Annotated in this window: 58 protein-coding genes, 1 pseudogene and 1 other annotated feature (2 of these 60 only partly in view); of the genes and pseudogenes, 16 read left to right on the top strand and 43 right to left on the bottom strand. The window is 39.5% G+C overall.

Annotated features, from left to right (window positions below; genetic code table 11):
- Positions 1-757: the 5' portion of a signal peptide peptidase SppA gene (gene sppA / locus AC25Y5_RS01470; RefSeq protein ID WP_488138765.1), read on the bottom strand. The gene continues 257 nt to the left of window position 1, outside the view; 757 of the gene's 1,014 nt are visible here — the first part of the coding sequence; the start codon lies at positions 755-757; its stop codon lies off the left edge, out of view.
- 104 nt (positions 758-861) lie between these two features.
- Here sppA and AC25Y5_RS01465 point away from each other — a divergent pair, with 104 nt between their 5' ends.
- The gene (locus tag AC25Y5_RS01465) at positions 862-1,662 is read left to right on the top strand and encodes an NAD kinase (protein ID WP_488138764.1); all 801 of its coding nucleotides are present in this window, start codon (positions 862-864) and stop codon (positions 1,660-1,662) included.
- Between the two features lie 243 nt (positions 1,663-1,905).
- Here AC25Y5_RS01465 and rarD read toward each other — a convergent pair whose 3' ends face one another.
- The 8 genes from rarD to ezrA form a co-directional block, all read right to left on the bottom strand.
- Positions 1,906-2,835: an EamA family transporter RarD gene (rarD, locus tag AC25Y5_RS01460; protein WP_488138763.1), complete on the bottom strand. Its 930-nt coding sequence runs from the start codon at positions 2,833-2,835 to the stop codon at positions 1,906-1,908.
- Between the two features lie 186 nt (positions 2,836-3,021).
- On the bottom strand, positions 3,022-4,593 hold the full coding sequence (mbcS, locus tag AC25Y5_RS01455; protein WP_488138762.1) for an acyl-CoA synthetase MbcS: 1,572 nt from the start codon (positions 4,591-4,593) through the stop codon (positions 3,022-3,024).
- Positions 4,594-4,766: 173 nt separating this feature from the next.
- Positions 4,767-4,979, bottom strand: coding sequence for an alpha/beta-type small acid-soluble spore protein (locus tag AC25Y5_RS01450; RefSeq protein ID WP_482099796.1), 213 nt, complete (start codon positions 4,977-4,979; stop codon positions 4,767-4,769).
- A gap of 176 nt (positions 4,980-5,155) precedes the next feature.
- Positions 5,156-5,365: an alpha/beta-type small acid-soluble spore protein gene (locus AC25Y5_RS01445; protein WP_488138761.1), complete on the bottom strand. Its 210-nt coding sequence runs from the start codon at positions 5,363-5,365 to the stop codon at positions 5,156-5,158.
- A gap of 176 nt (positions 5,366-5,541) precedes the next feature.
- Positions 5,542-5,751, bottom strand: a complete 210-nt coding sequence (locus tag AC25Y5_RS01440; protein ID WP_482099798.1) for an alpha/beta-type small acid-soluble spore protein — start codon at positions 5,749-5,751, stop codon at positions 5,542-5,544.
- 80 nt (positions 5,752-5,831) lie between these two features.
- Positions 5,832-7,034 (bottom strand): tRNA uracil 4-sulfurtransferase ThiI, encoded by a 1,203-nt coding sequence (thiI, locus tag AC25Y5_RS01435; protein WP_488138760.1) that lies wholly within the window; start codon positions 7,032-7,034, stop codon positions 5,832-5,834.
- Between the two features lie 3 nt (positions 7,035-7,037).
- Positions 7,038-8,168 carry a cysteine desulfurase family protein gene (locus AC25Y5_RS01430; protein ID WP_488138759.1) on the bottom strand — a complete coding sequence of 377 codons (1,131 nt, stop codon included), beginning with the start codon at positions 8,166-8,168 and terminating at the stop codon, positions 7,038-7,040.
- Positions 8,169-8,262: 94 nt separating this feature from the next.
- The gene (gene ezrA, locus AC25Y5_RS01425; RefSeq protein WP_488138758.1) at positions 8,263-9,954 is read right to left on the bottom strand and encodes a septation ring formation regulator EzrA; all 1,692 of its coding nucleotides are present in this window, start codon (positions 9,952-9,954) and stop codon (positions 8,263-8,265) included.
- A gap of 192 nt (positions 9,955-10,146) precedes the next feature.
- Here ezrA and AC25Y5_RS01420 point away from each other — a divergent pair, with 192 nt between their 5' ends.
- Positions 10,147-10,626 (top strand): GAF domain-containing protein, encoded by a 480-nt coding sequence (locus AC25Y5_RS01420; protein WP_482105044.1) that lies wholly within the window; start codon positions 10,147-10,149, stop codon positions 10,624-10,626.
- Positions 10,627-10,680: 54 nt separating this feature from the next.
- On the opposite strand, the gene megL is transcribed toward AC25Y5_RS01420, so the two are convergent.
- Positions 10,681-11,892, bottom strand: a complete 1,212-nt coding sequence (gene megL / locus AC25Y5_RS01415) for a methionine gamma-lyase (protein ID WP_488138757.1) — start codon at positions 11,890-11,892, stop codon at positions 10,681-10,683.
- Between the two features lie 558 nt (positions 11,893-12,450).
- Between megL and rpsD the strand changes: the two genes are divergently transcribed.
- From rpsD to AC25Y5_RS01400, 3 genes are all read left to right on the top strand, one after another.
- The gene (gene rpsD, locus AC25Y5_RS01410; RefSeq protein ID WP_482099804.1) at positions 12,451-13,053 is read left to right on the top strand and encodes a 30S ribosomal protein S4; all 603 of its coding nucleotides are present in this window, start codon (positions 12,451-12,453) and stop codon (positions 13,051-13,053) included.
- Positions 13,054-13,250: 197 nt separating this feature from the next.
- A complete protein-coding gene (locus tag AC25Y5_RS01405) occupies positions 13,251-13,556 on the top strand; it encodes a DUF3243 family protein (RefSeq protein WP_488138756.1) in 306 nt (101 codons plus the stop codon).
- A 169-nt stretch (positions 13,557-13,725) separates the two neighbouring features.
- The gene (locus AC25Y5_RS01400) at positions 13,726-14,538 is read left to right on the top strand and encodes a cobalamin-binding protein (RefSeq protein ID WP_488138755.1); all 813 of its coding nucleotides are present in this window, start codon (positions 13,726-13,728) and stop codon (positions 14,536-14,538) included.
- Positions 14,539-14,606: 68 nt separating this feature from the next.
- Here AC25Y5_RS01400 and tyrS read toward each other — a convergent pair whose 3' ends face one another.
- The 12 genes and pseudogenes from tyrS to AC25Y5_RS01340 all read right to left on the bottom strand — a co-directional run bounded on the left by tyrS (position 14,607) and on the right by AC25Y5_RS01340 (position 22,204).
- Positions 14,607-15,872 carry a tyrosine--tRNA ligase gene (gene tyrS / locus AC25Y5_RS01395; RefSeq protein WP_488138754.1) on the bottom strand — a complete coding sequence of 422 codons (1,266 nt, stop codon included), beginning with the start codon at positions 15,870-15,872 and terminating at the stop codon, positions 14,607-14,609.
- A 52-nt stretch (positions 15,873-15,924) separates the two neighbouring features.
- Positions 15,925-16,121, bottom strand: a binding site (T-box leader).
- A gap of 164 nt (positions 16,122-16,285) precedes the next feature.
- Positions 16,286-16,519, bottom strand: a complete 234-nt coding sequence (locus AC25Y5_RS01390; RefSeq protein WP_488138753.1) for a hypothetical protein — start codon at positions 16,517-16,519, stop codon at positions 16,286-16,288.
- On the bottom strand, positions 16,485-16,685 hold the full coding sequence (locus AC25Y5_RS01385; RefSeq protein WP_488138752.1) for a hypothetical protein: 201 nt from the start codon (positions 16,683-16,685) through the stop codon (positions 16,485-16,487). The genes AC25Y5_RS01390 and AC25Y5_RS01385 overlap by 35 nt, the downstream gene beginning before the upstream one ends.
- A 75-nt stretch (positions 16,686-16,760) precedes the next feature.
- Entirely contained in the window at positions 16,761-17,003 is a 243-nt protein-coding gene (locus tag AC25Y5_RS01380; protein ID WP_488138751.1) for a hypothetical protein, read from the bottom strand.
- A gap of 119 nt (positions 17,004-17,122) precedes the next feature.
- On the bottom strand, positions 17,123-17,200 hold the full coding sequence (locus AC25Y5_RS01375; RefSeq protein WP_488138915.1) for a hypothetical protein: 78 nt from the start codon (positions 17,198-17,200) through the stop codon (positions 17,123-17,125).
- 2 nt (positions 17,201-17,202) lie between these two features.
- Positions 17,203-17,475: a hypothetical protein gene (locus tag AC25Y5_RS01370; RefSeq protein WP_488138750.1), complete on the bottom strand. Its 273-nt coding sequence runs from the start codon at positions 17,473-17,475 to the stop codon at positions 17,203-17,205.
- A gap of 408 nt (positions 17,476-17,883) precedes the next feature.
- Entirely contained in the window at positions 17,884-18,603 is a 720-nt protein-coding gene (locus tag AC25Y5_RS01365; protein WP_488138749.1) for a VWA domain-containing protein, read from the bottom strand.
- Between the two features lie 38 nt (positions 18,604-18,641).
- On the bottom strand, positions 18,642-19,004 hold the full coding sequence (locus AC25Y5_RS01360) for a hypothetical protein (RefSeq protein ID WP_488138748.1): 363 nt from the start codon (positions 19,002-19,004) through the stop codon (positions 18,642-18,644).
- 263 nt (positions 19,005-19,267) lie between these two features.
- Entirely contained in the window at positions 19,268-19,711 is a 444-nt protein-coding gene (locus AC25Y5_RS01355; RefSeq protein WP_488138747.1) for a hypothetical protein, read from the bottom strand.
- Positions 19,712-20,132: 421 nt separating this feature from the next.
- Positions 20,133-20,348, bottom strand: coding sequence for a hypothetical protein (locus AC25Y5_RS01350; RefSeq protein WP_488138746.1), 216 nt, complete (start codon positions 20,346-20,348; stop codon positions 20,133-20,135).
- Between the two features lie 22 nt (positions 20,349-20,370).
- Positions 20,371-20,535, bottom strand: a complete 165-nt coding sequence (locus AC25Y5_RS01345) for a DUF6877 family protein (protein WP_488138745.1) — start codon at positions 20,533-20,535, stop codon at positions 20,371-20,373.
- Positions 20,536-20,768: 233 nt separating this feature from the next.
- Positions 20,769-22,204 (bottom strand): annotated as a pseudogene (locus tag AC25Y5_RS01340) (RNA-guided endonuclease InsQ/TnpB family protein).
- Between the two features lie 165 nt (positions 22,205-22,369).
- Between AC25Y5_RS01340 and AC25Y5_RS01335 the strand changes: the two are divergent.
- The 3 genes from AC25Y5_RS01335 (at position 22,370) to AC25Y5_RS01325 (ending at position 26,417) form a co-directional block, all read left to right on the top strand.
- Positions 22,370-22,525, top strand: coding sequence for a Spo0E family sporulation regulatory protein-aspartic acid phosphatase (locus AC25Y5_RS01335; RefSeq protein ID WP_482099814.1), 156 nt, complete (start codon positions 22,370-22,372; stop codon positions 22,523-22,525).
- A gap of 370 nt (positions 22,526-22,895) precedes the next feature.
- Positions 22,896-23,402 (top strand): tyrosine-type recombinase/integrase, encoded by a 507-nt coding sequence (locus AC25Y5_RS01330; RefSeq protein WP_488138744.1) that lies wholly within the window; start codon positions 22,896-22,898, stop codon positions 23,400-23,402.
- A 168-nt stretch (positions 23,403-23,570) separates the two neighbouring features.
- The gene (locus tag AC25Y5_RS01325) at positions 23,571-26,417 is read left to right on the top strand and encodes a transglycosylase domain-containing protein (RefSeq protein ID WP_488138914.1); all 2,847 of its coding nucleotides are present in this window, start codon (positions 23,571-23,573) and stop codon (positions 26,415-26,417) included.
- An 858-nt stretch (positions 26,418-27,275) separates the two neighbouring features.
- Here AC25Y5_RS01325 and acsA read toward each other — a convergent pair.
- Positions 27,276-28,994: an acetate--CoA ligase gene (acsA, locus tag AC25Y5_RS01320; protein ID WP_488138743.1), complete on the bottom strand. Its 1,719-nt coding sequence runs from the start codon at positions 28,992-28,994 to the stop codon at positions 27,276-27,278.
- A gap of 179 nt (positions 28,995-29,173) precedes the next feature.
- Between acsA and AC25Y5_RS01315 the strand changes: the two genes are divergently transcribed.
- The 3 genes from AC25Y5_RS01315 to AC25Y5_RS01305 are packed head-to-tail and all read left to right on the top strand — an operon-like array spanning position 29,174 to position 31,636.
- Entirely contained in the window at positions 29,174-29,806 is a 633-nt protein-coding gene (locus tag AC25Y5_RS01315) for a GNAT family N-acetyltransferase (RefSeq protein WP_488138742.1), read from the top strand.
- Positions 29,807-29,825: 19 nt separating this feature from the next.
- Positions 29,826-30,473 carry an acetoin utilization AcuB family protein gene (locus AC25Y5_RS01310; protein WP_488138741.1) on the top strand — a complete coding sequence of 216 codons (648 nt, stop codon included), beginning with the start codon at positions 29,826-29,828 and terminating at the stop codon, positions 30,471-30,473.
- On the top strand, positions 30,443-31,636 hold the full coding sequence (locus tag AC25Y5_RS01305) for an acetoin utilization protein AcuC (RefSeq protein WP_488138740.1): 1,194 nt from the start codon (positions 30,443-30,445) through the stop codon (positions 31,634-31,636). Before AC25Y5_RS01310 ends, AC25Y5_RS01305 begins: the two co-directional genes overlap by 31 nt.
- A 154-nt stretch (positions 31,637-31,790) precedes the next feature.
- Here AC25Y5_RS01305 and ccpA read toward each other — a convergent pair whose 3' ends face one another.
- A complete protein-coding gene (gene ccpA, locus AC25Y5_RS01300; protein ID WP_482099823.1) occupies positions 31,791-32,789 on the bottom strand; it encodes a catabolite control protein A in 999 nt (332 codons plus the stop codon).
- A 74-nt stretch (positions 32,790-32,863) separates the two neighbouring features.
- Positions 32,864-33,949 carry a bifunctional 3-deoxy-7-phosphoheptulonate synthase/chorismate mutase gene (locus tag AC25Y5_RS01295; protein ID WP_482099824.1) on the bottom strand — a complete coding sequence of 362 codons (1,086 nt, stop codon included), beginning with the start codon at positions 33,947-33,949 and terminating at the stop codon, positions 32,864-32,866.
- A 209-nt stretch (positions 33,950-34,158) separates the two neighbouring features.
- On the opposite strand from AC25Y5_RS01295, the gene AC25Y5_RS01290 reads away from it, so the two are divergent.
- Positions 34,159-35,037 carry a cell division FtsA domain-containing protein gene (locus AC25Y5_RS01290; protein WP_488138739.1) on the top strand — a complete coding sequence of 293 codons (879 nt, stop codon included), beginning with the start codon at positions 34,159-34,161 and terminating at the stop codon, positions 35,035-35,037.
- A gap of 39 nt (positions 35,038-35,076) precedes the next feature.
- Positions 35,077-36,249 carry a hypothetical protein gene (locus tag AC25Y5_RS01285; protein WP_488138738.1) on the top strand — a complete coding sequence of 391 codons (1,173 nt, stop codon included), beginning with the start codon at positions 35,077-35,079 and terminating at the stop codon, positions 36,247-36,249.
- 50 nt (positions 36,250-36,299) lie between these two features.
- Here the strand turns inward: AC25Y5_RS01285 and AC25Y5_RS01280 are convergent, their stop codons facing one another.
- The 9 genes from AC25Y5_RS01280 to AC25Y5_RS01240 form a co-directional block, all read right to left on the bottom strand.
- On the bottom strand, positions 36,300-37,031 hold the full coding sequence (locus AC25Y5_RS01280; RefSeq protein WP_488138737.1) for a YtxH domain-containing protein: 732 nt from the start codon (positions 37,029-37,031) through the stop codon (positions 36,300-36,302).
- 51 nt (positions 37,032-37,082) lie between these two features.
- Positions 37,083-37,565, bottom strand: coding sequence for a DUF948 domain-containing protein (locus tag AC25Y5_RS01275; RefSeq protein ID WP_482099827.1), 483 nt, complete (start codon positions 37,563-37,565; stop codon positions 37,083-37,085).
- Positions 37,566-37,748: 183 nt separating this feature from the next.
- On the bottom strand, positions 37,749-39,062 hold the full coding sequence (murC, locus tag AC25Y5_RS01270) for a UDP-N-acetylmuramate--L-alanine ligase (RefSeq protein WP_482099828.1): 1,314 nt from the start codon (positions 39,060-39,062) through the stop codon (positions 37,749-37,751).
- Between the two features lie 112 nt (positions 39,063-39,174).
- Positions 39,175-42,720 (bottom strand): DNA translocase FtsK, encoded by a 3,546-nt coding sequence (locus tag AC25Y5_RS01265; protein WP_488138736.1) that lies wholly within the window; start codon positions 42,718-42,720, stop codon positions 39,175-39,177.
- A gap of 93 nt (positions 42,721-42,813) precedes the next feature.
- On the bottom strand, positions 42,814-43,419 hold the full coding sequence (gene ytpR, locus AC25Y5_RS01260) for a YtpR family tRNA-binding protein (protein WP_488138735.1): 606 nt from the start codon (positions 43,417-43,419) through the stop codon (positions 42,814-42,816).
- Positions 43,416-44,234, bottom strand: a complete 819-nt coding sequence (locus AC25Y5_RS01255; RefSeq protein WP_488138734.1) for a DUF1444 family protein — start codon at positions 44,232-44,234, stop codon at positions 43,416-43,418. The genes ytpR and AC25Y5_RS01255 overlap by 4 nt, the downstream gene beginning before the upstream one ends.
- A gap of 43 nt (positions 44,235-44,277) precedes the next feature.
- Positions 44,278-44,811, bottom strand: coding sequence for a hypothetical protein (locus AC25Y5_RS01250; RefSeq protein WP_488138733.1), 534 nt, complete (start codon positions 44,809-44,811; stop codon positions 44,278-44,280).
- Positions 44,812-44,911: 100 nt separating this feature from the next.
- On the bottom strand, positions 44,912-45,433 hold the full coding sequence (locus AC25Y5_RS01245) for a DUF84 family protein (protein WP_488138732.1): 522 nt from the start codon (positions 45,431-45,433) through the stop codon (positions 44,912-44,914).
- Between the two features lie 96 nt (positions 45,434-45,529).
- Complete coding sequence (locus tag AC25Y5_RS01240) at positions 45,530-46,603, bottom strand: M42 family metallopeptidase (RefSeq protein WP_488138731.1); 1,074 nt, start codon at positions 46,601-46,603, stop codon at positions 45,530-45,532.
- Positions 46,604-46,780: 177 nt separating this feature from the next.
- Between AC25Y5_RS01240 and AC25Y5_RS01235 the strand changes: the two genes are divergently transcribed.
- Positions 46,781-47,095: a hypothetical protein gene (locus AC25Y5_RS01235; RefSeq protein ID WP_488138730.1), complete on the top strand. Its 315-nt coding sequence runs from the start codon at positions 46,781-46,783 to the stop codon at positions 47,093-47,095.
- A 48-nt stretch (positions 47,096-47,143) separates the two neighbouring features.
- Here the strand turns inward: AC25Y5_RS01235 and AC25Y5_RS01230 are convergent, their stop codons facing one another.
- From AC25Y5_RS01230 to pepV, 5 genes are read right to left on the bottom strand one after another with little or no spacing between them, the layout of a single operon-like run.
- Positions 47,144-47,992: a YtnP family quorum-quenching lactonase gene (locus AC25Y5_RS01230; protein ID WP_488138729.1), complete on the bottom strand. Its 849-nt coding sequence runs from the start codon at positions 47,990-47,992 to the stop codon at positions 47,144-47,146.
- Between the two features lie 26 nt (positions 47,993-48,018).
- Positions 48,019-48,666, bottom strand: coding sequence for a tRNA (guanosine(46)-N7)-methyltransferase TrmB (gene trmB, locus AC25Y5_RS01225; protein WP_488138728.1), 648 nt, complete (start codon positions 48,664-48,666; stop codon positions 48,019-48,021).
- A 29-nt stretch (positions 48,667-48,695) separates the two neighbouring features.
- Positions 48,696-49,673 (bottom strand): nuclease-related domain-containing protein, encoded by a 978-nt coding sequence (locus AC25Y5_RS01220; protein ID WP_488138727.1) that lies wholly within the window; start codon positions 49,671-49,673, stop codon positions 48,696-48,698.
- 32 nt (positions 49,674-49,705) lie between these two features.
- Complete coding sequence (dat, locus tag AC25Y5_RS01215) at positions 49,706-50,560, bottom strand: D-amino-acid transaminase (RefSeq protein WP_488138726.1); 855 nt, start codon at positions 50,558-50,560, stop codon at positions 49,706-49,708.
- A 2-nt stretch (positions 50,561-50,562) separates the two neighbouring features.
- On the bottom strand, positions 50,563-51,966 hold the full coding sequence (pepV, locus tag AC25Y5_RS01210) for a dipeptidase PepV (RefSeq protein ID WP_488138913.1): 1,404 nt from the start codon (positions 51,964-51,966) through the stop codon (positions 50,563-50,565).
- A 272-nt stretch (positions 51,967-52,238) separates the two neighbouring features.
- Between pepV and AC25Y5_RS01205 the strand changes: the two genes are divergently transcribed.
- Positions 52,239-52,460 (top strand): DeoR family transcriptional regulator, encoded by a 222-nt coding sequence (locus tag AC25Y5_RS01205; RefSeq protein ID WP_482100110.1) that lies wholly within the window; start codon positions 52,239-52,241, stop codon positions 52,458-52,460.
- Between the two features lie 236 nt (positions 52,461-52,696).
- On the opposite strand, the gene AC25Y5_RS01200 is transcribed toward AC25Y5_RS01205, so the two are convergent.
- The 3 genes from AC25Y5_RS01200 to AC25Y5_RS01190 form a co-directional block, all read right to left on the bottom strand.
- Positions 52,697-53,416, bottom strand: coding sequence for a pseudouridine synthase (locus tag AC25Y5_RS01200; protein ID WP_488138725.1), 720 nt, complete (start codon positions 53,414-53,416; stop codon positions 52,697-52,699).
- Positions 53,416-55,038 (bottom strand): putative polysaccharide biosynthesis protein, encoded by a 1,623-nt coding sequence (locus tag AC25Y5_RS01195; protein ID WP_488138724.1) that lies wholly within the window; start codon positions 55,036-55,038, stop codon positions 53,416-53,418. The genes AC25Y5_RS01200 and AC25Y5_RS01195 overlap by 1 nt, the downstream gene beginning before the upstream one ends.
- 326 nt (positions 55,039-55,364) lie before the next feature.
- Positions 55,365-55,676, bottom strand: a complete 312-nt coding sequence (locus tag AC25Y5_RS01190; protein WP_488138723.1) for a hypothetical protein — start codon at positions 55,674-55,676, stop codon at positions 55,365-55,367.
- Positions 55,677-55,997: 321 nt separating this feature from the next.
- Between AC25Y5_RS01190 and AC25Y5_RS01185 the strand changes: the two genes are divergently transcribed.
- Entirely contained in the window at positions 55,998-57,281 is a 1,284-nt protein-coding gene (locus tag AC25Y5_RS01185) for a BaiN/RdsA family NAD(P)/FAD-dependent oxidoreductase (protein ID WP_488138722.1), read from the top strand.
- Between the two features lie 95 nt (positions 57,282-57,376).
- Here the strand turns inward: AC25Y5_RS01185 and leuS are convergent, their stop codons facing one another.
- Positions 57,377-57,671, bottom strand: partial view of a leucine--tRNA ligase gene (leuS, locus tag AC25Y5_RS01180; RefSeq protein ID WP_488138721.1) — the 3' end only. Its footprint extends 2,123 nt past the window's final position; only the last 295 of its 2,418 coding nucleotides appear in the window; its start codon lies off the right edge, out of view — the gene reads right to left on this strand; its stop codon occupies positions 57,377-57,379.

Raw genomic sequence — 57,671 nt, 5'->3', positions numbered from 1 at the left:
TGATACGGCCGTCAGCAACTTTTTTCACTGCCGCTTCGCTCATACCCCTTCCGTCTACAATAATATCGACAAAGCGTTCATAAGAATCATTAATCATTTCCTGTAGCATCGCACGCTCTTCGTCTTTCATTTCACGTGATCCGCTCATGATGTCTTTGTAAGGTCCTGTTTTGATGGTATTAAAATCAATACCATATTTTTCAGCGAGTTTCGCATAATTTACACTTTCCATAATGACGCCAATTGAACCTGTAATTGTTTCTGGATTAACGAAAATCTTATCAGCCGGTGCTGACACATAATAACCACCTGAAGCCGCCATTCCTCCCATCGAAATGTAAAGAGGTGTTTTATTCTCTTGTTGAATTAAGCGAAGAGCATCATAAATCTCTGCTGATTCAACTACGCCTCCGCCAGGTGTGTTCACTTTCAATACCACTCCATTAACGCTAGTATCCTCTAATACCTCATTCAACTGACTCATGAAATATTGATGATTATAGCCCGAAGGTTGAAATAAAGATGACGAGGTCCCTAAGTCTTGAATAACCCCATCGAGTGTGAGGACAGCAATTTTTTCTCCCCCACTACCTTCTTCTATAATCGTTTCTTCATATCCCTCGGATGAAGTAGCCATCATTTCTTCAAAGAAACCATCGAAGTCCCTCGTAAATATGTACGATAATGAATTAATACCTACCGAAACAAAAACTAGTGCCGCAGCGACAATAACTGCAATCCATCGTTTCATTGTCATTTAAATTCCTCCTTTTTTATATCACTATTTTATACGTTACTAGACACCAAAATGTTTCATTACATGCTAAAATGAGTATAACTCATTCGGAAGGAGCTTGTGCAATGACAGATCGGATGAATATCTTTATTTACAGCAAACATGATGAAGTCTCACTTGATAAAAAGTTAAAAGTGGAAGATGCATTAATCCATGAAGGTTTTACTATGACCGAGAGTGATATAGATGCGAATATTATTATTAGCATCGGTAGTGATGGTTCATTTTTACAGGCGGTCCGCAAAACTGGTTTCCGCCAAGACTGCTTATACGCAGGCATATCTTTAACAGCCAAACCTGGTCTCTATTGTGATTTCAATTTCAATAACCTATTTCAAATGACACAAACAATTCGTGCTGCAGAACTTAAAGTAAGAAAGTATCCACTAATTGAAGTGAAAATTGACAATCACCAACCATTCTACTGTTTGAACGAACTGAGTATACGCTCTAATATCATTCGGACATTTGTCATGGATGTCATTATTGATGATAAGCTATTTGAAGTATTCCTAGGCGACGGTCTTATCATTTCTACGCCGACCGGCAGTACCGCTTACAATAAATCCGTCAATGGTGCAGTAGTAGATCCACTACTCAGCTGTTTTCAAGTAACTGAACTTGCATCCGTAAATAACAATAATTATAGAACGCTTGGATCATCGTTCATCATGAGTGGTCAACGAAAACTAAAGCTTCATGTTCACCAGGATGGCAACGTCTTCCCTATAATCGCCGCTGACAATGAAGCACTTGGCATACGCCAGGTCAAAAACGTGGAAATCCGCTTAAGCGACAGAACCGTGAAAACAGTTAAGATGAAAAATAACTCCTTCTGGGAAAAAGTACAACGGATGTATCTCTAGAAAAGCGTAGGGCGCCGTTTAGCCCCGACAGGCGCAAGGCAGTTTGCAAGGAGGGTACTCAAGCCACCTAAGAGGGTTGATGTGTTCAATCCCTCCTTAACCAACTGACCTGTGACCTGAGGGATTGGCGACCATAGCTAGACAACAAGTAAAGCGAAGGTTTAGCACCGACAGGCACAAGACAATAAGTCGTCGCCACTTTAGCCTCTTGATTATCCACTTTTATAGTAATCCCAAATTTCATTAATCTACATTTGCAGAAACTTCTTGCAGCCGCGCTTTTTTCACTTTCACCACTTCTAAAATTTTCGACACAGTAAACAACAGCAACGCTGACCAAATGAAGGCGAATGATAACAAATCAACTCCTCCAAAAGTTTCTTTATAAACGATAACCCCAAGGAATAACATCATCGTTGGTGCGATGTATTGAAGAAACCCTGCCATGTAAAGAGGAATTCTCTGCACTCCTTTTGCATACATAAGAAGCGGCAATGCAGTTGCTGCACCTGTCAAAATCAGCAGAATATCTGTTTTGATAGTTGAATGCAAAAATACGGCATTCCCATCTTTAAACAAAATAATGTAGTAAATGACCGCAAACGGAGCAATGAATAATGTCTCAATTGTTAAGCCGCGTAATGCATCGAGTTTGACTTGTTTTTTGATAAGCCCGTAGACTGCAAATGTAATGCCAAGAGCGAATGCCAGCCATGGGAACGAACCATATGAAACTGTTAAAATTGTAACGCCAGTCGCAGCTAGCAAAAAAGCTACTTGCTGGGACTTCGAAAGTTTTTCCTTTAAGAAAAAGATTCCGAGTAAAACTGAAATTAGCGGATTTATGTAATAACCTAGACTTGCTTGAATAATATAGTCATTATTCACAGCCCATATGTAGATGAACCAATTGGATGAAACAAGTGCCGAACCTGCGAACAATGCCCAAAAATTTCGTTGTGATTTCCAAAGTGCCTTAATGTCTTCTTTTAGATAACGACCATTTTTCATTAGTAATACTACTAATAGAGTAATTACAAATGCCCATACAATTCGACTCATCAGTATTTCGGTACTTCCGACATGTTCGAGACTTTTCCAATAAATCGGCATAATACCCCAAATTAAATAGGAGCCTATCGCCCAAAGAACACCGTTTTTTTCCATTTGCATTACTTAGCCCCCTTTATATTTTGATTTCCGAAATAATCTACTCAGTATAGTCTTTTAGAAAAATTTCGTAAAGAAGATATTAAATATCGGTTTGATATTAATGCAAAATTCACTAATCATAATAAAAACCCCTTTTCCAGTCACGGTTATCCCGTACCGGAAAAGCGGCCTGCTAACAATAATGACTTACTCTTGTTCTTGTTTTCTTAATTCTATACGCATAATTTTCCCGGAAGCTGTTTTAGGCAGTTTATCCAAAAACTCGATTTTCCGTGGATATTTATAAGGTGCCGTTAATGTCTTCACATGCTCTTGTAATTCTCTGATAAGACCTTCTTCATTTTCCCTTTCAGGGTTTTTGAGAACAATGAATGCCTTTACGATATTTCCGCGTACTTCATCAGGACTTGCGACGACAGCACATTCACGTACTGCTGAATGCTTCGTCAATGCATCCTCCACTTCAAACGGCCCAATTGTATAACCAGAGCTGATAATAATGTCATCTCCGCGGCCTTCGAACCAGAAGTAACCATCTTCATCCATTTTTGCCCTGTCACCTGTCACGTAATACTCGCCTCGGAACTGCATCTTTGTTCGTTCAGGATCATTTAAATATTCCTTAAATAACGCGGGAGTCGATACATGTACTGCGATATCTCCAACTTCTCCAATGGCAGAAGGATTGCCTTCATCATCAATAATATCAACTTTATTTCCAGGCGTCGGTTTTCCCATCGAACCTGGACGCGCTTCCATACCAATCATTGTTCCTACAAGAAGCGTATTTTCTGTTTGTCCATACCCATCTCTTACTGATAGAGAAAATACTTTATCGAATATTTCAATGACTTCTCGGTTCAACGGTTCTCCTGCGGAAACTGCACTTCTTATTGAGGATAAATCGTAAGCCTCAAGTTTTTCTGCCTTCGCCATAAATCGATATTCGGTAGGCGTACAACATAAAACATTCACTCGATAGTCTCTAATCAAATTCAAATAGGTTTCTACTTCAAATTTGCCATCATAAATGAGTCCAGTCGCTCCACTACCTAATACAGAGAGGAATGGTGTCCATATCCACTTCTGCCAACCCGGCGCGGCAGTCGCCCAAACAATATCTCCTTCTTCAATACCTAGCCAGCTTTCACTTGTTGTCCGCAGATGGGCGTATCCCCAACCGTGTGTATGTACTACTCCTTTTGGTTTTCCTGTTGTGCCCGAAGTATATGATAGAAAGGCCATGTCTGTACTCTTTGTTTCCGGTGTAGCGAATTCCGTTGATGCAGTCTTCATCAGTTCAGTTAGAGAAAGCTGATCATTCTTTGCCTCCCCGACAACAAATAGCTGAACATCATCCATATTCCTCACTTCACTGAATTGATCGGTAAATGCATCAAATGCTACAATCGCTTTTGCATTGCTATGCGCTATACGATATTCGATATCTGACGACCTCAACATTTCAGAACTTGGAATTACAGCTAGACCCGCCTTGAGTGCTCCGATATATGTAACATACGCTTCAATATTCCGAGGTACCATAACTAATACAACATCGCCTTTTAATAGACCTTTCGATTGAAATACATTGGCGACTCTGTTTGCCGATTCCATTAATTCATCATATGTTAGTTGTTGCTTTTGCCCTTCCGAATTTATGTATATAAGTGCTTTTTTCCCAGTACCTGTTGCATACTTTTCGAACTCACTTACCAGATTATATTCTTCAGGTGCAATCAATTGTTCACGGTTCATAACGATTCCCCCTTATATGTCTAAATTCAGTATACAAATAAACGACCGACAATTCAAAACAAATTTACTAATTCTAAAATGGAATGGTTAAAATGATTGATAAATGAAGATACTATAAAAAAATAGGAAAAGCCATCCCGGAAAAATTACCGGAATGGCTTTTCTATTGATTGTTATTGGTTGTTTCCTTTCATTTGTTCCTGGGCTTGTCGCACTAAGCGCTTTGTAATTTCTCCGCCTACGGATCCGTTGGCACGCGCTGAAGCATCTGGTCCCATTTGCACACCAAACTCTGATGCAATTTCATTTTTCATTTGGTCAAGTGCTTGTCTTACACCTGGTACTAGAAGCTGGTTAGAGTTACCGCTGTTATTGTTGTTCGCCATGATTACCACCTCCTTCTAAGTATAGAATGTGCAAGAAACAGAAATTAATGCACGATTTAGAGTCGGTAAATATTGTTAACTGCGTTAGATGTGATTAGATGGCTTTACTATTGATAATACTGTATAAGCGAAAAGCTGCTTCGGACAATGTCCTAGACAGCTTTTCATTTAAAGTATTATTTTTGGAATCCGTTCATTTGTTGTTGCGCCTGACGCACTAATCGCTTTGTAATTTCTCCGCCGACGGATCCGTTGGCACGCGATGAAGCATCTGGTCCCATTTGTACACCGAATTCTGATGCAATTTCATTTTTCATCTGATCAAGTGCTTGTCGTACACCTGGAACTAGAAGCTGATTTGAGTTGCCGCTGTTGTTGTTTGGCATGTTTGACACCTCCTTCTAAGTATAGAATGTGTAGGAAACAGAAATCGATGCACTATTTAGAGGCGGTAAATACTGTTAACTGCTTAAGATATGATTAAATAGCTTGACCTTTGGTAATACTCTATAAGCGAAAAGCTGCTTCGGACAATGTCCTAAACAGCTTTTCATTTAAAGTATTATTGTTGGGATCCATTCATTTGTGATTGAGCCTGACGCACTAATCGCTTTGTAATTTCTCCGCCGACGGATCCGTTGGCACGCGATGAAGCATCTGGTCCCATTTGTACACCAAATTCTGATGCAATTTCATTTTTCATTTGATCAAGTGCTTGTCGTACACCTGGAACTAGAAGCTGATTTGAGTTACCACTGTTGTTGTTTGGCATGTTTGACACCTCCTTGTACATATAGAATGTACAGAAAAGATAAATTCATGCAGGAGGTATATATGGTAATTTCTTCATCCTCAAAGTAAATCTTCGAATTCGTCTTTCTCTACAAGCGGTAATTCAATCGTGACTCGTTTTTCAATTGCATCAAGTATCATTGGATGAAAATCGGCAAAGCTTTCATAATAAGCGACTTTTTCGAGTTTCGGTTTAGTTTTCGGATTTGAAGAAGAGAAAATTGTGCAACAATCCTCATAGGGTCTTATTGATATTTCATATGTCCCAATACTTTGTGCAATATCAATAATTTCAAGCTTATCTGTCGCAATGAGCGGACGCAAAATAGGGGTCGAAGTAACAGCATTGATGGCTGTTAAGCTTTCTAGTGTCTGACTTGCGACTTGACCAAGGCTTTCTCCTGTGATTATGGCAAAAGCATTAACTTCCTCACGTACTATATCAGCGATTTGAAGCATTACTCTCCGCGTTGTCGTCATCGAAACGTTATCTGGTACTTGTTTGATAATTGCTTGCTGTATTTCAGTAAAAGGAATGATGTGAAGTCGAACAGCAGCACCAAAAGAGCTTAACTTTTCTGCAAGATCCATCACTTTCTTTTTAGCCAGCTCGCTTGTGAATGGAGGGCTGGCAAAATGAATCGCATCAATCGACACGCCACGTTTCATCATCAGATATCCAGCAACCGGACTATCGATACCGCCCGATAACATTAAAAGAGAATGGCCATTCGACCCAATCGGCATTCCTCCTGCACCTTCATATATTTTGGCTGTCAGGAAAGCCCCTTCAATCCTAATATCAATATGAAGGACAATATCAGGTTTTTTCATTTTTACGCCTAGTTCAGGATAGCTTCGCAACACATGCGAGCCGATCTCAAGTTGCAATTCACTGGTCACCAGTGGAAATCTCTTGTCCGTTCGTCTCACTTCAACTTTAAAAGTTTTTCCTGCAGTTTCAGCTGCTCCAATAACCTCTATCGCTTTTTCTTTAATCGCTTCTACTGTCGCATCGCATTTAGCAACCGGACTGAATGATTGGATACCAAAAACATGTGGCAAACGAGTTATTGCTTCTTCCATATCTCGTTTGTCTTCTGCATATAGAAACATACGGTCACGTTCAGGTTTTATGACGACTGTTTTTAAATCACTTAGTGCATCTTTAATATTATTACGCAACTTCTTTACGAACACATTCTTATTCCGACCTTTTAAAGACATTTCTCCGTAACGAATTAATAGTTCATTCCATTCCATTACTTATTTTCCCCCTCCAAGTAAATCCATGAACTTTGCAAATACTTGCTTTAGTTCTATGACTTCTTGTTCTACATTATTTTTCCCAAAACTGATGCGAATTACTCCATTTTTGTATTTCCCATTGACACCTATTGCTTCTATTACATGTCCCGCACTATTGTCTTTTGAGGAACATGCACTCGAAGTAGAAACGGTAATGCCGTTTTCTTGAAAGAAATTAACAGCTACTTCACCTTTTATTTTATAAAAAGCGATAGATAATATATGTGGTGCTCCCTTTTCCGGTGCAAGTATAAGAACTTTCTCAAATTGACCTATAAAGTCAATTAGTTGCTCTCTCCACTGTCTGAAGTCTTGACGTTCTGTTTCAACCGAACTAATCCGTATCGCTTTTGCTAACGCCACAGCGTCTGGAACGGAAACTGTACCGCTACGAAGACCATTTTCCTGTCCGCCCCCATAATTTATCGCCTGCGGTAATTTACCTTTCCTTAAAGCAAGTAAGCCCGAACCTTTTAAACCATTTATTTTATGAGCTGAAATTGATATTGCATCAAGACCGTCATTTTCAATTGAAACCGGCAATTTCCCAAAACTTTGGACCATATCTGAATGAAATACAGCATTAGAATGCTCCTTAATGATTCGTGCACATTCGGCTATCGGTTGCACAGTCCCAATTTCATTGTTGACATGCATGATACTGACAAGAATTGTATCTTTCCTCAGCTTACTTTTCAACTCATCAACAGATATCATCCCTTGTTCATCAACTGACAAATAATCCACTTCAAATTTCTGTGACTCTAAATATTCCATTGAATGCAGAACTGATGGATGCTCAATTTTTGTCGTAATCAGGTGATTCCCTTTGGATTGCAAAGAACGGGCGAAACCGATTATAGCTAAATTATTCGCCTCCGTTCCACCCGACGTAAATAGGAGCTCTCCATCACTTACACCCAGTATTGACAAAATTTGTTCTCTTGAACGTTTAAGAAGTGCTTCGGCTTCCTTTCCAGCAAGATGCAATGAAGCAGGATTTGCATAAAAACGTTTATTTACTTCCATGAACGATGTCAGTACGCCTTCATCTGGGGCTGTCGTTGCGCTATTATCAAAATAGATCATTGGTGTCTTCCTCTCAAGTGAAACAATTATGTGCGTGACAAAGCCACCTGCATTAAATGCCGGTGGCTATTTTTCTGTAATTCATAATCTTACCTTAGACATGTTCTTTTACAAGTTCCTCAATTCGTTTCATTGCACCAGGTTCTATTTCTTCAACGGCTGTTGCCGCTTCTTCCAATGCTTTTGCGTAGCGAAACTGTCTGAAAGATTCTTCAGCATTCAGCAGTCGGCTATGCACTTCCGGATTTGAGGCACGGTATCTGTTTCCATATTGAATAATCCATTCAATAAGCAACACGTTTTCTAACATCTCTTCTACCTTTTCGCTAACATCACGTACAGCTTTCTCAGCGTTCTCCAAATACGAATCGACAAGCGTCATATTCAGCGGTACTTCCTGTAAACTTTGTGTCACGATATAGATTTGTTCATCTGCCTCTTCGAGACGGGCTTCCATATCGTCCGGTATTCCCGGTATATTTCCTTTATGGAGCATCCGATCCGCATTTTGTAATTTACGTGATAATTCGTTGAGTTTAGTTCGTACATTGTTCTCATCAATTCGTAAGTTTTTCATACGATTTGCAAGATTTGCTTGTTCATCGGCTATTTGTTCAAGTACATCGGAAATTTGTTGTAATTCTTCCTGTAAAATTGAATAGGCAGAAGCACCCCCCTCAACACGTGAAGTAAGTACTTCAAATTGTTTCTCAAGACTGGTCAACTCATTAAGCGATTTTTGTGGAATTTGGGCTTCCTTTTCATCCAATCGGTAACTTTTCTGAACAAATGCCGCCTCATCCGACGTTTCTCTTGTTAATGTGGTTATTTCATACAGCCTTTCAGCAATCTGATTGTAATATTCATCTACGTAATGCTTTGCATTCACTTCATTTTCAAGCGCATCATAAAATGAATCAATTTGGTCATTCATTTCAGCTGCGCGCTGTTGTACAGATTCAATTTGAAGCCCTGCCATTTTCGACAACAATTCTTCTATTTCGAGTTCAATTGCACTAAATTTTTTCTTTAAGTCAAGATGTTGTAGATAATAGGATTGCTCTTCCATCTCTCTCGTCCCATTTCGAAGTTCTCGAATCGATGCTGGAATTTTACTTTGCAGTTCCGAAAGTAATGATGGAATTTCATGTATCAGTGAAAATACACGATTTCCTTTTACGGCCAATGAAATAACAATCTCACGAGCTAATAAGTAATTACCATTAGCAGTCAACTCATCATATTCTTCAAACTTCGAATTAAATGATTCCAGCTCCTTTTCAAGCGGATTCGCCGTCATTCCGAATGAGTGTTGGTGAGCAAGAACTGATTTGCGAGCTGCACGATGCTGTTCTTTTAGTTTTTCCATCTCAATACGATTTTTCTCTTCACTGCCGACAAGCTCGTTCAATTCAAATAAGATATCATTCATTTTTTTATCACAGAAATGAATGTTCTCCCGGATTTCTTTTTCCAGCAGTGTGGCTTTCTTAAAACGGAAACGATCAACCATATCTTCGACATCAAATAAGAGCGTGTCGATTTTCGGCATATGTATATCCATCAATTCTGTCCATTCAGTCCGCCACCGTTCAAATTTTTCTTCGGTTTCGCCTGTCATGTTCAATTGTTTCACTTTCGTCATCTCTTCTAAAATCGGTTTGTGCTGAATCTGTAATTTTTCCTGTTCCAATCGACCGATTTCTTGGATATGTTTACGCCTGAATAAGAAGGCGATTGTCGTCAATATGATTAGTGCGATAATAGCTATGATGAAGGTTTTCATCGTGGTCCCCCTGTCCGAGTCGCTGTACCATGATATTATCCTATATAGTACCACGTTTAAAGACAATTGGTTGCGAATATGTATGATTTATAGCGAAAAATCTGTTTCCCCCTCAAATAATCAACAAAGTTTGTTTATAATCATCTAAATATGTATACTGAATTTTATTATTCACTAAAAGGGGTGCTCTAATTGTTTCAAGAAATAAATTATGCTACCGATTTAAATCTGAAATATAAACAACTGGCAGGTCAATTAGATGCATTGCTGACCGGAGAGAAAAACGTCTATGCCAACTTGAGTAATGCATCAGCCTTGCTGAATCAATTTTTAGACCGTATCAATTGGGTAGGTTTTTATTTGATAGATGACGGTGAACTCGTACTCGGTCCATTCCAAGGTCTTCCAGCATGTATTCGTATTCCTCTTGGAAAAGGCGTCTGCGGAACCGCGGCCGAAACGAAAGAATCCATTATCGTAGCTGATGTCGAGGCTTTCCCTGGACATATTGCTTGCGATGCAGCTTCGCAGTCTGAAATTGTCATTCCAATTGTGAAAAAAGACGTTATTTTAGGCGTTCTAGATGTCGATAGTCCTGAGTTGAATCGCTTCACTGAACAAGATCGGTTGGGCCTTGAACTATTTGTAGAAACCCTTGTAAAACATCTTTGACCATTTAACTGCTTTGGTTACCGTACATTCGGTCGCCAAAGCAGTTTTTTCAATTTAAGCTTGTTCAGTAATTGCTGCTTCCATTATCGAGAATGCTGATTTGAGATCAGCTATGAGATCCTCAGCATGTTCAAGGCCAACTGATAGCCTCAACAATGAATCCGTGATTCCCATTTGCAGCCGTTCTTCCACAGGCACAACTGAATGCGTCATCGTTGGAGGATGCTGAATCAGTGTCTCTGCATCTCCGAGGCTGACGGCAATTTTAATAAGTGAAAGGCTATTCATAAACAGCTGTGCCCCTTCTTTTCCACCTTTAACGGTAAATGAAATCAGGCCGCCTCCTGCACGCATTTGACGTTTTGCTATGTCATATTGAGGATTGTCTTCATCAAACGGGTAATAGATTTCTTCAACAAGTTTTTGCTCTTTTAAAAAAGCTTTCAATTTTTCCGCATTGGCAGAATGACGCTCCATTCGAACCGACAATGTTTTCAAGCCACGGATTAAAAGCCAAGCATCAAAAGGTGAGATAATGCCACCAAAATCTTTTTGAACGGACATTCTGATTGTTTCTATTTCATCTTTATCCGCTCCAACGAGAAGACCAGCTATAACATCACCATGGCCATTAATATATTTAGTTGCGCTGTGCAAAACGAAATCCACACCAATATCTAGGGGATTTTGCAGATAAGGTGAAGAGAAGGTATTGTCAACGACTACGCGAAGCCCATGACGCTTGGCAACATTGACGACCGCATGAAGATCTACAAGTTCCATTGTCGGATTGATAGGCGTTTCAATGTATATACAGACCGTTTCAGGCTTAATAGCTCGCTCAATCTCTTCTTCAGTACCCATCCGAACCAAATCATGTGTAATTTTGTATTTCTGATTCAACATGCCCAGAAGTCCAAATGTACAACCATAAATACCGCGCGAACAAAGAATATGATCTCCGGATTTTGTCAAATGAACTAAAATTGTGCTTACAGCCGCCATCCCTGAACCGAACGCAAGTGAACCTTTTCCATTCTCAAGTGCTGTCATGCGCTCTTCTAGAACACGGACGGTCGGATTGCCCAGTCTTGAATATATATTACCTTCTTCAGCACCTGAAAAACGGTTCTCGCCTTGCAATGCTGTTTCAAATGAAAAAGTCGATGTTTGGTATAGCGGAACTGCCAAACTACCTTGGTGCGCCTTATCATCATACCCTTCATGGATGACGATCGTATCTTTATGCAAATTCTTATCGCTCATTTTATTCCCCCCCTAGTTTATCGCCGCTCACATTTCCCCTCTTAGTTTACCATTTAATAGTAGTCAAGAAAAGGATCCACACGTTGGATCATTAAACACATGTTGATTTCCACCATTACATCCAGTTAAATATAACACTCCATCCATAATATTCGGAAAGTTATCACTAATTTGTTTGGTCTATCGAAATTCGTCAAATGATAACGCATCACACAATCACTTTTATAATCTATTGTATGAAAGTTCAAATAAGTATGATTTCATTCTAAACCATTCGAACTATGGATGCTATTTCTTCATATGAATCATTTTACTTATTTTCATTTTCATTGATGATGCTTGACTCTTAGATCTATACTTGTTATGATGAAACTTGTGTAAAATAGTTGCAGCAGTTGTGTGTTTCAGGTTGTCCAGTCTATTCCTTTTACAAGGTGCATCGAGTAACTTCCTGGCTGCGGAGGCGAGGATGCAAGATAATAGAATGGCATTTGAATTGAACACATCTGGTTCTTATTTTACAACAAAATAAAACCAACAATAGAGGAGGAGTCTTTCATGGCTCGTTATACAGGTCCATCTTGGAAACTTTCCCGTCGTCTTGGGATTTCACTTACAGGCACTGGAAAAGAAATCGAAAAACGCCCTTACGGCCCGGGACAACACGGTCCTAACCAACGTAAAAAACTTTCCGAGTACGGAATGCAATTAGAAGAAAAACAAAAACTCCGTTTCATGTTTGGCGTAAACGAACGTCAATTCAAAACGGTTTTCAACAAAGCTGGTAAAATGCCCGGTAAACACGGTGTTAACTTCATGATTCTTCTTGAGACTCGTCTTGATAACATTGTATACCGCATGGGTCTTGCACGTACACGTCGTGCATCTCGCCAACTTGTTAACCACGGCCATATTTTGGTTGATGGAAAACGCGTTGACATTCCTTCTTTCAGCGTTAAACCAGGACAAGAAATTTCTCTTCGTGAGAAATCTCTAAACCTTGATGTTGTAAATGAAGCGCTTGAAGTGAACAGCTATGTTCCTGAATACGTTACATTTAACAACGACACGAAAGTCGGTCAATTTGTTCGTTTCCCTGAGCGTAGTGAACTTGCTGCAGAAATTAACGAAGCACTTATCGTTGAATTCTACTCACGTTAATTAATACTTGCTCTACAAAGCAATATCTAAAACCCCGGAAGTTGAGTAACATCAACGATTCCGGGGTTTTTTTATTTATTCACAATGAAAATGCAATTTTCCCACAAACTGTAGCACTTATTCATATCTTTTCCATGTTTACTTCGATTTGATTATGTAGAGTATGAATGTATAACGACAAAGGGAGTGCTAGTGGAATGGATATTAATAATAAAGTGCAGAGTGAATTAGCAGAAATCAATAACGAAACAAAAGACGAGATTTTGGAGAATTTCAATCGATTCAAGCAATATCTATCAGGTAAAGTTGAATTAGGTGAAAATATGGGGTTAAGCGAGGAAAAACTCACAAAAACAACAGAGTTAGTTGCAAATTATTTAGCAAAACACGAAGACCCTCGCAACCGTGAAGAAAAAGTGCTAATGGAACTTTGGAAATCTGGTTCTAAAGAGGAGCAAGGGATGCTTGCCCATATGCTCTTGGAAATGGTAAGAAGAGATTAAATTTGGTTATAGACTCACTTTATTAAAGTCTAAAACAACAACATTCGACCTGTCCATTATGGATTGGTCGATTTTTTTATTCAACGGCAACTCAATTACTTAATTTTTCAGAGTATATACTTCCCAACTAATAAACCATGATATACTACGATATAAGAGGTGTTTAAATATGAAACTTATTTCGATTTGTCCTAGCAACACCGAATTGCTTGCTTATCTCGGTCTCATTGATCAGCTTATTGCAATTGATGACTTTTCCGATTGGCCAAGCGAAATCAATACTTTACCGAAGCTAGGGCCAGACTTATCAATCGATATGGATAAACTAGAATTGTTTGATCCTGACTTGGTTCTTGCTTCCCTAAGTGTACCCGGTATGGAAAAGAATATTGAAGAGCTTGAGAAACGTCAAATTCCTCATATCGTATTGAATCCACAAAGTTTGAACGATATCGCGGATGATCTATTATCTGTTGGTAAAGCTTGTGGTATCGAAGAACATGCTCTCCAGATAAAAGCGGAATATATATCATTCATAAAGCAAATGGAAGAACGGGCAAAAACAGTTGAGTTTACCCCTACCCTATATTGGGAGTGGTGGCCGAAACCTGTATTTACACCCGGTGAAGTAAATTGGTTGACTGAGATTAGTGCCATTGCCGGTGGTCTGAACGAGTTCCGGGACGTTGAATTAGCGAGTGTCCAGACTGACTGGGAAGATGTGTTGAAAAGAGAACCTGATTATATTCTTCTCGCTTGGGTCGGAGTGCGGACTGATAAAGTAAAGAAAGAAGTCGTTTTAAAACGACCAGGATGGAAAGAACTTGCTGCGGTTAAAAACGACTGTATGTCAATAATGGAAGAAGAATTGTATTGTCGTCCTTCTCCGCGATTACTTGAAGGAGCATTGAATTTAGCGAAAATGATTCATCCTGACACATATGAAGATTTGGAGTTACCTAAATGGATTACCTATGTATGAATTACAAAAGGCTGTTTTCCTAATTATTAGGAAAACAGCCTTTTGGTGGTCTTCATTCATACCCATAATTAAACAAATTTCACCATTTTATAATTTTTCTTACCGCGTCTAACAATTGTAAATGCGTCATCCAGACGATCTACTGCGCCTACTTCGTGAGCCGTATCCGTCACGCGTTCCCCGTTCAATGAAATCGCTCCGTTAGTCACATCTTCACGTGCTTGTCGTCGAGATGGTGACACACCCGCTTCAACAAGAAAGTCTACGATGTTTTTGTCTTCCTTAGCCATATCAAAGGAAGGAACATCTTTAAACGCGTCTTTCATTTCAATCGCAGTAAGTGTTTTCAATTCACCGCTAAATAATGCTTTTGATATACGGATTGCTTGGTCTAATGCATCCTGTCCGTGAATCAGCCGCGTCATTTCTTCTGCCAGTCTCAATTGTGCTTTGCGTAAATGCGGTTCTTCTTGAACGGTAATTTCAAATGCTTCAATTTCTGCTCGCTCCATGAATGTGAATATCTTCATATATTTAACGGCATCGGCATCTGCTGTATTAATCCAGAACTGATAGAATTCGTAAGGAGAGGTTTTTTTCGCATCTAGCCAAACCGCTCCACCTGCACTCTTACCAAATTTCGTTCCATCTGCTTTTGTGACAAGTGGAATTGTGATTCCGAATGCTTTCACTTCTTCTTCATGCGTTTTACGAATCACTTCAAGCCCAGTCGTAATATTACCCCACTGATCTGATCCACCAACTTGGACACGACAACCATAATTGTTGAACAAATGATTAAAGTCAATTCCTTGAATAAGCATATAAGAAAACTCAGTAAAGGAAATACCACCCTCAAGGCGTGATGCAACATTGTCTTTTGCGAGCATGTAATTGACACCTAACAATTTTCCGTAATCACGTAAAAAGTCGATTATACTCATTGAACCGATCCAGTCATTGTTGTTCACCATTTGTGCACCATTATCCGAATTGAAATCAAAAATCTGTTCCATCTGTTTTTTAATTGACGAAACGTTTTTATCTATCTGTTCAGTAGTTTGTAGCTGTCTTTCTTCCGAGCGGCCTGATGGATCTCCAATCATCCCCGTAGCTCCACCGACAAGTAAAATCGGACGATGTCCATGCATCTGAAAACGACGAAGTGTGAGCAGTGGAACGATATGTCCAATGTGCATACTGTCTGCTGTTGGATCAACACCACAATAGAGAGATATTTTTTCTTTACTCAGTAAATCTTCAAGACCCGCTTCATCTGTCTGCTGGTACAATAAACCTCTCCACTTTAAATCTTCCATCAATTTTTCTTTCATTCTATTCCCTCCTAAAATTAAAAAAGCCCCTACACGATTTATAAAAAAATCATGCAAGGACGTTAATTATGTATTAACGCGGTACCACCCGGCTTGAGAATTACTTCTCCACTTAAAAACGCAATATCACCGCGTAAGCGTCACACTCCAGAGCTGTAATTCATGTATGGTAAACCGGGCAACTTTCACCAACCGCTGCCTCTCTAAACGGTGCTACCAACACTACTTCGACTCTTTCAAGGTGTGAATATATATATAACCATCATTCTAAACGAAATCGAGAAGTTGTCAAACATTTTCGGCTTGCAATTATTGATATTTGACATAACAGGATAGATTACAATTCAATTTTTCTAGATATATTTTGTTTTTTTCACACAAATGAAGATAATGGGATCATTATTTGGTAGTTCCTACAACGGTTGGAAGTGGTTCAAATTATAAATATTATCGCCCATACCAATAACCAAACCGCGATACATCCAATTCCAATAGTCTTCATCATTTTCTTTGTAGTTATTAATCTTCTCTATCATCTCTTTTGATAAGTATCCTGTCGCATTAAAGCTCTTAATGTAGTAAATACAAAAAAGCATTTGCTTATCGGTTAAATCATCCGACTCCATAATGGCTTCTTTCGGTTGCATTCTTTTTCTTTTTAGTTGCATCTTTATTTGATGGACCTCTTACCCAAGCTTCGCGACTTTTTCTACTCTTTAACGTCCCGAGTTTAACATCATACTTCTCAGCTAATACAACAAGCGTTATTTTTGTTGTTTCCCATTCTTTCTGTATTTCTTCCCAATTAGGCACATCACATCACCGTCCACCTCCGTTATTTTTAGGCATAGAAAAAGCACCCCGTGGGATGCCTAGGCTTAATAATTGCTACACCATATACTTCTTGCATGCATCAATCATTTCCGTCAACGGGTTCGCACTTCGTAGCTCCGTCCACGGAATTGTAGCGTCTCTGCTTTGTTCATACGCTCTACTCTTAGTAACAGGGCCATTGGTGCATAACGTAATTTCCCAATACCACAGTTCTTTCGGGGCATCGGAAAAACTAAACAAACTTTTGCGTTCAATCTCCACTATATGTAAAGTGGTGTTGTAAGTAGTGTGTTTCAACCTCTTCACCCCCATTACAACATTCGCCAAGTAAGGTATAAATCCTCTATACCAAGAGTAAAACAGCAAGGGTTATTTTTAGGCATGAAAAAAGCACCTCTACGATGCCTTAATGTGTATTATTCTTCCTTATATTTGCTCATACTTCCCGGCATTTCATAAACGAACCGCAGTAACATCTCAGTGAAATCTAGCAATTCTACCGCATCTTCTTTATTGATGCTAGATAGTTCATGGGTAGCTTCGTTACCTTTTTTCTAATATGGTCTACCCACTCTCTGCTATTGGGTGGAATATAGTTATTATCAGTTAAAAAGGTCACATAGAATGCGAAGTTTTTCCCAAGGTCTGCACCTTTAGAAACTGATACATTCATTAAAAGTTTGCGGCAAGATAAAATCGATGAAGTAAAAGCAGCTACTTTAATACAATTCCTCGCTTCTGTGTATAATTCATTAATATCAACCGGCAAGTAATTAACCTCATTACCATAAGTCGGTCATGGTAATTGTTCTTAGGTTGTTGTATTTAAATAAGTCGGCCTATTACATGTCGGGCAAATATATATTCGAACAGATGCTGATTGATCTTTCAAATAATACAAATTTGATGGTCCAGATGTTTTCCGCAATATCCACAATGATACGATACACCCAGAGTACCAGATGAAGTATTATACCAATGTCCCGATAACATTTTCATAATGCATTACCCGCTCAATGACATCATTCGGCAAATAAGGTCATAAATCCTTTAATATCACTCGTATGTATCGGGGCTGGTAAGAGGGGTCATGTCGCAGGCTCCCCCTCATGTATGCAAACTTCGTAAGGTTACCATAAGGTGCGTTCTTTTAAAAATTTGTTTATCTCGTCATGCTTTATAACATGCCTTTTGCCTTAATTTCTTTTAACCAATCTGGAAACTCCGTCAGCAATTTGTCATATAGCTCATCATCCGAGATTTTCTTAATATCGGCGACCTTAAAGAAATCAGCATTGTCAACGTATCGTCCACTTAAATCATCTAGCTTTTGAAGGAATTTAAAGTTTTCTCTACCTATCCCAACAAATTGCCAGAAGATAGGCTGATTTGCAGACTCGCGGACGACTCGTTCAGTTTCTGCTCTGTCAAAGTTGTCCCCATCAGTTATAAAGAAAACGAATGTTGGATGGGTTGGCTTTACACCAGTTTTAACATCTTCTTTTTTCTTACCAAACAATCCACCTAACAAACCCTTCTTGGCAGACACTGCTCCATATTTGGCTACAATAGCTTCCATAACAGGCGCATAGTTCGTTCCACCACCTACGCCCATTTTCTTATCTTTTACGAACGTGGTGTGATTTGCTTCAGTTGCTGAACCAATATAAGTTGAGTTGGTATTGAACTGAAATACATCAATTTCTTGGTTAGCATCCATGTTCATTCCAATACCCAATAAGCGCTCCACAAGCTCCTGTACAGTCCCGTTACCATATAGTGAGTGCATAGATCCTGACTTATCAATTGCCAACACGATTTCCGCTTTGATACCAGTCAGTTTTCTCTTTTCTAAAACGATTCCAGCTTTTTTCGTTAAATCGATTAAATTACTCATTTCTATCAATCTCCTTTTTTCATTTCGTCTGTATACTATTAATATTGCACTAATTGCATTGGTAGTTCAAGAGGATAGTTGATCAGTTTCGCCCAAACCGACTTTTCCCCGATACCTCTCATACTCATGCCTTGTGCGGTGTGCGGTATATAACACTGACGCTCTCTCAATGAAAAAAATGAAAGAATGTCCGCCAATATTATCTTCTCTTCCTTCGTTTTAAACAAATGCTTATTATTAATGTCATCCTCTTCCCTCAATTGCATTTCAATATCTGGAATCAAATCAATAATTTCATACAACCTACGCTGATAAACAGCCTTTTCATTGACCCCTCGATAAGTGTTCGGTTGTCGTCCAGTAGTCATCCATTCAAGCGAATAAGTCATACTATCATTCATGCTGTTGAACTGCTTCAAATCATTCATTTAAATAGGGTTTTCTCTAACTATTTGATCCGCACGCTTCTTCAAATCCTGCCTGCCCTCGATATACTCCAGCACCATTTTATCTACCCCACTCAACATGAAATCCCCTCCTGGTTGTGAAATTCTCGCAATTTAGGTACAAAAGTTGTAATCATTAAAAGGCAACAAAAAAGAGGACAACAAATGACACAGCGCAATGCTGTAATCATCGTTGTCCTCTGGTTGGCCAGGGGGGACTATTTTAAATAAATAAAACCAAAATATTCTCCTTCTTTAAATCTCATATAGGGTATTTCGATAAAACCTAACCAGTATTTATAGTACATCGTTACATATTTCCTCTTAGGTTTCTCGCTGGGCAGCTGGACACTTAAATATGAATCCATTTGATAACATAATTTCTCGTTATCTATAGTCTTGTAGGTAATTTTCGTTTTAATATTTCCAATTAGTTCTGGGTGATTTGGAGTTCCTAATGGTACTAAATTATAATTATCAGGTAGCAACATGTCCATTGAGAATTTTTTACTCCACTTCAAATCATCATACCCGTCTTCTGTTTCAATAAAGACACTCACCGCTATATTATTTGATACATTTTGAATAACAAGAAACTCAACTCTGAATGAATCTCCCCACTCATTATGAATTTTTTCAAAACGATAATGACCTTTATCCATCACTTGTAGTCCGGGTTTAAAAGGTTATTCTTTTGTAATATATGATTTTGTTAACTTCTTTACCTGGAGTATCGGTCTGTTATTCTTTTTGAGTGTAGACTTATCTCTTAAAGCTGAAAAAGTGAAAGTGAAGATAGCGGCTATTAATACCAAGTAATCTTTACTTTGAATAATTAATTCCTTTACAGATTCCATCAAAACCTTTCCCGTCTAACTTTCCCTTTATATATAACACTCCCATGTTCCGGCAATTCTCTCAATTCCCAATCCCCTCCGAAATAACCACCACACAGTTCATTGGTAGCTCCATTATACCAATTACTACCAGTAGTGCATCCGTATTAAAAGCAATGCCTTTATTCATCAGGACCCCTCCTTGTGTTATAATTCAGTCAGCCAGAAGGGTGGAATCCTGTCTTTTTTATTGCCCGAAAATACCCGTTCCTCTATCCTTAATCGCGCCCGCTTCTGCCCTATCAACAATCAGCAGGGTAATCTCCAAACTTCTTCGATTCATCGCCCTAGCAATCTTTGAAAGACTTGCCCCGTTCTCCCACATTGCATAGAACTTGTCCAATTCCCTTTGCTTAAATATCAGATTCACTTTGATCCGCTCATCATCGAAATGATAATACATACCCTTCCCCCGTTTGTAGTAATTACTTTGAAACAAAACGTCTTGCATACCGCAACTGCTTCCAACTATATGGATCATCCTCATTTCCACCAGACGCCAGCCAATCTCCAGTGCGCCTTTCAACATCTTTTAGTACCTCGAATGGTATCTGTTCTACTAACTTTATTATTTCTTCAGATGCGGTCACTAGGTTATCTCCTTCGTGTATTCAATAGAATTATTAAAGTCAATACTAAATCGGTTTATCTACTATAAAAACTCTTTGTTTATGACAATATTATGAAATCACTATTTCTTTGCATAATTCGACACTCTATACACTTTGAGTAGGCTACAATAGAAAAGTTGTGTTTTATCTCAACCACACTTCACAGATGAATGTACCTCCCACGACTGAAGTCACGGGTTTCAGGGTTAGTGCTATCGCACATTGACCACTTGAGGCTGGGAACACACAGCCGCTATACCGTTAGCGAATGCTTTCGGCACTACTTTTCTTAGGATGTTTGCTGCACCATTAACATCCGCATTTATTAAAAAGTTATTTTTAGTACGGTAAATACCGCGTTTTAATCTTTTCCCACTGAATACTTGTTTGACATTATCCCCCGATTTGTAGGTCGGAATAATGTCTTCATCTACAAAACTTGCCTGTGATGTGTAACTTTCTTCAATTACAATTACTGAAATGCCCTCAGCATTCGCTTTGTAACTGATTAATTCTATTAGCAGTGAGTGTGGCACTTGGACAAAGTTTTGATTATTTCTTTTTCCTAATTCTATTTTTTGTTTCCACCCCACATTCTTGCCAATAACAATTGCATCAATGTTTCTTTCTACGGCTATTTTCACGATATTGAAACTAACTTTATGGAAAAAGTCTTTGATTTGTCTATGTCTTGCGGAATCTAATTTTACTAACTTTTTGGAATGGAAGTTTCCTTCTCTTGGTTTTTGTCCGTTACGAAGAGCAGCGTAGTAATATGCACGCATTTTGTTGTACCACTGATTGATGGATTTTACTTTACCGCCTTTAAATAGGACTGGGACATGCTCTGTATTAAAAACTAGCGCTGCAACGTTATCAAGTCCTAAATCAATGCTCATGCATCGTTCCATTTTGGCGGATAATTGTTTTTTCGTCTCGATTAAAAACACTAATTCAACAGTAAAACAATTGTGCCTGGGTATGATTCTCACTTGTTGAAATTTGCTAACTTACCGATATTTATTTTTCTTTTGGTTTTTGGAAAGCTCAGGAATTTACCGTCTTTAATTTTGCAAATCTGATTCGAAAGAGTTGATTCTTTCCTGCCTCCTTTAGGTAGGTAACCAGGAATAGAAGGTCTAGTCCTATATTTTTCTGAATTCTTTTTGAAGTCTCTCAAACTTGCGAAAAAATTAGTCCAATTTTGCACGACATTTCTAAGAACTTGTTGATTTATCTGACCTGGCAACGAATAATAGTCTTTTTGTTTAATTGTTTTAAATAGACAATCCAGAAAATTGTAACCTAAGAAGGATTTTTCTTTTGAAGGTAACTCAAATAGGTTTTCCTTTATTTCTTTTTGTTCGTCTTTTGGTTTCATTTGTTCTTTTTCTAATTTCTTGCTATATGCTCTTTGTTGATTTGCATTCATTTTAACAATATTGTCACGAATTGTGTTCATTACTTCTATTTGTAAAGGTTGTAACACACCTTCATTGTTTAAAGAAGTGTATACCTGCCTGATAAAGAAATTTGTCGTGTTATACAAGTTATTACTATTTAGACAAAGTTCATCGAAATAAGAAGATATTCTATGTCCTTTTTTAATGTTGATTTGAAAAGTTCGGTAATCTTTTTTCAGTTCCATATTTTCTCACCGCCCTTCGTAAGAACATTCTACCAAATAGAACGTCAGTTCGTCATGTGATATCACTTTATAACGAAAAAAAGAAAGCCAATTCATCCCACGACTGAAGTCACGGGTGTTCTCGGCTTAATCATAAAGCTAATAATATTGGATGGAGGAATTATTATGAAAAGTGAAATGTTAAAACTTAAAATTGAATTAAAAAGAAAAGACATGTATAAAAAAGCAAAAGATTTAGGATTCACACATCCAGAAGTAGTAAATTGCAGTCAAGAATTAGATGTATTACTTAATAATTATTTGGATCAAGCTGCTCATTAAAAGGAGGAATATTTATTAATCTAATTTCAGTACTCTATAAAGCCAGTCAGAGAAATATCAAATTCTTTTTGATTGGCTTTATTGTTCACCTTCTCTAAGCAGTAAACACTGCCCCCTACTACAGCCCATTTGATGTCACCGCTGCGCCCTTAGCCATCCAAGTACATACAATACTTTTCTTGCTCTTCCACCATTATCCCAATCAAATTCGCTAAACCGCACATTCATTATCGTTGTACTATTTCGTTTATAATTTACTTTGTCGGCGTAAAAAGCTAATGCGCTTCGTAACCTCTCGTTTTCCTGCTGCCATTGCCATTCGTGATTTACAATCCTCACCCTTTCAAAGTTTCATAGACTCAAGTAGAGTTTGCGAAGTGGTGAGCTATTAGGGTTACAATGGGGCGAGATAGACTTCGAAAAGAAAACTCTTGCAGTAAACCGTCAAAAATCAAAGACAGGTCTAGGCCCACCTAAAACAAGCAGCAGTCTCAGGACGATATTTTTGGATGACGTTACCATCGGCATACTAAAAGAGTATAAGCAATGGCAAGATGACAATAAGGAAGAGAATCTACATTATAATGTTTCCGATTATGTAATGGTGAGCGAAACAGGAAAAGAATTCTATTATTCTCAACCTCAATACTTAATGATGATGCTACTCAAAATAGCAGGTCTCCCCCCTCGCCAATCTACTCATTTACTTAGACACACCCATGCGGTATTATTGTTAGAGGCTGGCGTCTATATAAAAACAGTGAGCCGAATTTTAGGGTACAAAAATATTCAAACAAGCTCGAACGTGTATCTGCACGTTTCGGACAACCACGAGAGAAATTCTATGAAAAAATTTGAGGACTACCTAGAATTATAGTAGCCGAGGGGCAAATTGGGGGAAAGTCATCATCCTTAACGCCTGAAAGCCTTATGTGTCAGTACTTTACAAGCCTATTGCAATAATAGGATAGATTTCAGGAGGTTGATTTACTTGAGCAAACAGAAAAAGAACCGAATTAATTTAATAGAAGAGAATTTGGACAGAATGAAAAAAACGAAATGGGCAAAAGGTATGCGCATATCATCTAGTGTCACCTGGAACCTTTTCCTTATATTCTTAGTAGTTGGTATAACGTTTACCGTTTTTGTCGGTTCAGTTGGTGCTGGTTATTTCGCTTCATTGGTAGCTAAAGAACCGCTCCGCTCTAAAGAGGATATGCGGGATGCAATCTTCACGTATGAAGAAACGTCTGAACTTTATCTTGCTAACAATGTATATATCGGAAAGATAAACTCTGATTTAGAGCGCAAAGAAACGAAGCTTGAAAGTGTATCACCTTATGTCATCGATGCGGTATTCGCCACAGAGGATGAATATTTCAAAGAGCATAACGGTATTGTTCCTAAAGCAATTTTCCGCGGGCTTTTCCAGGACGTTACAAATTCAGATAGTCAGACTGGCGGCTCGACACTGACCCAACAGCTTATTAAAAACCAGGTTCTGACGAATGAAGTATCGTATGAAAGAAAAGCGAAAGAAATCTTACTCGCAATGAGAATTGAACATTTCATGAAAAAAGACGAGATTCTCGAAGCTTATTTGAATATTATTCCATACGGACGTAATTCAAATGGGCAAAATATTGCCGGAATTGAAACAGCAGCTGATGGTATTTTCGGCATTAAGGCTGTTGAATTAAATTTACCGCAAGCTGCATTCATTGCTGGACTACCACAGGCACCATTCGCATATACCCCTTTTAAAAGTGGTGGCGGAACAAAGGATAAAGAGTTCTTACAACCAGGAATTGACCGGATGAAAACCGTTCTATTCAGAATGAAAGAAACGGGCTACGTAACAGAACAGGAATATAATGAAGCAATTGCCTATGACATTACGAAGGACTTCCGTCAGCCTGTTCAGCGTGCGAATGAAAGATATCCTTATTTGACACAAGAAATACAGAACCGCACAGTCGAAATACTGGCGAAACTAATTGCCGAAAAAGATGGGGTCGATCCTAATCGCTTACCGAAAGAAAAAAAATTACTTGAGAAGTATTCAATACTTGCGAATCGATCCATGAAAAATGATGGTTTTAGAATTTATTCGACTGTCAATAAAGATTTAAATGACAAAATGAATGACATCGCCAATTCCTTTGAGCATTACGGTTTCACATATACACGAGAAGTGAAAGACGCTGATTCAGGAGAAATTGAATTAGTGGAAGATCCAGTCCAGGTCGGAGCAATGATGATTGAGAATAATACAGGTAAAATTCTTTCATTCGTTGGAGGACGCGATCATTCAAAAGAAGCAATCAATCATTCAACACAAGCTTTCAGACAAAATGGTTCTTCTATGAAGCCATTGCTCGTCTATGCTCCCGCAATTGAATACGGTGTAATCGGTGCCGGCAGTCCCGTCGTCGACGTCAAATTCTATAAAAAAGAATCCAATGGTTCCGTCTGGTCTCCAAACAACTATACAAAAACGATGGAACTAGGAATCGTTCCAGCAAGAGATGCACTTTCTAAATCATTAAATCTTGCTACTGTACGATTATACAATGACATTATCGACAGAAGGCCTGCTGATTTCCTAGGAAAAATGGGTTTTTCAAGATTACAACCCGGCGATTATTTTAATCTATCAGCATCTTTTGGCGGAACTAGTGAAGGCGTAAGTGTTGAGGAGAATACAAATGCATTTGCAACATTTGCAAATGATGGACAGTTCGTCGATGCCTATCTCATTGAGAGAATTGAGGATATGGACGGGAATCTCATTTATCAGCACAAAGTGGAACCTGTTGATGTTTTCAGTGCCGCGACAAGTTATATCGTTACAGACATGCTCCGAGATGTGCTGAAGCAAGGTGGAACAGGCTCTCAGATTCCAGAATATCTAAATTTCTCTCCAGATTTAGCTGTAAAAACAGGTACCACTCAAAATTATGCAGATTCATGGATAATGGGATATAATCCAAATGTCTCAATGGGGGTCTGGCTGGGATATAAAGACCTTAAAAGAGGTCTTTATAGTGGTTCAAGAAGCGGCGCGATGCACCCTACTAAAAGGACTAGCATGTTGTTTGCCAGACTAATGAACGCAGCCAATGAGGTAGCACCTGAAACTATCGGGGCCGGTACGAAATTTAAACGACCAGAAGGTGTTGTCGACAGATCATTTTGTGGTATTTCAGGACTTGCGCCTTCAGCCGCATGCTCATCTGCCGGCCTTGTAAAAACAGATTTATTTAATTCAAAAGCAATGCTGCCTACTAAGCCTGATGACAGCATCACTTCATCATCCTATGTATCTGTTAAAGGAACGAGATATCAGGCATTACCATCTACGCCTGGCGAATTTATTACAGCTGGTGGTACCGGTGTGAATCAAGTTTATATTAATCGCATGCTTGGATCTTTAAAAGGTGATGCTTCAAAATTGTTCCCTGCGAACTCTTTATTCGCATCTCGAGTTGTTTCGGGTGCTATATTTAACGCGGATAACGTTGCACCAGCGCCTGTAAACGTTTCAATAAATGGATCAACGCTGGTATGGAATGACTCTCCATCCAATGATGTGATTGGATATTACGTTTATAGCGGTGGTACCAGAATCGGAACAACCAGAGACTTATCTTCAAATGCTTTTTCTGTTGGTCCAGGCTCTTATACAGTAAAAGCTGTTGATATTACCGGCAAACTTTCGGCCGATTCAAACATTATCAGTATAGGTGCACCTAAACCCGTGGAGGAAGTTGTTGAAACTCCAACTACTGAAAACGTAGCACCACCTGTTACTACTCCTCCGGAAAACGATGAGGTCGAAACACCTCCAGCAGACGAAGGTGAAGGTGAAGATGGAGATTCTGGTGATTGATTTGTAATATATAAAGTCACGTCTGTTGATTAACCAAAAATAACTAGTAGAAAATTCAATCAAACACTGGGCACTACGTGTATAGTTGCTTGGGATCGCTATGAATTGAACAACTTCTATGCCATTATCGAGATTTCTTACTAAGTAGGGATGCGACTTCGTCGCATCCCTACTTATTTTTTTGGTAATCGTATAATGTTTGTTCACCCAGCGCTCTCCAAAGACACGGCTACAAGATAGTTCCGAAGCTTTTCGGACGAAAGAATAGCACGTTGCTCACCTGGAGAGGAGCGGCCAAAGATACAATTTTGGTCGCTCAAGCCTTCTACTACCGTATCTCTTTTTTTAGTTTAAGGAAGTGTCACTTTCTTATAAAGCATCACATAGTCTTTGCTAAAAGTTAGCAGAGAACACAATGTACAACGTACTAGAGTGCCCGAAATTACATCTTCGGGCACTTACAATCTTTAAAGTAGCTCATCTATTCTTTTTTTAAAAGCAACTGCATTTTTCACTTGAATATTGTAGGTACGCGGCAGGCTATTATTCACAATAGGATAACCGAATAGAGTGTGGCTAGAAGTGACTCCGTAACTTCTAGCCACACTTGCCTCTCGGTAAAACTGTCGTGATTAATTTACCGATAGCGGGCCGGAAATAGTCCAATAAAAATGACTTATATCAAGCTCTTCTCGCTAGCGTTTTATGCAAATTAATGGTTAATCAACAGAAATGATGTAAAGTATACCTGTAATCTAAACACCTATTCACGAGGTTAACGAATAGTACTTTTTCAAAAAAAGAGCTTGTCCGCTATTATTTCTAGCGAATAAGCTCTTTTTATTAAGTAAATTGATATTAGTCCTCCATCGTCGACAGGTCACCTGTCGGCAAATTAAGTTCCCACGCTTTCAGTACACGACGCATAATCTTGCCACTTCTCGTTTTCGGCAACTTATCCTTAAATTCAATTTCACGCGGCGCAGCATGTGCAGCCAGTCCTTTTTTAACAAACTGACGAATGTCTTCTTTTAGTTCCTCCGTAGGTTCATAGCCGTCATGAAGCGCGACGAAAGCTTTGATAATCTCTCCACGAACTGGATCAGGTTTACCAATAACACCCGCTTCGACAATCGCAGGGTGCTCAAGAAGTTTACTTTCCACTTCGAATGGCCCCACCCTTTCCCCACTAGTCATGATTACATCGTCGACTCGTCCTTGGAAAAAGAAATAACCGTCCTCATCGATATATGCTGAATCACCGGAAACGTACCATTCATCGTTAATAAAATAAGAATCATATTTCTCCTTATTGTTCCAAATTTGACGCATCATTGCCGGCCAACCTTTTTTAATCGCTAAATTCCCCATATGATTCGGAGGGAGAACTTTTCCTTGATCATCAATAATTGTCGCTTCGATTCCAGGAACCGCCTTGCCCATCGAGCCAGGTTTAATAGGCATGCATCCGAAATTACATATTGTTTGGGCACCTGTTTCTGTCATCCACCATGTATCGTGAATGCGTAAGTTAAATGCTTCCGACCCCCAGCGGATGACTTCAGGATTTAGTGGCTCACCGACCGAAAGAATGTGGCGGAGTGTTGAATGATCGAAATTACGTAACGGACCTTCTCCAACGCCCATCAACATCCGGAATGCAGTCGGAGCACTGTACCAGACTGTGACGCCATATTCTTCAATTGCACCGTACCAGCCCTCAGCGGAGAATCTTCCGCCAAGAATTAGACTCGTAGCTCCGGCAAGCATAGGGCCAAAAATACCATAAGCTGTCCCTGTCACCCAACCCGGATCTGCTGTACACCAGAAAACATCCTCGTCTTTCAGATCAAGTACCCAACGTGTTGTCTGCAATTGTTGTACCATTGCTTCCTGAACGTGCACGACTCCTTTTGGTTTTCCCGTTGAACCGGACGTGTAATGAAGAAGAGTAGGATCCTCTCTATCCATCCACTCAACCTGGAAATACTGCGAAGCATTTTTCATATGTTTGTTAAAATCAACCACAATTCCTTCTTCTACAACATTTTCTCCAACAATAAAAATCGTCTTCAAATGTGGTAATCTATCGACTGGAATTCTTTCAAGAAGTTCTGGAGTTGTAACAATTGCGCTTGCTTCACTATCCGACAATCTGTCATAGACAGCGCCTTCCATGAATGCCTCAAAAAGCGGTCCCACAATAGCACCCAACTTTAACGAACCCAATAGTGAAAAGTACAATTCAGGTGAACGTGGCATAAAGATGAAAATCCGATCCCCTTTCTTAAGCGGTGATTGATTGCGCAATACATTTGCGGCTTTATTAGACATTTTTTTCATTTCATTATACGTATATGTCTCTTTTCGTTCAGTATCTTTGAAATAGAGAGCAACTTTGTTTTTTCTATAGGAATCTGCGTGGCGATCCACTGCTTCGTGTGCAATATTCATGAGACCGCTTTCAAACCAGCTGAATTCCTTCTCTGCATCTGCCCAATTGAATTGTTCGACTGTACGATCGTAATCTTTTAACTGATAATCTCCCTGAATTACAGGCACCGTTTTCATAACCATTCATAACACCCTTTCAAAATACATTTTATAAATATCATTCTACCTTACTTTAAACCTGCCTGTCTAACTAATTTAATTTTTCCAATAGTTCCGGCTTTTTTGTTAATCAACGGACTTCTCTCTATCGTATTTGTTGTATACTAGGAGTAGGTTAAATCAATTAATGGGAGGTGATCCATTTGGAACATATAAAAACTTATAATGCAATGGAAATTAAACATAAAAATGGCAATATCGTTGTTGAAGGACCTATTACCGCTGCCTATCTCTCAAGTCTCGACTTTCATGAAGGGCTTGTTGCATTCAGGCCTCCTGCCCAGCAACATAAAGCATTAATTGAGATTGCAGCACTTCCGGAAGGACGTATTCTAATCGTCCGTGACGCCAATCAAATTGTAGGTTACGTCACTTATTTATATCCTGATCCCCTGGAGCGATGGTCTGAAGGGAAAATTGAAAACTTAATCGAGCTTGGAGCAATTGAAGTCATTCCGAAATTTAGGGGTGCTGGTGTCGGAAAAACACTATTGCGCGTTTCAATGATGGATGATGCCATGGAAGACTATATCATTTTAACGACTGAATATTACTGGCATTGGGATTTGAAAGGTACAAAGCTTAACGTATGGGAATACCGAAAAGTAATGGAGAAAATGATGAATGCGGGCGGATTGGAATACTATGCAACCGATGATCCAGAAATTAGTTCCCACCCCGCCAATTGTTTGATGGCGCGCATCGGTAATAGAATTGATCAAGATTCCGTCCAAAAGTTTGACGGTTTACGGTTTATGAACCGATTCATGTATTGAAAATTGGGAGGGTAAATGAATGCTAATTGAAGAAATAATGAAAAAAGATGTCATTACATTGTCTCCGGAGAACACAGTAAATGATGCATTACATACCATGCGGGTAGAGAAAATACGACATTTACCAATTTTGTCGTCAGACGGTACAGTAGTAGGTATCGTTTCGGACCGTGACTTGAAAGAGTTTGTACCATCTTCAATTTACGAAATAATGGATAATAGTTATTATGATACACCACTAGCGAAAGTAATGACGAAGCATCCTATCACAGGTCACCCGATGGATTTCGTGGAAGAAGCAGCTGTTATCTTTTACGACAATAAAATCGGGTCCCTCCCCATTGTCTCAAACAATAAGCTGGTCGGTATTATTACCGAAACGGACTTACTATATAAATACATTGAATTGACGGGTGCTCACCAACCTGGTTCACAAATTGAAGTAAAGGTTCCAAATACACCTGGTATTCTTTTCGAAGTATCGAAAGTGTTCCACGAACAAAATCTAAATGTATTGAGTGTACTTGTCTACCCTGATAAAGAGAACGAGGCAAATAAAGTTCTCGTAATTCGGATTAATTCAATGAATCCACTTAAGGTTATTAAAGGATTGAAGGATAGTGGTTTTGATGTCTTATGGCCAAATGTTCCGGGCATCGACATATGAAGAAGGATGCCGTTTTTATTTTTTCAGAAGAACAGCTTGAATACTCTTTTTCAGATACGCATCCATTCAATCAAAAAAGAATTTTATTGACACTCGATCTTTTAATGAAGTCGGGAGCTATTCAGGAAAGCGATATCATTGCGCCTCGCATGGCAACAGATGAAGAGTTGCTTCTTGCGCATGACCAGAAATATATTGAAATTGTAAAGAAAGCAGGTAAAGGGGAATTGCGTGAGGATGTCGGGCCTATCTATGGCATCGGCACAGAGGATACCCCCATTTTCCCCAATATGCATGAAGCCAGTGCAATGTTGGTCGGAAGTACTTTGACAGCAGTCGATGAAGTAATGCAGGGTCGTTCTAAATATGCGCTGAACTTAGGCGGCGGGCTGCATCATGGATTCCATGGTCGTGCTTCCGGTTTTTGTATATACAATGACAGTTCGGTTGCTATTAAGTATTTACAAAGCAAATACGGTGCACGTGTACTCTATATTGACACCGATGCACACCACGGTGATGGTGTGCAATGGAGTTTCTATGATGACCCTACAGTTTGTACACTCTCCATACACGAGACCGGTCGCTACTTGTTTCCTGGGACAGGGGCGATTACAGAACGCGGCAACGGTGCCGGCTATGGCACTTCCTTCAATTTCCCGATTGACGCTTTTACGGAGGACGAGTCTTTCCTTTCCATTTATAGGACAGCCATGAAAGAAGTGACTGAATTTTTCAAACCCGATGTAATTCTTACCCAAAATGGTGCTGATGCACATTATTTTGATCCGCTGACACATTTGTATGGAACGATGAACATTTACAAAGAAATTCCCCGTGTTGCTCGTGAAATCGCTGAAGAATATTGTGAAGGACGATGGATAGCTGTAGGCGGAGGCGGATATGACATCTGGCGAGTCGTACCAAGAGCCTGGGCTCATGTCTGGTTAGCGATGAAAAATGAATCTGCACCTACAGGTCCACTTCCTAAGGAATGGCTGTCAAAGTGGCAGGAACAGTCTCCAGTTACCTTAGTTCCAACATGGGAAGACCCCATACCACTTTATGAACCGATTCCTAGAAAAGCAGAAATAAATGAAAAAAATGCGCACATGCTCAGTCGTGCCTTACATGTAATTCGAAATGAAAAACTGAATAACTAGATAATCGAGCGACTAAATAATAGTATTAGGACTCTAGAAGGTAAATTACTATATTTTTCTTTTTTCATAATGCAATTCTATATAATTTTCTTAGTAACAAAAAAGGACAATCTTTCTCAAACGGATGCATCCGTTTGAAAAGAGTGTCCTTTTTTCACTTTATTAAATTACGATCTTCAAGCCTAAAAGGTAAAATAACCTGTTGTTCTTCAACTTCTTCTTTGTTCATCAATTTTGTCAAAAGACGCATTGATACAGCCCCTAAATCATAGAGCGGGACGACAATTGAAGTTAATTGAGGTCTTACAACCCTAGCTAATATCGAGTGTTCAAAACAAATGATTTCATAATCACCTGGTGCAGACAGTCCTGCATCCACAATTGCATTTAACAGACCAACAGCGATTGCATCACTTCCTGCAATTATTGCCGTTGGTTTTCCAGGTAATTCACGAATTTGTTTCCAGCCTTCATATGCACCATCGTATGTATTTTCCATTTCTACAATGTATTGTGCATCTACCATAATATTTTTATCTTGAAGCGCTCTAATGTATCCAGCCTTTTTATTAATTCGGTTAATATCCTTTGAGAATGGACCTGATACAAAAATAATCTTTTCATGACCATTCTCAATCAGTTTATTGACCGCCTCATACGCAGCTTCCTGGTAGTTGATGTTCACTGTTGCTAATTGATTTTCCACATCAGACGTCCCGGCCAAAACTATTGGTACATTGGCTTTTGACATTTCAGTGCGCACTTCATCGGAAATTGAATCACTCATAAATATAAGTCCATCTACTTGTTTACCAAGGTGGTCTTCTAACAATTCGACTTCCCTATCTGAGCTTTCATCGGAGTTTGAAAGAATTATATTATATTCATACATTGTCGCTACGTCCGCTACTCCACGGGAAAGCTCGGAATAAAAGCTTTTAGAAATGTCAGGGACAATCACACCGATTGTTGTTGTTTTCTTGCTGGCAAGTCCTCTTGCTATTGCATTAGGGCGATAGCCTAGCCTTTCAATACAATCGAGCACTTTTTTTCTAGTTGCGGGTTTTACATTCTGATTGCCATTAACGACACGGGAGACCGTCGCCATTGAAACGTTTGCCTCCCTGGCTACGTCGTAAATCGTTATAGCCATTTGCCTTTCTCCTTCCATACTCATACTTACTTTATGTATTCAAAACGCCGGAACCTATTAGGTCCGGCGTCTACTCAAGAGATTGTTGTGTGCGTGTTCATGAATTGCTGAATTGCTTCGTAAAATTCATCGAACTGTTGCAGATCCATCTGTTGTGCAGAGTCGGATAATGCTACAGCCGGATCTGGATGCACTTCAGCCATTACGCCATCTGCGCCTACTGCTATCGCAGCTTTCGCCGTTGGAAGTAACAAGTCTTTTCTACCTGTTGAGTGTGTTACATCAACAAAGACCGGCAGATGTGTTTCCATTTTCAAGATTGGAACAGCAGAAATATCTAATGTATTGCGAGTTGCCCGTTCATATGTACGGATACCGCGTTCACAAAGGATGATTTGGCTATTGCCTTTTGAAATTATATATTCAGCTGCATGAATGAATTCATCGATTGTAGCTGCTAATCCACGTTTTAAAAGAACCGGTTTATTAATCATACCTGCTTCTTTCAGCAATTCAAAGTTTTGCATGTTACGTGCACCGATTTGGACAACATCGATATATTCAAGAGCTTCTTCTAGATGAGAAGGTGTAATGATTTCCGTTACAACCGAAAGACCTGTTTCATCAGCGACACGTTTCAGTATTTTTAAACCTTCAAGACCGAGTCCCTGGAAATCATATGGCGAAGTACGGGGTTTATATGCGCCGCCTCTAATCATTGTCAGTCCTTTTGCTTTGATAGACTGTGCAACGGCTAAGACCTGCTCATATGATTCAACAGCACATGGACCATAAATGAAAGATGGTGTTCCATCACCAATTTTATGTCCATTAATGTCTACAATCGTATCCTCCGCTTTTCGTTTACGGGATACAAGCAATGCATTGCGCTGTTCATCTTCTTGTATTTCAAGTGCTGACATGAAAATACCTTTAAAAATCTGTTCAAGAACTCCGTTAGGTAACGGACCATTGTTAGATTCTTTCAGGAAATTAAGCATTTCACGTTCACGTAGCGGATCATATCTGTTTACACCTTGCTTTTCTTTAACTTTCCCAATCTCTTTGACTACTGTTGTTCTTTCGTTAATCAAATCCAATACTTTGACGTTCAGCTCGTTAACACGGCCGCGTAATTCATCTAAATCATGTTGTCTCATCAGTCCGTCTCCTCCCCGCACATATAATTCCCTTTCAGTAGAGAAGAATATATGTTACATTTTTGATAATAGACCTATTATAAAGAAGACTATTTGAAAAGTCACGTTATTTCTACTTATTCTTCTAAATACGTTACATTTAACGACAGAAAGGGTGAAAAGTTCTGGCTACCACATTATTTGCGCTCGATATCGGAACACGTTCCGTCGTGGGAATCATCCTAACAGAAGACAAGGGAAACTTCCATGTAGCTGACCTCGTTTCAATTGAACACATAGAGCGTTCAATGATTGATGGACAAATACATAATATTTTAAGTGTTGCAGGAGTCATAACTGATATTAAAAAACTACTTGAGGAACGGCATGGTCCTTTAAAACGGGTTAGTGTCGCAGCTGCGGGCAGAGCGTTGAAGACTTCAGAGGGATCAATGGCTGTCGATATTTCAGAAAGGTCACTTATTTCCTCTGAAGATATCAATCGTCTGGAACTTGCCGCAGTCCAGCAAGCCCAACAAAAACTATTGTCCTCAGATGCTGTTACAGCAGATGACTATTATTATTGTGTCGGCTATTCGGTCCTTCATTATAAGCTTGAAGGTGAGGTAATCGGTAGCTTGATTGAACAGGCGGGAAGGTCAGCATCTGTCGACGTTATCGCCACTTTCCTTCCTCGCGTAGTTGTTGAATCTCTTCTTTCAGCACTCAAACATGCCGGTCTCGAAATGGAAGCATTAACACTTGAACCGATAGCTGCTATCAATGTCCTGATTCCGCCTTCCATGAGGCGTTTAAACATCGCGCTTGTCGATATAGGTGCGGGTACATCAGACATCGCAATCACCGATAACAACACCGTTGTCGCTTACGGCATGGTACCCGTTGCGGGGGATGAAATTACTGAAGCATTAAGCAATCATTACTTATTGGATTTCCCGTTAGCTGAAAGCGCAAAAAAAAGAATTTCCACAGATGAAATTGTAATCATGACTGATATTCTAGGCTGCGAGCAAGAAGTTGAATCCAGTGAAGTAGCTGTTATTATCAAGCCTGCTGTAGATTTACTAGCAAAATCGATTTCAGGTTAGGTCAAACGACTTAATAATGCAAAATCACCGAAAGCAATCATGCTTGTGGGTGGCGGTAGCTTAACACCCGGACTAGCCAAAGAAATTAGCATATGTCTAGATTTACCTGAAAACAGAGTCGGGATCCGCGGACTAGATGCACTTACTGGAGTCACTTTAGAGCCTAGTATCGTTTCTTCACCTGAATTAGTAACTCCGATTGGAATCGCTATTGCTGCAAGAAGAGCGCCAATCCAATACATGTTAATATCTGTAAACAATAAAGTGCTTAGACTATTTGAATTGAAGGAAATGACTGTCGGAGACGCGCTTCTTGCGGCAAATATTAAGGCCCGCCAATTATATGGAAGCCCAGGTCTCGGGATGACCGTCACGGTAAATGATAATGACATATTAATACCTGGCGAGCATGGTACCCCTTCAATTATTCTGTTAAATGGCTTACCTGTTAGTACAAAAAAACCGATTACAAACGGAGACATAATCGAGTTGATGCCTGGTATTAACGGTTTAGATGCATCCGCTAAAGTAAGTGATCTTCTCGAAAATTTGATACCCATCAATGCATCAATTGATGGAGTTCCTATCAAATTGGAACCATCCATTCATATTAATGGGTTTTCTAGAAGTATACACACCCCTATTAAAGATCGAGATAAGATTTCTGCTTCCCATACTAAAACACTCGCAGCAATATTAGAAAATACCGATCATAGTAATTTTTTAGATAAAAATACATTCACATTAACAGTCAATCAGAAACCAGTCACATTGAAAAGAAAGACTGCTGAACTTTTCGTCAACGGGATTCCCGCGCGACTTCAACAAGTTATCAATGAGGGTGACGAAATTAATATACAAATCCATCCTTTTCCAACAGTGGATGAAGTAATTTTAGAAATAGGAAAAAAAACGAATGATATCATAACGGTTTTTTTCAATAACGAGGAAGTTGCGATTCAAAAACAGCGACTTGCTATTACTTTAAATGGACTTACTGTTCAAGGTTCCCAAACTACAAAACAAGGCGACCGTCTCGATTTTGTTACATTGACTGAAAGTCCTATCCGCTTCAGTGATATCTTTGCATTTACCGATTATAGTATGCCTGAAAATTCGCCAAGCCAGTATCAGCTGCTACGAAACAGCAAACCAATTGGATTCAACGATCCGATAGATGGCGGAGATATCTTGGAGATTGTCTTCACATAAAAAGTCCGTCTACCTAAATTGGGTAGACGGACTTTCTAAAGTACAGTTTTTTATTTACCAAGCGTGTCTGATACATAATTCTGGTTTGTGATTTTATCTTTCCCAAGATTCTCGCTGTTGCTATACGCAACATCGCTATTACCTGTTTCAGCCTTTTCAGCGTCGTTAGAAGACTTAGCAACTGCTTTTTGCAATGCATCTGCAGTAGCAGTCACTTGTTCTTCACCAGCCTCATATGCATCCTCTAATTTCGTTTTAGCAGTATCTATGAAATCAACCGATTCTTCTCCTTCGGAGGATGCTGTTCCATCATCCATCGGAACAGAAGTTTTTGATTTCATCGATTTTACTTTATCGACCAGTTGTCCTGATTGCTCCTGAATTGTTTTTGAAAATTCTCCAGTTTTCTCTTTTGCAGCTGAAGTCAATCCCGTTGCTTTTTCTTTTGCCACTGAACTGATTTCAATACTTTTATCTTTTAAGTGTGACGCCTGTGTTGTAAGATCTCCACGCATTTCACTTCCTGATTTCGGTGCAAGGAAAAGTGCTGCCGCAGCTCCTATCACTCCCCCGACTAATGCGCCGGCTAGGAAACTACCTGCTCCTGAACTTTCTTCATCTTCATAAAAAGAATTGGTATAGACTCGATTGTGATCATAATTTGCCGGCAAGTAAGACGGCTCGCCATAAGAATTCTCATATTCTTTGCTGCTCCCTGAATTGTAGTCTTTGTTGGAATTAGGGTCATTATAGTTCGGTTTCACTTTGCGGTCTTCATTCATAATCGATTCCTCCTATTTTCAAATACAGTGTCATGTTTTAACCTTTTCCTATTAACGATCAATAGGGCTGGGTAATCTTTTTTGTCCAGGTACAGGCGTATAAGCTGTCCAACCAGTACTGCTTGTCTTTCGTTCTTTCAGCTTATCCATTATGCCCATAACTACACTGCTCCATTGAACGACCTGGACAATCTTATCGCTGTTTCGTTCTGCTTCAGTAGTTATGTTGGCGGAAACCCGACGAACGGAAGAGTTAAGATCCGTCACGGACTCACCTACCCCTTTCATAGCATCCACTACTGTGTTTAACTTTTCTGCTTTCAACTGAATGTCTTCGGCAAGGTTGTTGGTTTTATGAAGAAGCTCTGTCGTTTCAGTTGTTACTCCTTCAAGTTGTGAGGTTAGCCCTTCCATCGTTTCAGAAACACCCTTTAATGTGTTCTTCAATGAGAACAGTGTCATTGCTAGGCTTACGCATAAAATTAAGAATGCGATTGCAGCGACAATTGCCGCTATGTACAGAAGATTTTCCAAGGCACTGCCTCCTTCAAATGCTCATATATCTTTGTATACCCTTTTTCGGGACAAAGTAAACGTTATGTCTCTAGAACTACTTCGACACAAATCTTCAATTTCCTTCATGGTAACGAAAATCAATTTAACAAAATACACGTCTTAGTGTTTTTACAAACGGAAAAAACAGCCAATCCCGTAGGATTAAGCTGTTTCCTTTGTTTCGATAAATGATTTGAATGCGTTCAAGTATTTCTGAACATCACCCGCACCCATGAATAAATAAACTGCTGGGTTATTCATTTCAAGTTCTTCGATATTTTCGAGTTCCAGGTGTTTAGCGCCTGGAATCTTACTGATTAAATCATTAATGGTTAGATTTCCAGCTTCTTCACGTGCTGATCCAAATATATCACATAGATAGATGTGATCAGCAGTTGAAAGACTTTCTACAAATCCTCCCATAAGGGCTGCCGTTCTCGTAAATGTATGCGGTTGAAATATAGCTACAATTTCTCGGTCCGGATATTTCTGCTTAGCTGACTGTAATGTCGCCTGAATTTCAGTCGGATGGTGAGCATAGTCATCTACAATAATTCTACCTTCCGTTTCAATTACAGTAAACCTTCTTTTCACACCATTAAAAGTAGATAACCTTTCTTGGATAATCGATGCTTTAACCCCTTCATAATGACAAAGAGCGATAACACCAAGTGAATTTAAGATTGCATGATCCCCAGCTAGCGGAATTGAAAAAGTGTGATAAAATTCATTGCGTACATAGACATCGAATGTCGATCCTTCTACCGTTTTGGTAATATTATTAGCTGCAAAATCATTCGAATCATCAAACCCATAATAAACGACAGGTACATTTGCTTGAATTTTTTGCAGGTGCCTATCATCACCACAAGCTATCAGGCCTTTTTTCACCCGCAGCGCCATCTCTCCAAAAGCATCCATCACATCCGCTAAATCTTTAAAGTAGTCAGGATGATCAAAATCGATATTCGTCATGATTGCATAATCAGGTTCATATGCAAGAAAATGGCGTTTGTACTCGCATGCTTCGAAGACAAAGTATTCACTATCTACTGGACCGCTGCCAGTACCATCTCCTATTAAGTATGAAGTGGGTGAATGTCCGGATAATACATGGGCAAGTAAACCAGTAGTCGACGTTTTACCGTGTGACCCCGTCACTCCGACAGAAATGAATTTTTTCATATATTGGCCTAAAAAGTCATGGTAGCGAATAATCTCGAGACCTAGCTCTTTTGCTTTAACAAGCTCCGAATGACTGTCAGGAAAAGCATTTCCTGCAATAATGATCATTCCTGGTTTAATATTTTTTTCATCAAATGCTAAAATAGGTATTTCTCTTTCATGAAGTGGATCTTCTGTAAAAAACCATTTTTCTACATCTGAACCTTGTACCTCATGGGCAGAATCATGGAGTATCTGTGCAAGCGAACTCATTCCGGATCCTTTAATGCCAGTAAAATGAAACAACGTCATATTGAAACCTCCCGGGATCATTTCTGTTCCCCTTAATTAAAACTAATTATCTTTTTCCGAATTTCATGGACTATTCTATTATACCTGTACTTCATCAAGCAGGTTATTATTCCTAACGTTCTGTAAGCTGCTCTAAATCACTCTCTGTTAAAAAAACATCCCGTGCCTTACTACCTCGCTGACCTGATATGAAACCGTTCTTTTCCATTCGGTCAATCAGTTTGGCAGCCCGATTATAGCCTATGCTGAAATTGCGTTGTAATAATGATGTAGATGCACTGCCTGTTTCATGAATAAAGAGACAAGCCTCTTCGAAAAGTGAATCGCCTTCTTCTTCTTCAATACTACTTGCGAGAAGTTCATCTTGACCAAATAAATACTCGGGTGACGCCTCGTTCTGTACGTGTTCTATTATACGTTCTATTTCCTCGTCCGTGACAAATGTACCCTGCAGACGAACATTTGAAGATTGTCCGTTTCCAATATAAAGCATATCTCCTTTTCCAAGCAGTCTTTCCGCTCCAGGAGAATCAATAATTGTTCTTGAATCAATTTGGGATGAAACTGAGAATGCAATACGTGTAGGAATATTTGCTTTAATTGTGCCCGTGATTACATCGACAGAAGGCCGCTGAGTGGCGATGATTAAGTGAATACCACATGCACGTGCTTTCTGTGCGATGCGACTAATCGACACTTCAACATCTGCCGGCGCAATCATCATCAAATCGGCAAGTTCATCAATTACAATAAGCAGATAAGGCATTTTCAATGAGAACCTGCGACTTTCTACAACTGCTTTGTTATAACGTTCAATATCCCTGACGCCTGCATGAGCAAGTAACTCATACCGTCTTTCCATTTCTGCAACTGCCCATTTCAAAGCAGCAGTTGCTGCTTTGACGTCTGTAATTACTGGGCTGATTAGATGTGGAATACCATTAAATGGTGCAAGTTCAACCATTTTTGGATCTATAAGCATCATTTTCAAATCTGTTGGTGTAGCTTTGTAAAGCAAACTCACCAATATCGAATTAATGCAGACGGATTTACCTGAACCTGTAGCGCCCGCAATCATCCCGTGCGGCATTTTCCGTAAATCCAAGGTTACGGGTGTTCCCGTCAGACTTAGACCAAGCACAGCCTCTAAAGGTGAGGAAGATGTTCTAAACTGATCTGTTGCGATAACCTCGGATATCCTAACTGCTCTCGTCTTTCGATTCGGGATTTCGATACCGATGGAACTTCTCCCTGGAATTGGCGCTTGTATCCGAATGTCTTCCGCTGCAAGCGCAAGTTTCAAGTCATCGGTCAAGTTCCTTACTTTGCTTACTTTTGTACCAACTCCGACAGTAAGTTCAAAACGAGTAACTGTCGGACCTTGCATCGCTTCAATGACAGTTGCCTTGACCGCAAAATGAGACAACGCTTCCTCAAGTTTTCCCGACTGCGATTCAAGCCATTCGGTGTCCTCGATTTGTGCTTCGGGTGGAATCAGATAGTCAAGTGATGGAAAAGCGTAATATGGCTCTTCCTCTTCTTTATTATCGCTATCTATTCTGTCTGGATTGATTAAACTTTTTTCTCGTGGGTCAAGTATTGGTTCGTCAGGTTTTACATCTTTTTTCATTACAGTATCATTTTTAATAACCTTTTTCGGATTATCAGCTATTACTGACTTCATTTTCTCTTTATCGGATTTCAGCATCAATACATTAAAAGGAACAATGCGTTCTTTTATTTTTTCTGGATATTGTTCTACTGTCAATTCCTCTGTAATAGGATGCTCCGTCATTTCTGTTAACTCAGTATTAGTATGTTCCGGTGTGCCTTTAATAATTCCTACGAAGTCTTCTTCTGTTACTCTAGATTCTATTTCAACAACTTCAACTTCAGGAATCTCTGTAACATCTGCTGCTGCTTCCGAAATCACATCTTCTACTATTCTTGAGTCCATTTCAATGAGTTCATCTTGAATATTTACTTCAACTGTTGACTCCGTATTAACAAGCTCAGCTTGAGTATCTACTTCAACTGTTGACTCCGTTTTAACTAGCTCATCTTGAGTATTTACTTCAATTATTGATTCCGTATTAACAAGCTCAGCTTGAGTATCTACTTCAATTGTTGACTCCGTTTTAACTAGCTCAGCTTGAGTATTTACTTCAATTATTGATTCCGTATTAACAAGCTCAGCTTGAGTATCTACTTCAACTGTTGACTCCGTTTTAACTAGCTCATCTTGAGTATTTACTTCAATTATTGATTCCGTATTAACAAGCTCAGCTTGAGTATCTACTTCAATTGTTGACTCCGTTTTAACTAGCTCAGCTTGAGTATTTACTTCAATTATTGATTCCGTATTAACAAGCTCAGCTTGAGTATCTACTTCAACTGTTGACTCCGTTTTAACTAGCTCATCTTGAGTATTTACTTCAATTATTGATTCCGTATTAACAAGCTCAGCTTGAGTATCTACTTCAATTGTTGACTCCGTTTTAACTAGCTCAGCTTGAGTATTTACTTCAATTATTGATTCCGTATTAACAAGCTCAGCTTGAGTATCTACTTCAACTGTTGACTCCGTTTTAACTAGCTCATCTTGAGTATTTACTTCAATTATTGATTCCGTATTAACAAGCTCAGCTTGAGTATCTACTTCAATTGTTGACTCCGTTTTAACTAGCTCAGCTTGAGTATTTACTTCAATTATTGATTCCGTATTAACAAGCTCAGCTTGAGTATCTACTTCAACTGTTGACTCCGTTTTAACTAGCTCATCTTGAGTATTTACTTCAATTATTGATTCCGTATTAACAAGCTCAGCTTGAGTATCTACTTCAACTGTTGACTCCGTTTTAACTAGCTCATCTTGAGTATTTACTTCAATTATTGATTCCGTGTTAACAAGCTCAGCTTGAGTATCTACTTCAACTGTTGACTCCGTTTTAACTAGCTCATCTTGAGTATTTACTTCAATTATATCGGTTCGATCAGGCACAATTTCTTTTTCCGATGATGCTACTATAAACGCTTTCTTTTCATTCCCTGGCAACAGTTGCTCTTTGTTAATATTTTCAACTTCAAAATTCAGCGGTTCCTGTTTCATGTCTTCCACAATAATTGATTTCGACGCTGACCTCCCAGGGTTTGTGTATCCATAAACGGGAGAAGGTACTGCAGTCGGTGTAAATGGTTTACTTGAACGTTTCTGGACGGTCGTACTTGCTCTCGAAGGTAATTTGTCTTTATTCGTTTTATCCGGTGGAGAAGAAGGTCTTTTAACTACTTCTTTTCCCTTTCCATACTTCAATGCCGATTCAGACCTATATACATTTACAGGTCTAGTATCACTCGGCCATTTATCGTTCTCATAAAGTGGTTTTGTTTCATAGCTATCAATCTCTTCTTTTTCCATATGAGGTTTAGATTCAGGTTTTTCATGTTCTTTCGTTGGTCCATCATCCCAGCCATAAATTTCTGCATCCGAGATAATTGGAAAACGAAAGGATGCACTATTCTTTCTGTCTAGTTTATGTAACGAATCCTCAATTTCACTTTTTTCATAATGTACATTTTCTTGTTCGTTAATTTCATCCGTTCCAAATAACCTGCTAGTAATCTTTTTAAACCAACTCAAGACTATCACTCTTTTCATGTCAATCACTCTATTTTAACAGTACTGACACGACTAAATCAAATCAATAACATAAATAAGAAAAACGTACCATATCGGTACGCTTCCGGTCTCCTACTTATTGAATGCTTCTCCAGCTATAGCCTGGCTATCTAAAACTAAAATCCCTTTTTCTACAGGGGCATCAACCAACCCAAGTTCTTTAGCTGAGCATATCATCCCAGCCGAAGGGACTCCGCGAAGTTCCGCATCTCGTATAACCATTCCTGATGGCATAACGGCGCCAACTTTTGCGACAACAACTTTCTGCCCTTCCTCTACGTTCGGTGCACCACAGACAATCTGGACCGCCTTTTCTCCTATATCTACTTGACAAACACTCAATTTATCCGCGTCAGGATGTTTTTCTTTTTTCAATATATGCCCTACAACAAATTTCGGAGTAAAATCAACATCAAGTTTAAGTTCCACGTTATTCTTCAAAAGCGCTTCTTGAAGTCGTTTAACTACGTCTTCAGTTAATTCAACTTCGCCGACTGTTTGAATATCCAAATAAGTCGATGCTTTGAAGAGGTTAAATGCAATTACTTCTTCAGTCGCCTCATCTTGAATTAACGTTACATCTCCTGACGATTTCGAGATAACCGCTTGCGGCCGTGTAAGTGTAAGTTGAAATAGCAATACATCCCCAACACCATCTAAATTATAAAATACATTCATTTTTTCTTGCCTTCCCTTCTTGCCAAACGATTTTTAGCCATGATAAAAATTGGATCCAGTTTACCATCGTCATAGATGAATGACAGAGAGGTTACTGGAACAGCGCCTGTTGTAAAGAAATGCATAGCCATCTGTGCCAGCACATCATAACCTGTATCATTTCGGATATCACCAATTATTAGCACGTCTTGATGTGGGACGGAAACGGTCATATGTCCTTCAACTTTTCCTGCCATCTCTTTCAAGAATGCACTGTTAAGTATCCTACTGGCATCGTAGCCATCATTATTGTTGATAAAGTAAAAGATATTCCCCGACACTTCATCTTGTTTCATAGCAGTTGGCAATGCCCTAACACGGAAAAGTGCAGATTCTGTTACTTCCATTTCAGACATTCCGATTGATTCAAGCATACTTTCGTCAACTAATCGGTAAGTAGTTCCAAGGTCGAGTGCATAATAGATACGCGTTTCCGCAGTATGCTCTTTCATTAGAAATCGATGCCCAGCAGCTGATTCCTCAGGAAATGAAGATGATCTAATAACCGGGAAAATGACTGCGCTATCTACAAATCCTTCTGATTGTTCTTTTTCCATCGCTTTAAATGTTTCCCCAATTGTATAGACTATTTCTTTTATAGCTACTTCCTTTTTGCGTTCATATTTAACCAGAATTTCCGGGAGCGATATATCCATTCCTTTTTTAAGAATCGAATGCTCAAGACGAACCTTATCCGCTTTCCGGTCGAACTTCCAAATAAAATGTTCGGATGAAAGTTGTTCTTTTAAGATTGATACCAGTTTTTGAGAATTCATAGATCTTTTTGCCTCCATTTATCGGATAACTGAATCATTTTGCCTACTCGGCAGTTGTAGTAGAACTCTGCTCAATAGACCGTACGATTTCCATCATCTTCGGTAAGTTTTCTTCAATTTTTTTCTTTTTTGTCATTGTCGTGATTTTGGATCCACCTACACTTACAATAAGCTCCACATTATCCTCACCGCTTTTTACAACCGCTGCGAAACCGAATGTGCCATCATCAGAGAATGTGGCTTGCTCAATAATTTCTTTACTCTTATCGATTAGGAGCAAATCATAAAATAGTTTACTGTCACTCTTCTCATTTGGATTAATAAAAAGGATGAACGTCTCATCATTTTTTGTAAAGACGATATTTTGCTCATCTGAACTATCATTCATCGCAAACCCGGCAGGCTTGTATAATTTAATACCATCTATTTCTTCAGTAGGACTTTTATCATTCAATTGAAATGCTTCTCGCGCCGCCTCGATTCCTGCAGTAGCTCTTTCATCAAGCGATTTTCCACATGCTGTAAGCAGTATAATGGATATCATCATCAGGAATATGAATTTCCATTTCCGGAACATTCGATTTCCTCCAATCATTAATTTGAACTCCATAACCATTTTAAAGATGTTACTCTCCTGTTGCAACCTCTTACAACTTATAGATGTGGCAACTTCGTAATTACTGTGAACGTTGATAGTATTTTAATTGTCCGATTAGTAGTTGCATAATATGTTTAAATAGGTCATTACGATTTACCGCACCTGCAGTAAACATGCCTATCGCTCCTTCTTTACTTCGGATTCCACTCGATTCAAAATAGGTATCGACAACGTGGCCAAGTTCGTTTCCCGCTGCCACCCTTACCGCAATTTCTTGCGGTAAGGGTATTTGTGCTCCACCAGCCGTAAACCTTTTTCCATTTGGAAGTACGAGAGCTCCCCAATTACAAAGATACATTTGCTCATCGATTAAACGAACGCCACCCTCAAGCCCGATTCCAATCGTTTCTCCGTTCTTGCCTGCAGCTCGTAAAGCACGATTGATTGCTCCTAACCTTGTATCCTCGTCACCGTACGGTTGATTAGAAACGCCCGAACCTACTTCAACGCTTGAAATGATTGAATGTGGGAAGTAGTGAGAAATCACATCATTTGCAGCTGTTACTTTTGCCACATTGACAGAACCAATCATAAAATCCATTCAACTTCCCCTCCGATTTATCCATGTAGAAAGTCGTCCTGGCACATTATTAGGGAGTGCTAGGACGACCTTAATCAGTCTATAATAGCGCAATACTCAAACATTGCTTTTGATTGTTTCCACTGTCGTTTTATCACTTGCTTGTACTAATTTCACAAGTAGTTCTTTTGCCGCCGCATAGTCATCTGTATGGATGATTGATCCCGATGTATGAATATAGCGTGAACATATGCCAATCACAGCACTTGGAACTCCTTCATTGGATGTATGAACTCGACCAGCATCCGTCCCACCTTGTGAGATGAAGTACTGATAAGGAATGTTATGTGTTTCTGCCATATCAAGGATAAATTCGCGCATGCCACGATGTGTTACCATCGTGCGATCAAAAAGACGAAGTAATGCACCTTTTCCAAGTTGACCAAACTCACTTTTATCACCAGCAGCATCATTTGCAGGACTCGCATCTAACGCAAAAAACAAATCTGGATTGATCATTGTTGCAGCCGCTGCGGCTCCACGGAGACCGACTTCCTCAAGTACGTTTGCTCCTGAGTACAAATTATTTGGCAACACTTCACCATGTACTTCTTTTAGTAACTCAATGGCTAGACCGCAGCCATATCTGTTATCCCATGCTTTAGCAAGTATTTTCTTGTTATTTGCCAGTGGTGTGAACGGGCTAACAGGTACAATTTGTTGACCAGGACGGATGCCGATTGTTATTGCGTCCTCCTTATTATCTGCACCAATATCGATTAGCATATTTTTAATGTCCATCGGCTTGTTCCGCACTGCATCACTTAGCAAATGCGGTGGAATCGAACCAATCACACCAGTTACGGGACCGTTTACCGTTATAATTTCAACACGTTGCGCTAGAAGGACTTGGCTCCACCATCCGCCAAGCGGCTGAAAACGGATCATTCCATTATCCGTTATTTGACTCACCATGAATCCGACTTCATCCATATGGCCCGCAACCATAATACGCGGACCATCTTCAGGACCTTTTCTGACACCGAAAATACCACCCAGATTATCTTGAATTAACTCATCGGAATACTTAGCAAGTTCACCCCGCATATAATCACGCACAGCATGTTCATTACCCGGTGCGCCCGGAAGTTCAGTCAACGTTTTAAACATCTCAAGTGTATCTTTGTGCATTGAATATTGCCCCCTACTTATCATGTATTGATCTACTGTAATTAGTGTAGTCGATTAGTCAGAAACTTTCCAACGATTAATTCGTTAATCGAATTACTATTTCCATTGGCTAGCTTGGCAAAGATAAGTAAATTTGTGGTACACTAGTTGAAATACCGATTGTAGGGGGTAATGAATATGAAGTTAAAAGATTTCCTAGCTGGTGTGTTGACAGGTGTTGCTGCTGGAGTTATTGTCAGTGAATCAATCGACCGTATGAATCAGAATGTTTCTGCAGACTCGGTTTTAAACACAATTAAAGATGCTTTTAAAAACGAAGGTCCAATAGATGGTTCATGGATCGTCATGAAAACTGAGCCATACACGAACAATGTAATTACAATGGATGTTTACCGTGGTGGCATATCACGGATTAAAGAAGGTGTACTGGAACAATTCGAATTTGCGGCCGACGCAAAAACGGGTACAGTTGTTGAACTAGTAAAATCCTAATAAAAAACCGCCACACGCCCGGAAATCTCCGGGCGTGTGGCGGTTTTTTTATTTACCTGAAACTTTAATTGATTCGATAATTTCTTTTCCGCTTGTATCCCATCTCACTAGTCTGTAATAAGCATCATGATAAAAAGTAAATCTATAACTCCCCGCAAGTGCTTCTTTCATCAATTTCTCTTTTGCAAAAATCGATGTCATCGGGTAATCATCAAAAGCCAATACCCACAATGGATTACTGTGTGCCTGAGTAGGCATGATATCAGCCATATGAAGAATCGTCTCGCCACCTTGCGTCAATTTGATAATACTATGACCATTGCTATGACCGCCTGTATGAACCATTTCAATCCCCTGCATGATCGTCATGCTTTCTTCAAATGTCTTTACCTGCTGTTGAACAGGCTCCCAGTTTTCTTTTAAATATGTATTTCTGGAACGAATATTCGGGCTTTGCATTTCGTCCCATTCAATTTTCGAAACAAAAATAGTTGCATTTGGAAAAACGGAAACTAGATTCCCTTCACGCCATTCTGTCAAACCAGCCGCGTGGTCATTATGCAAGTGCGTCATTAAAATTATATCAATATCTTCAGCTAACAGGTTGAGCTGGGACAGATTCTCTACCACCTTCGAATCTCCGAAAATCCCCAAATTTCTTTTCGTCTTTTCAGACATTTTCCCATTTCCATGACCAGTGTCAATCAATATATTTTTCCCTGCGAACTGAATCAGAATCGGATCATTTCTCATTTTAATACGATTTTGTTCATCCGATTCATAGCGCTTCGACCAGAGAGCTTTTGGAACAACACCAAACATTGTCCCACCGTCTAAATAATTTCCGCTGCCATCTAGCCATGTCAACTTCATTGCATGAAATGTATATGTATCCATGAAACAGCCCCCATTCCCTAATTAACTTACATGTTTGTAAATCTGGATTCAAGTCTGTATATCGGATGACCTTTAGCTGAAAATTTCTCTTCGTATTCCGTCATTATATTATCCTCCGGCATTTCTGCATGTAAATCGAGGGATACTAAACAAAGTTTCATACCGTACTGCGACATAGATACAAGTGAGTATTCGAACAGAAGACGGTTATCCGTTTTAAAATGAATTTCCCCTCCGGGCGCGAGTACTTCCTCGTATAACTTTAAAAATGTTTCATGTGTTAATCTCCGTTTGGCATTTCTAGCTTTCGGCCAAGGATCGGAAAAATTCAAATATACTCTGTCGATTTCTCCTATATGGAAGATCTTTGCAAGATCCATTCCATTTGCACGAAACAATCGTAAATTAGATGGTTTATTTGCTTCCACCGCTTTTTCAAGTGCTGAAACAATCACATTATCAAAATGTTCAATACCGATATAATTCACATTTGGGTTGGCAATTGCCATGCCGATAATAAATTGACCCATTCCTGATCCGACTTCTATATGAATCGGATTGTCGTTTCCAAAAAGGGTATGCCACCCATTTATCATTTTTTCTGGTTCTGCTAAAAGGACATCGGGGTGTTCTGCCATATAGTCCCTCGCCCATGGTTTATTGCGAAGTCGCATTATATACACTCTTTTCTATTTATAATTAATTATTCTTCAGCGGGTTGTTCGTCATCAGGACCAAATAATCTGCTAATCGAAGTTGTTTGTCCCACATTAAGAATTGATTGGGCTGCTTTGAACTGTGTCGATTTCATTGGCACAGACGATTTACTGAGCCTAGAAAACCATTCCTCGTAGGATCGCCTATCAACAATTTCAACATCGAATGCCTTTCCAGGGTGATCGATATACCCATTTCGTGAAACCAAATATTTCCGAATAGGAAAATCAATTTTTTGAGCATTAAATATGCTAGTTATAATTTTTTCAGTTCGATTTAGCGCGATAAGCGGACTTAGTATTTTCGAATCTTTGTTACCTGACTTCTTTAGCCAGAATCTGTCTCCGCTACCGCTATAAGCCGCAAGATTCTCTGATTCAAGTACAGTTATGCATTGGCATTCAACTGGTGTCACGATGATAATATCGAGTTCCACAGGCGCTTTTTTTAATAACAGAATCGGGTAATAGAACAATAAATAATTGTCTGGAAGCTGCTGGGCCAAACTCCTTAAAAGGGTATCTCGCGTAAAACGAGTATTGACTTTCGACTTATCCATTAATGTGGAGCTAGCCCATTTTATCTGAAAATGAAAAAGTTGATCCAAATACAGTTTTCTTAATTGTTCTAAATTGGATGGGTTATGAATTAAGTTCGGGTTAAAGCCGAAATTGTCTTCTTCATCTTCACTTACAATCTCTTCATTAGCAGGTTCTATTTCTGACAGTCCCGTTCTCCGTTGACCAAAGAGCCGGACTAGAGGGGAAAACCATTTTCCCTCAATCGGTTCTACTGGATTATCTTGAATCACCTGTTGCCATTCTGATAAATCTGCGCCACTTTCCCATTGGGTCTTCATACGTTCCCATTGATATCTTTTTAAGCGGATATACTGTGAAGGGTAACGTGATAGATCCTGTTCGTAACGGGAGACATAGTCGAGCAGTTTGACAAGTTGCGCCATGTCCAATCACTCCGATCACATACTGTCTATCATTAATTACCCGAGATGAAAGTCGGAATCTGTACCACAAATGCTTCTTGTAACTTTTTCGTCACAAGCCCCGGTACTCCTGACCCTAAAAGCCGATCGTCGATTGAAATGACCGGCATTACTTCAGAACTTGTTGACGTTAAAAAGAATTCATCCATTTCGAATGCTTCGTCCAATGTAAATGATTTTTCTATAAATGGAATCCCTTGTTCCTTGCAGAGCTCAAGCACAACTTGTCGCGTGATTCCATTCAATATAAGATTCGTAACCGGATGAGTATAAACTGCTCCATCCTTTACGCCGAACATATTTGATGCAGATCCTTCCGTCACAACACCATCACGATGAAGTAGCGCTTCGCTACAACCTGCTTCTATAGCTTCTTGTTTAGCGAGAACATTTCCAAGCAAGTTTAGACTTTTAATATCACAGCGCAACCAGCGAACATCTGCCACGGTTTTAACTCGGACTCCGTTTTCAATATCTGTTAAAGGTCTTGGGTTGTTGACCGCATATGCAGTAACGACTGGCGAAACCGATAAATCAGGAAATTGGTGAAGTCGAGGTGCGGAGCCGCGTGTAATCTGCAGATAGACATGACCAACTAAAATATTATTAGCAGCTACTAATTGACGTGCAATCTCCATCAATTGGACTTCTGCATAAGGTATTGCTAACTTTATTTTTCCAGCACTTTGATACAAACGATTGATATGTTCTTCTGCCGTATACAATTCTCCACCATATACTTTAATCACTTCATAGACACCATCACCAAAATAATATCCACGATCGTCAATCGAAATGTTTAATCCTTCTCGCTCAGTAAACTGTCCGTCAACAAAATACACTGTCATCTTTATTCCCCTTTCGTTTCTCCGCTCGCCAGACCGCAAATTGCGTCTGCATAAATGGCTGTTGCCTTCACTAAATCGTCTATATAAACATATTCATCAGCCTGGTGAGCTACATCTTCCCTACCAGGAAATAACATTCCAAAAGCAACGCCCTTGTCAAGGACGCGTGCATAGGTGCCACCGCCAATAGCCAATAGCCCGGCGTGTTCTCCGGTATGCTTAGTATACACCTCTTGTAAAGTCCTTATGAGAGGATCAGCAGCATCGACGTGATGGGGTTCCGAGTTCGATCCTACATCCATTGAAAATGGCGTATCTGCCAACCTTTCCATACATGTCGTTATTTTCTCTTCAAACGGATAGGTGACTGAATAACGCATGCTAACGTTGATTTCACCACCGGTTTTAGAATCAAAGGTAACAATACCCGCATTCAGCGTTGTATCTCCCGACATTTCATCATTGAATGCTAAACCAAGAAACAGTCCGCGCGACTCATTTGCAAATGCATCAAACATGAATTGAGTGAAGTCCTTCGATGGGCCTTCTTTAAGTATACGATTCAAATAGGAAGCTAAAAGTACAGCTGCATTTATCCCATTGTTAGGTTCCATCGCGTGTGCAGATTTCCCATTTAAATTGATGACAGTATGACCGCTTTCATTGGCAATGCCCCCCGTCACATTATGAATATTTAAAAATGTAACGAATTGCTCATTATCAATTTCGACTTCCCTCGCAAGATGTGCCTCAGCATAATCAGGAACCATATTTGTCCGATTACCTGATTTGAAAAACAGGAGTTGTTGATCAGCAAATACCGCTTTTTGTTTAAACAGGACAGAGGCAATTCCTTTTTCAGCGTTTATAATTGGGAAATCCGCGTCAGGAGCAAAGCCAATCGTTGGCATTTCTTCTTTTTCAAAATAGCGTTTCACACAACGGAATCCACTTTCTTCATCTGTTCCTATAATGAGGCGCACTCGCTTATTCAGCATAATTCCAGATTCTTGAACCATTTTCATCGCGTGCCATGCTGCAATTGTCGGTCCTTTATCGTCTATAGCACCACGCCCAAATAACTTATCATCATCCACCGTCCCGGCAAACGGTCCATAATTCCAATTGCTCCCTGCAGGAACCACATCAACGTGGCAAAGAATTCCTAAAAGTTCATCCCCTTGCCCCATTTCAATATGTCCCGCCATATTATCTATATTTTTTACAAGCATCCCAGCTTTTCTACCTTCTTCTAATATCCAGTCTAAGGCGCGTTTCGGTTCTGGCCCAAATGGCATTTCTTCCGTAGCTGCGCTTTCATCTAAAATAGAAGGAATGGCAATCAATTGCTGTAAATCCCCTATCAGCTTCTCTTTGTTTTTCAAGGCCTCAATTTTCCAATCCATCAATCAAGACACCCTCCTTCTTAATAACCCTATTTTCACACGTTAGACTAAGAAAATAAAGTGGAAACCACTTTCACTGAATCTTCACAAAAAATTCATGCAATCTTTACATAAATAAGTTATACTGGTATTGTCAGAAAAAATAATCTGACGTACCAACCTTTTCGAAAGGATGTGCGGTGTCAGGAATAATTTCAACGTGCTTTAGGCAACATTCATAAGTCTCATGACCAATGATTTTGGATAATGAAGATGAAGGGGTGATTCCACACTTGAAACCTGCAACTGATCGTATGCTTACACGCATCAAAGATGTATATTTTTATATCCTTGATAACGGAACTGTAACTACAGAAAACCTGGTAGAAGAATTTGGTATCACTCACCGTACTGTCCAAAGGGACTTAAACGTCCTGGAATACAACGAGCTTATAATGAGCCCGGTGCGAGGTAAATGGACAACGACAGCAAAAAAAGTGAAATTATCTTCTTGACCCGCACGTAACCTTGAAAAGCGAAAGGCGCCAGCTCTTAACCCTGCTTCCGCAGGCATATAGGCTGGCGCCTGCAGTCTGGGCACAATCTTAAGCGTAACGCGCCTGACGCCCTCTAAAAAGGCACCCGTAGGCTATAAGCGCAATATCCTTAATAGAAGTTATCTACGGTACGAGATTATAGAATTAGTTAAACTATAAAAGAAGCTGAGCCGTATCTAACGGCTCAGCCCTTTTTATTTTTTTGAAATCTGCATGAGCTGTTCTATTTCCTCTACCGTCAATTCTCGGTATGTCCCTAGTGCTAGAGTTTCATCCAAAGATAAAGGTCCCATTGATAAGCGTTTTAAGTAGATGACCGTCTTGTCAACCGCCTCAAACATCCGCTTCACTTGATGGAATTTTCCTTCTGTAATTGTTAATTCAACTTCAGAAATGACATCTGACTTCAAAATGTTCAGTTGACCCGGCTTCGTTTCGTAGCCATCATCCAATGTAACACCTTCTAAAAACCGTTCAACGTCTTCCCCCGTAACAATCCCATCGATATGTGCATAATACGTTTTCGGGACACCTTTTTTAGGAGACAATAAATTATGCGTAAGCTTGCCGTCATTTGTCAGCAAAAGAAAACCTTCCGTATCTTTATCTAACCTACCCACTGGAAAGGGTTCAAAAATCTGATACTTTTCATCCAGCAGATCAACAACTGTCCTATCTCTCGAATCTTCCGTTGCAGATAATACACCTTGTGGCTTATTCATCATCAAGTAGATAAATTCTTTGTAGACAACCCGCTCACCGAGTATCGTTACTACATCACTGTCCACATTGACATGCATTGAGGAATCTTTTACTGTATCTTCATTTACTCGAACAGCCCCTTTTTTCATAAGTTGCTTAACTTCTTTACGAGTACCGTATCCCATATTTGACAATAATTTATCTAAACGCATTATTTTCCTCCTAAAAAGCCTAATTTCTTCGTGAATTTAGTCAATCGCTCACCGAATAACTTCTGTGCGAGACCAGTTTTAAGTGACAGATACCCATAAATGACTGCACCAACTGTTGCACATATAAAAATGTACAAGAGAGACTGCATTTTTCCGTCAGCAGGACTGAGCGCCGTCAAGCCTTTCAGCGTAAACATAACCGCAACTAACATAATGATATTCAATATAGCGATTAGGATTAGTCTTCTAAATACCATCTTCGATTTATAATGAAGGGTTTTTGAAATGATGACGATATTGATGCCTACTGCGATTGAGTATCCAATTGCAGTTGCAAGAATAGCACCATTCGTTTCAAACATTTGAATGAGCGGTATATTGAGTGCAAGTTTAAATAACAGGCCAAGTAACGAAGTAAACACAATCCACTTATGCCGATCAATACCTTGCAGAATTGCAGCTGTCACTGAATATAATCCGAACAAAACAGCGACTGGTGCATAACTTGCCAGAATTCCTGCTCCGACAGCACTTTCACTATAAAGGAATTGGTATAGCTCATTTGATAAGATGATTAATCCGATAACCATCGGAACTGTCAAATACAACATAATTTGAAATGTTTGATCAAGTGAACGTGTGATTCCTTTTTGGTCTTTTTTTGCATAATAACTAGTTATGACCGGAATCAAAGCCATTGAAAATCCAGTTGCTACCATCACCGGAATCATAACAAACTTATGGGTCAGTAGATTCAACATCCCTAAGTAAGTATCGGAAACCTTAGACATTCCGATTGATTTCATTGCTTCATTAAATGTGATCATGTCAACGAACTGATAAAGAGGATTGATCACACCAACGAGAACGAATGGCAATATATAAGCAAATACTTCTGTATACATCTCTTTGAAAGAAATATTACTCGCTGGAGGACTATTCGAAAGCAGATGATCCAGTTCAGGCTTATAGGACTTCCAGTATTTAAAGAGGACTACAAGACCTGCTAGTGCTCCGATAAATGCTGCGAATACTGCAAAACTGATTGCTGCTTTTGGAGATTCATCCAGGACGTTAACGACAATAAATGCGCCCCCAAGAACGACAATGATTCTAACAATCTGTTCGACAAGTTGCGACACTGCTGTCGGCTCCATTTTCTGATATCCCTGAAGGAAGCCACGCACGATACTCATAAGTGGTACAGCAAGAAGTGCATAACTAACCCAACGGATAACGCCGGCAATATCATCTATCGTAAATATTTGTTCTTCATCTCTACGAACGAGGTGAGCAATTGGCTCAGCCAATAAATAGAGAGTAATAAATGAAACAATACCTGTCAGCGTCATCACAAGCATTCCAGACTTCAGCAATTTCCGTCCGGTTGCATAATCACCTAAGGCATTATATTTCGAGACATATTTTGATATTGCTAATGGTGCTCCAGAAATAGCGATGGCCAATGCAATATTGTAAGGAATATAAGCGTATTGATATAATCCGATATTTTCTTCTCCTACAATTGCATAAAGCGGAATTAAATACAAAAGCCCAAGTGCTTTAGATAAAAACAGCCCCACCGTAAGTATGGCGGTCCCTTTTACAAGATTTGATGACATAATTGATCCTTCCAATCTCCCTAAATCTACTTAACAGTTTACCCCCACACGCCGTTTTTCACAATGAATAACGGCGAAATGTGTCGAATTGAAAAAACTGTAAGCGTGGTTTACATTATGTATGACGTCGGCATCTTACAAAGGTTTGAGTAAAACGTATAGACCAGTGAAACAAAGGGGCACTCGCCAAATAAAAAATCGCAGAGTTCGTATAATGGGGATTAAATTCAAGATAAATCAGGCTACCTTCATCCATTTAGTAATGGAAAAAGACAACCTGAAGGGAGTCTATATATGTCTCATAACGCTAGGCAAGTTTAATGTGGTTAATCTCGTTTTAATTTAATTTTTTCGTTAGCAATCAGTACACCTTGCTTAAATTCTTCATAGTCAGGCTCTGTTGCGTTTAGGAAGCAAGTGGTAGCAATTTTTTTCGCTATCAATCTCCTGCCTTTCCTGACTATATCCGTTCCTCCTGCATGGCTAATCAGTTTATTATAGATACGCTGACACTCTTTCTGTTGAAACGCTTCGTGTCTAATTTGCTCTTTCTCTGCGCTTGTTAAATACGTTATCTCTTGATTTTCAACTTGCTCACTACTATGTCCTTCAACTTCGCTATTTTCATCTCTAGTCATTCCGTACACTCTCCCGATTCTTCGTCAAAGCAAATATACTCAAGTACATTAACTTTGCTTCCTCATCTTTAAAATTCAATACATGTACCATCTCAGTCTTGGTAAAGAAGTTTGCAACCAAATGAAAAACACCATCAAATCCGCTTGAGTACCCATTCTAAGACCTCTTCACTTAAATCTCACATGTATGATAATTGTACCACATGCGGTTGCTATTTTTTCATCTGCTACTTCTCTCCTTTTCAACCACCTCAATGCTTTTTAATGATGCTGTGTTAAACTAATACTTAATAATTCATTACCGAAAGGCTTGATAATACAATGACTACTAATTATGTTGATGCAGACGTCATCATCATTGGCGGAGGCCCATCAGGATTGATGGCTTCAATCGCTGCTGCTGAAAACGGAAGGAAAGTTCTCCTGCTTGAAAAAGGTAAAAAACTTGGCACTAAACTGGCCATCTCAGGGGGCGGACGTTGTAACGTTACAAACCGTTTGCCTCAAGAAGAAATCGTTAAAAATATTCCAGGCAATGGACGTTTTTTGTACGGTCCCTTCGCCGTTTTTAATAATGAAGACATCATTACCTTTTTCGAGGGTCTTGGCGTTGCATTGAAAGAAGAAGATCACGGTAGAATGTTCCCCGTTTCAAATAAAGCAAAAGATGTTGTCAATGCATTGCTTGAAGAAATGGATCGTTTAAATGTTGAAGTCAGATTAGAAACGCGCGTAAAAAAACTATTGATGAATGAAGAACAAATTATTGGTGTCAGACTCGATTCTGGCGAGGAAATCCGCTCGCACGCTGTTGTTGTAGCGGTCGGTGGAAAAGCGGTTCCTCAAACCGGTTCAACAGGCGACGGCTATCCATGGGCGGAAAAAGCCGGCCATACCGTGACAGAACTTTATCCAACAGAAGTTCCTTTACTATCAAATGAACCTTTCATTGTCTCAAAGGATCTACAAGGTCTTGCGCTTCGTGACGTGGCGGTATCGGTCCTTAACGCCAAAGGCAATAATCTTATCACGCATCAAATGGACATGTTGTTCACCCATTTCGGCTTAAGCGGTCCTGCGATTTTACGATGCAGTCAATTCGTTGTGAAAGAACGGATGAAAAATGGCAACAAGCCCGTTGAAATGAGAATCGATTCAATGCCTGCACTCAATGAAGAAAAAGTATTCCAACTGCTCAACACATCATTAAAAACGGATTCAACGAAAGCCGTGAAGAATGTGTTAAAAGGAATTGTACCTGAACGCTGGATGCTGTTTTTATTCGACCAGGCGGGAATTGACCCAACTGAAACCGGAGCCCAGATGCAAGTAGAAAAAATTCGTACTTTGACGAAATTATTGAAGGCTTTTTCAATGAACGTCAATGGTACTCAACCAATTGAAAAAGCATTCGTCACAGGCGGCGGGGTCTCTGTCAAAGAAATCGTTCCAAAAACGTTAGGTTCCCGCAAGAAAGAAGGACTCTACTTCTGCGGTGAAATTTTGGATATTCATGGCTATACAGGCGGTTATAACATCACTTCCGCACTTGTTACTGGCAGAATTGCAGGCATGAATGCAGGAGAGCACGCGACTGATTTATAAACATTGAGAATAGAAAAACTATACGCCAGATTCAAGAAACCCAACTAAAAAAATCCGCCGGAAGAGATACATCTCTTTCGGCGGATTTTCTTTCTTTATCCTACTGCAACAATATTAATAAGTCTTCCTGGAATCGCGATGACTTTCTTCACTTCTTTGCCTTCAAGAAGTGTTTTCACATGTTCATCTTCCAGTGCAAGCTTTTCAAGCTCATCCTTCGTAACATCTTTCGATACGATGATTTTAGCACGCACTTTCCCATTAATTTGAACAGCCATTTCGACAGTATCATCGACAAGCTTCGATTCGTCATATGTTGGCCAAGTTTCATACGTCATCGTCTCCGTATGGCCCAACTTCTCCCATAGCTCTTCTGCAAGATGGGGTACC

It is taken from the genome of Sporosarcina sp. Y1011 (assembly GCF_057669885.1).
Note: the sequence above shows the minus strand (reverse complement) of the source record. Positions and strands in the feature narration are given on the sequence as shown.

What these genes read in the sequence shown, in the direction of transcription:
- AC25Y5_RS01465 (WP_488138764.1), top strand. Translation starts at nt 862, where the DNA reads ATGACAGATCGGATGAATATCTTTATTTACAGCAAACATGATGAAGTC.
- rarD (WP_488138763.1), bottom strand. Translation starts at nt 2,835, where the DNA reads ATGCAAATGGAAAAAAACGGTGTTCTTTGGGCGATAGGCTCCTATTTA.
- mbcS (WP_488138762.1), bottom strand. Translation starts at nt 4,593, where the DNA reads ATGAACCGTGAACAATTGATTGCACCTGAAGAATATAATCTGGTAAGT.
- AC25Y5_RS01450 (WP_482099796.1), bottom strand. Translation starts at nt 4,979, where the DNA reads ATGGCGAACAACAATAACAGCGGTAACTCTAACCAGCTTCTAGTACCA.
- AC25Y5_RS01445 (WP_488138761.1), bottom strand. Translation starts at nt 5,365, where the DNA reads ATGCCAAACAACAACAGCGGCAACTCAAATCAGCTTCTAGTTCCAGGT.
- AC25Y5_RS01440 (WP_482099798.1), bottom strand. Translation starts at nt 5,751, where the DNA reads ATGCCAAACAACAACAGTGGTAACTCAAATCAGCTTCTAGTTCCAGGT.
- thiI (WP_488138760.1), bottom strand. Translation starts at nt 7,034, where the DNA reads ATGGAATGGAATGAACTATTAATTCGTTACGGAGAAATGTCTTTAAAA.
- AC25Y5_RS01430 (WP_488138759.1), bottom strand. Translation starts at nt 8,168, where the DNA reads ATGATCTATTTTGATAATAGCGCAACGACAGCCCCAGATGAAGGCGTA.
- ezrA (WP_488138758.1), bottom strand. Translation starts at nt 9,954, where the DNA reads ATGAAAACCTTCATCATAGCTATTATCGCACTAATCATATTGACGACA.
- megL (WP_488138757.1), bottom strand. Translation starts at nt 11,892, where the DNA reads ATGAGCGATAAGAATTTGCATAAAGATACGATCGTCATCCATGAAGGG.
- rpsD (WP_482099804.1), top strand. Translation starts at nt 12,451, where the DNA reads ATGGCTCGTTATACAGGTCCATCTTGGAAACTTTCCCGTCGTCTTGGG.
- AC25Y5_RS01405 (WP_488138756.1), top strand. Translation starts at nt 13,251, where the DNA reads ATGGATATTAATAATAAAGTGCAGAGTGAATTAGCAGAAATCAATAAC.
- AC25Y5_RS01400 (WP_488138755.1), top strand. Translation starts at nt 13,726, where the DNA reads ATGAAACTTATTTCGATTTGTCCTAGCAACACCGAATTGCTTGCTTAT.
- tyrS (WP_488138754.1), bottom strand. Translation starts at nt 15,872, where the DNA reads ATGAAAGAAAAATTGATGGAAGATTTAAAGTGGAGAGGTTTATTGTAC.
- AC25Y5_RS01390 (WP_488138753.1), bottom strand. Translation starts at nt 16,519, where the DNA reads ATGCAACCGAAAGAAGCCATTATGGAGTCGGATGATTTAACCGATAAG.
- AC25Y5_RS01365 (WP_488138749.1), bottom strand. Translation starts at nt 18,603, where the DNA reads ATGAGTAATTTAATCGATTTAACGAAAAAAGCTGGAATCGTTTTAGAA.
- AC25Y5_RS01360 (WP_488138748.1), bottom strand. Translation starts at nt 19,004, where the DNA reads ATGAATGATAGTATGACTTATTCGCTTGAATGGATGACTACTGGACGA.
- AC25Y5_RS01355 (WP_488138747.1), bottom strand. Translation starts at nt 19,711, where the DNA reads ATGGATAAAGGTCATTATCGTTTTGAAAAAATTCATAATGAGTGGGGA.
- AC25Y5_RS01350 (WP_488138746.1), bottom strand. Translation starts at nt 20,348, where the DNA reads ATGTATTATCATTTCGATGATGAGCGGATCAAAGTGAATCTGATATTT.
- AC25Y5_RS01335 (WP_482099814.1), top strand. Translation starts at nt 22,370, where the DNA reads ATGAAAAGTGAAATGTTAAAACTTAAAATTGAATTAAAAAGAAAAGAC.
- AC25Y5_RS01325 (WP_488138914.1), top strand. Translation starts at nt 23,571, where the DNA reads ATGAAAAAAACGAAATGGGCAAAAGGTATGCGCATATCATCTAGTGTC.
- acsA (WP_488138743.1), bottom strand. Translation starts at nt 28,994, where the DNA reads ATGGTTATGAAAACGGTGCCTGTAATTCAGGGAGATTATCAGTTAAAA.
- AC25Y5_RS01310 (WP_488138741.1), top strand. Translation starts at nt 29,826, where the DNA reads ATGCTAATTGAAGAAATAATGAAAAAAGATGTCATTACATTGTCTCCG.
- AC25Y5_RS01305 (WP_488138740.1), top strand. Translation starts at nt 30,443, where the DNA reads ATGGCCAAATGTTCCGGGCATCGACATATGAAGAAGGATGCCGTTTTT.
- ccpA (WP_482099823.1), bottom strand. Translation starts at nt 32,789, where the DNA reads ATGGCTATAACGATTTACGACGTAGCCAGGGAGGCAAACGTTTCAATG.
- AC25Y5_RS01295 (WP_482099824.1), bottom strand. Translation starts at nt 33,949, where the DNA reads ATGAGACAACATGATTTAGATGAATTACGCGGCCGTGTTAACGAGCTG.
- AC25Y5_RS01285 (WP_488138738.1), top strand. Translation starts at nt 35,077, where the DNA reads ATGCTTGTGGGTGGCGGTAGCTTAACACCCGGACTAGCCAAAGAAATT.
- AC25Y5_RS01280 (WP_488138737.1), bottom strand. Translation starts at nt 37,031, where the DNA reads ATGAATGAAGACCGCAAAGTGAAACCGAACTATAATGACCCTAATTCC.
- murC (WP_482099828.1), bottom strand. Translation starts at nt 39,062, where the DNA reads ATGACGTTGTTTCATTTTACTGGCATTAAAGGATCCGGAATGAGTTCG.
- AC25Y5_RS01265 (WP_488138736.1), bottom strand. Translation starts at nt 42,720, where the DNA reads ATGAAAAGAGTGATAGTCTTGAGTTGGTTTAAAAAGATTACTAGCAGG.
- ytpR (WP_488138735.1), bottom strand. Translation starts at nt 43,419, where the DNA reads ATGAATGTATTTTATAATTTAGATGGTGTTGGGGATGTATTGCTATTT.
- AC25Y5_RS01255 (WP_488138734.1), bottom strand. Translation starts at nt 44,234, where the DNA reads ATGAATTCTCAAAAACTGGTATCAATCTTAAAAGAACAACTTTCATCC.
- AC25Y5_RS01250 (WP_488138733.1), bottom strand. Translation starts at nt 44,811, where the DNA reads ATGTTCCGGAAATGGAAATTCATATTCCTGATGATGATATCCATTATA.
- AC25Y5_RS01245 (WP_488138732.1), bottom strand. Translation starts at nt 45,433, where the DNA reads ATGGATTTTATGATTGGTTCTGTCAATGTGGCAAAAGTAACAGCTGCA.
- AC25Y5_RS01240 (WP_488138731.1), bottom strand. Translation starts at nt 46,603, where the DNA reads ATGCACAAAGATACACTTGAGATGTTTAAAACGTTGACTGAACTTCCG.
- AC25Y5_RS01235 (WP_488138730.1), top strand. Translation starts at nt 46,781, where the DNA reads ATGAAGTTAAAAGATTTCCTAGCTGGTGTGTTGACAGGTGTTGCTGCT.
- AC25Y5_RS01230 (WP_488138729.1), bottom strand. Translation starts at nt 47,992, where the DNA reads ATGGATACATATACATTTCATGCAATGAAGTTGACATGGCTAGATGGC.
- trmB (WP_488138728.1), bottom strand. Translation starts at nt 48,666, where the DNA reads ATGCGACTTCGCAATAAACCATGGGCGAGGGACTATATGGCAGAACAC.
- AC25Y5_RS01220 (WP_488138727.1), bottom strand. Translation starts at nt 49,673, where the DNA reads ATGGCGCAACTTGTCAAACTGCTCGACTATGTCTCCCGTTACGAACAG.
- dat (WP_488138726.1), bottom strand. Translation starts at nt 50,560, where the DNA reads ATGACAGTGTATTTTGTTGACGGACAGTTTACTGAGCGAGAAGGATTA.
- pepV (WP_488138913.1), bottom strand. Translation starts at nt 51,966, where the DNA reads ATGGATTGGAAAATTGAGGCCTTGAAAAACAAAGAGAAGCTGATAGGG.
- AC25Y5_RS01200 (WP_488138725.1), bottom strand. Translation starts at nt 53,416, where the DNA reads ATGCGTTTAGATAAATTATTGTCAAATATGGGATACGGTACTCGTAAA.
- AC25Y5_RS01195 (WP_488138724.1), bottom strand. Translation starts at nt 55,038, where the DNA reads ATGTCATCAAATCTTGTAAAAGGGACCGCCATACTTACGGTGGGGCTG.
- AC25Y5_RS01190 (WP_488138723.1), bottom strand. Translation starts at nt 55,676, where the DNA reads ATGACTAGAGATGAAAATAGCGAAGTTGAAGGACATAGTAGTGAGCAA.
- AC25Y5_RS01185 (WP_488138722.1), top strand. Translation starts at nt 55,998, where the DNA reads ATGACTACTAATTATGTTGATGCAGACGTCATCATCATTGGCGGAGGC.